The sequence below is a fragment of the Pseudomonas sp. FSL R10-0399 genome (genome assembly GCF_009600165.1).
GTDB lineage: Bacteria > Pseudomonadota > Gammaproteobacteria > Pseudomonadales > Pseudomonadaceae > Aquipseudomonas > Aquipseudomonas helleri.
The window spans coordinates 1-42,702 of record NZ_WIWK01000045.1; the positions used below are offsets into that span (position 1 = coordinate 1).

Genomic DNA, 42,702 nt, shown 5'->3' on the forward strand with positions numbered 1-42,702 from the left:
GCCGGCATGAGCAGGCGGTGGTCGGTTGGACCGAAGCCGCCGCCCTGCCCGTGGTCAACGTGTTCCAACCTTTGCAAAACGCCCACGGCGACACCCTGCGCCTGCCCGCGCACCTGGAAGCCTGGAGCAAGGCGCCGATACATGCCCGTGTGAACGGTTACCTGAAAAGCTGGACCAGCGACATCGGCAGCAAGGTCAAGGCCGGTCAGGTATTGGCGGTGATTGACAGCCCCGATCTTGACCAGCAACTGGCACAGGCTCACGCACATATGCTGCAAGAGCAGTCCAACGCCAAGCTCGCCGCGACCACCGCGACGCGCTGGCAAAACCTGGTGGACAGCCATTCGGTGTCGCGTCAGGAAGCCGACGAGAAACTGTCCAACGCCGCAGCGGCGAAAGCCAACGCGCAGGCCGCCGAAGCGGACTATGCGCGGTTGTCTTCACTGGAAGACTACAAGACCATCCGCGCGCCCTTCGCCGGGACCATCACCGCGCGCAACACCGACATTGGCCAACTGGTGAAGGCTGACACCGACAGCGACCCGGAACTGTTCGACATCGCCGACACCCATCAACTGCGCCTGTACGTGCCGGTGCCGCAAAACTATGCCAGCGTGATTCGCCCCAACATGCAGGTGCAACTCAATGTGCCTGAGCATCCGGGGCAAACCTTCAGCGCCACGCTGGTGGGCAACTCGACCTCGATTGACCGACGTTCCGGCACCCTGACCGCACAGTTTGTGGTGCAAAACCCCAACGACGCCCTGCTGCCCGGCGACTACGCCGAAGCAGCCCTGTCGATTCCGGCAGACACCCATGGCGTGAGCATTCCGGCCAGTGCGTTGATCTTCCGCGCTCAGGGCACCCAGGTGGCCGTGCTGGACACCGCGCACCACGTGCACTTGCAAGACATTCATATCGGCATGGACCTGGGCGACAAACTGGTGATCGATCAGGGCCTCAAACCGACTGACACCGTCATCGATAACCCGCCTGATTCTTTGCGTGACGGCGACTCGGTCAAACTTGCCGATGCGGGAGCCCCTCATGTCGCCAAAACTTAAACGCAGCGCCTTGCTGCTGGCGCTCGCACTGCAAGGCTGCTCATTGGCCCCGACGTACAAACCGCCGGTGCTGGACCTGCCTCAGCACTACCGCGAACAGACCAGCGATGGCCCGTGGCACAGTGCGCAGCCGGGTGACAGCGTGTCGCCACAGTGGTGGCGCGCCTATCAGGATGAGCGCTTGAACGACCTGCAACAGCGCTTGCTCAACGCCAACCCGGACCTCGCTGCGGCCCTCGCGCACTTCGATTCGGCGCAAGCGTATGCCAGCCAGTTGCATGCCGGGTTGTTCCCGCAAATCACCGCCAGCGAGCAAACCTTGCGCCAGCGCCAATCGGACAATAGACCGTTGCGCGGCAGCACCCAGCCATCGGTGTACAACAGCAACACCGCGGGCTTTGCGCTGAGCTTCGATCTGGACCTGTGGGGCAAAATCCGTAACCAGGTCGCCGCCGGTGACGCGCAGGTTCAGGCCTCGGCCGATGACCTGGCGGTGGCCCGCTTGAGCTTGCAGAAGCAACTGACCGGCCTTTACGTTCAACTCGATGGCCTGGATGCGCAAAGCCGCATCCTGTCCAAGTCGCTGGACGATTACCGCCAGGCCCTGGACCTGACCAAGGCACGCTATCAAGGGCAAATTGCCTCGGAGATGGACCTGACCCGCGCACAGAACCAATTGGCTCAGGCCGAAGCGCAACTGGACGATGTGCGCGGTCAACGCAACCTCACCGAGCACGCCATTGGCGAACTGGTGGGCGTGCCCGCCAGCCAGTTCCAACTGGCCGCGCGCAGCGACACCTTAAACCTGCCGCAGCCACCGCAAGCCCTGCCCAGCACCCTGCTGCAACGGCGCCCCGATATCGCCGCAGCTGAGCGTCGGGTATTTGCCGCCAACGCGCAAATCGGCGTGGCCAAGGCCGCCTGGTACCCCGACTTCAGCCTGACCGGCCTGTTTGGCGGGCAGACTCAGGGCTACGGCAACCTGTTGGCGGCGAGCAACCACTTTTGGGCGCTGGGCCCGCTGGTCAGCTTGCCGATCTTTGACGGCGGCAGGCTCGACGCCCAAGAGCGTCAGGCCAAGGCCGAGTTCGAAGAAGCCTCTGCCCACTACCGCAGCCAAGTATTGCGCGCTGTACGCGAAGTCGAAGACAACCTGGCGCAATTGCGTGACCTGCAACAGGAAAACCTCGACGAACAAGCCGCAGCCAATGCGGCGCAACACACCCAGACCCTGGCCACCAACAGCTATGAAGCGGGCGCCGTGAGCTATCTGGATGTAGTGACCGCGCAAACCGCTGCCTTGCAGGCCGAACGCCAGGTACAAGCCCTGCGCACCCGGCAGTTGCAAGCCAGTGTCGGGTTATTGACCGCGTTTGGGGGGGGTTGGGAGGGGCAGCAGTAACGTATCACCTGTCTGCGTCGGCCTGGTTTTTTACGCTTGGCTCGGCGCAGGCCCGTATGAAGACTCAGATGTCCCGGTAAATACCTGCAGCTTCCATTTCGCGAATTTTGGCGTAGTCGCTTTCAATTTGGCCAAGGTCTGGATGAACCAGATAAACCGTACCGGGCTGGCTAAAAACATCGTTGGTGATACCGATGTGTTGTCCATCCGCCAGATAGAAAACCACTTCAAAAAATGAATCCAGACGGATCAATTCAGCGAGGAACGCTGTCTGTCGGAAAACACCTTCTTCAGTGTTTATGAGGCAGACATTGTAAGTGTATTTGAGCAACTTATAGTCCGCACCAGAAGCCAACAATTGCTCGAACTCTTTGGGGTGCGCAATAGAGAGCGCGACAGCATTAATTTGCCCCAGCCCAGTCGTTTCAGTGCAAACCTTGGACCGAAGAATCCCATCCGTGCGGGCCGCAATTTCGACCAACACCGGGCCTGTTTCTGTGTACATGACCTCAGCATGACTCGGTCCATTTTTTATTCCCAGGCTTTTAACCACCTGCCGGGTATAACGCACCAATTCGGCATATACCTCAGCACTGGAATCAATTAATTGATCGATGTCATACACAATTCTGCCCGACGCTAATAGGCGTTTTTGGTATTTGACAACCTCCGTCACTAATGACCGCCCACCTAAAGACACCATATTGACCACATACTCAGTGCCCAGCAAATACTCTTGCAGCAACACCTGCCTGTTCTCGATATTGAGCCGATTTCGCGTCCCTAGCACCTCTTTGAATGCACGCTCGCACGCTGCGAGATCAGGACATATATAAACTCCATCAGCCCCTGCGCTTTGAAGCGGTTTCACAACAATTGGAAATTTTTTTTGCGTTTTAATCCACTCGCATCCTGCAGCCCAATTATCAACTGCGCACTGTGCGGCAGCTGACAAACCCGCCTGAGTAATGCTGTCGATCATGTCATATTTATTTCTTCGCGCATAAGAACTGGCAGCCTCATTGGCATAGCTCAACCCGAGACGTTCATTCAATAGATCGGTCAGCAGCACGCCGCTCTCTGAACCCGCAATGATGACATCAACCTCAAACGGCTCCAGCTCAAATAATGTAGATTCAATATTGAGATGCGTCATTGATTTCTGATAAATACTGACATCAAATCCCACGTAGTAATAATCATCCATCACGGGATTGGACGCCAGATGCCACAAGAGGCAGCCGTGTTCGTGCAATTTTTTCGCCAAGAACTTACCCGAGGAAAACCCGTCAACTATTAAAACATTGATCATTTTAAGCCCTACCGTTTTTTCTGACGCTTGCAAGTGATAGCAGCAACAGCAACGCCACGATCACACCGACCGCTACAACACTCGACATGGAGAATGCAACACGCGAATCCATATATTGTAGCCATAGCGTAAATACTGGCAGTGTCAGCAATACAAAAGACACATGCAGCGCGCTGAAATGAAAAATTGATTGTTGAATCAAGTAAATCGGCAACACATGACCAAGGACAACCAACACCAACATCGGTGCTATCCACTCATTTGTGATTCTGAACGAAACAGTGTCTGTAAAAATAAGCGCACTGCACATCGTAACTATCAAAAAATTTCTGACCGCTAATATTTGCTCGACCTTCCAGTGGCGCGCAAATAATTTTTTAGAAGAAATGGTATACAGCACAGTCCCCAGCGCACATAACACCACACTGGTAATGCCGACAATTCGCTGTTCAAACGTCGTAGAGGAAATACCACTTTCCCCGACAAAAGATTGAAAGAGCATAATTACAACGGACAGCAACACGAGGCATGCTATCACTGCTTCGATCGGTGTCGTTTTACTGTCCGATTTTATAAACCTGGAAATAACTAAGGTTATTGCCGGGCCACAGGCGACAGATGCGACCCCTACGACCGCAGGTTCCAAATAGCGCAAGGCATAAAAAAGCCCTCCCCAGTTAAGGACAACGGCTACATTCACCCACACAACCAACAGACCTGCTTGCTTCACATTAGAAAACAATGACACTCGGTCTTTCCAGAGGCTATACCCGAGAAACAGCAATGAAGACGAAACAAAACAATAAAAAATGACCACAAGGGTATTTAGCGTCTGAATGACAAAAGCCACATAAACATCAAAGGCAGCACTGATAAAACAAAATAACAACCCTAACAAAACGCCCGTGCTTTTGATATGCATATAATTGACCTACGCGACGATAGTAGACCCCAGGCACCCATTGCCATCAAGTGCGGAACACGCCAAACCCCAATACCTGCACCTTCTCGTCAGACAGTTGTATTTTCATCAGCGTTTTAACCGTAATACCGGCCTTGTTGTAAACGTGAACTGCTCCCTTTTTTTCAACCTTTTCAACTGCGCAAACCACATCAACGACTTCAGCGCCACGTTGCCTGATCGATTCAATAAGGGAGATAACAGCACCGCCAGTGCTGAGGGTGTCATCCACAATCACAACCCGATCACCGGGATTAATACCATTGAGGTACAACGTGCCCTCAAAATATTCAGATGTAATATTAACCACCGCTTGGTTCACACTGTCCAGACTGTAGGTATACCAACGCGCCATGGCCATTGGAATACCGGTCAGCAGCGATACTGCTGTAGCCAAAGGTGCACCTTTGTCTTCTTCCGTGACAATTTTATCTGCAGTCAAATCCATGGACTTGACAACCTCATAAGCTACTTCATAAAGCACCTCTGGTCGCAAGGCCGGTAGTTGATCGGTGAATTCATTAACCGTAATCAAAGTCGATCCGGCACTCACAACTTTAGCGTTCTCGTAAACATCTTTAAGCAGTCTCATTGTGCCTCCGGATAGTCAGGATAATTACCTTCCCATCGACTTTTGTACTTCCAGGCGCTGTCAAAAAACAAAGTGATAATATTTTTATCCTTCACCACACGAGCGATTTCTTCGCACACCAACACATTTGCTCCGCAGGTGGGACCAATCCCGAAATCGTAGTCGGCAATAAACGTTTTCATTCGACCCCACGCTGCATGCCCCTCAACGACCCTTACATCGTCGATCAACTCAGACACGGTATTAACCGACAGCATCCCGGCCCCCATCCCCATAAGATTGTGAGGCTGATGCGCAAACAACTCGCCGCGTCGGGAGGCATACAAAGGCGCTGACTTATCGACCTCAACACCGACTGTCTTAATATTTTTATATTCCCGCTTCAACCTGTCGGCTATGCCACTAAACGTTCCGCCTGTCCCGATAGAACAGATAAAAAAATCTGGCACTACCTGTTGCTTCTGCAAATCACAGACTATTTCCAGACCACAGGCATGCCATGCACTTTTATTGAGTAAAGTATTGGATTGATCCAAAAAACAAACTTCGCCAACCCGATGGCTCTGCCTATATTTCTCTGCTGCTATAGCCGCGCCCATCAGGAACGTTTCTTTCGGTGTTTCAATAATTTGCGCGCCAAAAGAGAGGATCTGCCGTTTACGTTCATCAGTCATGCCTTCTGGCATAAAAACAACCACCTTATAGCCTTTTTCCCTGCCTACCCATGCAAGGGCTGCCCCGCCATTACCGGTAGAACAATCAATAAGTGTCATGCCTTTTTTGATGACGCCCTGCTGCTCCATGGTGTTAATGATATACAGATAGGTTCTATCTTTATGGCTGCCCGAAGGATTCATGTATTCACACTTTGAAAAAAGACGATTGCCATTCTGTAGCAATCCAGACACTTCCACCAAAGGCGTATTCCCAATATCAGCCAACTTCATTGCCATTTCCTTTCTGGTTCGAAACCGAGGCAAACGACTTACAAAACAGACGCTAACCCCACCCAGCACAACTCAACAAATAAAATATAATTGAAAATTCCTACACAGGACTACACCTGAAGCTTTCAGCCACTCCTAACTCATTGTTTTCATAACTTCATCAGGCGCCACTGACGCGCACTCAAACAATAACCAGCAACAACTTGAATTATTATCAGCGCTATTAAGCAACTCACGGATCACGGCATCGCAAGACAGCCGATTACCAAGCATGTCTATAGCCCGCCGAAGCAACTACCTTAATGCCTTAGTTTCAGGGCTGTTGCCTGGAGTCGATTTAATTAAGACACGCGGTAAAGAGACACACTTGCACAGAAGCTGCCGCAACCTGCGATCTTGAGATTTTCAAAGTCAAAAGATCACAGCCTGTGGCAGTTTCAGAGCCCAAGTGTATAGGGAGGAAGTTAGTGCTGGGCAGCTACGGTTTCGGAGGCTGCCAGCATGGCTTTGAGCAGCACCGCACAACCCGCTGCCAGGTCTTTGGGGTCGGCGTTTTCGATTTCGTTGTGGCTGATGCCACCTTCACAGGGCACGAAGATCATGCCCGCCGGGCCCAGTTCGGCGAGGAAGATCGCGTCGTGCCCTGCCCCGCTGACGATGTCCATGTGGCTTAAGCCAAGCTCACTCGCCGCATTGCGCACCGCGTTGACGCAGTCAGGGTTGAAGTACAGCGGCGGGAAATCAGCCGTCGGGGTGAGTTCAAAACTCAAACCATGTTTGGCACAGGTTGCCTCAATCACTTCGCGCACTTCGCTGATCATCGAGTCCAGCCGTTCCGGCTGCAGGTGACGAAAGTCCAGGGTCATGCGCACTTCACCGGGGATGACGTTGCGTGAGCCAGGGTAAGCCTGCAGGCAACCCACGGTGCCGCAAGCATGGGGCTGATGGCCCAGGGCGGCTTTGTTGACCGCCGCAACCACAGCCGCCGCGCCTACCAGCGCGTCTTTGCGCAAGTGCATGGGGGTTGGCCCTGCATGAGCTTCGACGCCGCGCAGGTTGAGGTCGAACCATTTTTGGCCCAGCGCCCCGAGCACCACACCGATGGTTTTGCGTTCGTCTTCCAGAATCGGCCCCTGCTCGATGTGCGCCTCAAAATAAGCACCCACCGGATGCCCGCTGACCTTGCGACTGCCTGCATAGCCAATGGCATTCAACGCTTCGCCAACAGTCACGCCTTGGGCATCGGTTTTGGCGAGAGTTTCTTCCAGGGTGAATTTTTCGGCAAACACCCCCGAGCCCATCATGCACGGGGCAAAGCGCGAACCTTCTTCGTTGGTCCACACCACCACTTCAATCGGCGCTTGGGTCTGGATGTTCAGATCATTGAGGGTACGCAGCACTTCGACCCCGGCCAGCACACCGAAACAGCCATCAAACTTGCCGCCCGTAGGTTGGGTGTCGATGTGGCTGCCGGTCATCACTGGCGGCAGGTCGGGGTTAAGCCCCGGTCGGCGGGCAAAGATATTGCCCACGGCATCGACGCTGACGGTGCAACCGGCGTCTTCGCACCAGCGTACAAAGATGTCCCGGGCCTGACGGTCGAGGTCGGTCAGGGCCAGGCGGCACACGCCGCCTTTGACCGTGGCGCCCAGCTTGGCCAATTCCATCAGTGACGCCCACAGGCGTTCACCGTTGATCGACTGGGTGGCTTGCTGCTGAAGGGGATGTGCTGCGTTCATATTGTTATTCCTCAGGCAGTTTTTATTGGGTCAGAGCGTGCTTTTGGCAGCCGCTGTTTGCGGGCTGCTCAGGCGGCACAAGCCGTAGTAAATCGCGGCACCGAGCAGCGACCCGGTGAACCAGCCGTAGTCATAAAACCAGCTGAATGCGCTGCTGCCCAACGACATCAGGGTCAAGACCACCGGCACACCGAAGGCGATAAAACCGTTCCAGTTCCAGGCCGGGTACACACCGTCGCGGTAGAGCCCGGCGAGATCGAGTTTTTGCTGACGGATGATGAAATAGTCGACCACCATGATCCCGGCAATCGGCCCCAGCAGGCTGGAGTAGCCCAGTAACCAGTTGGAATACACGGTTTCGAGGCTGACATCCGAAACCAGCAAACCGAGTTTCTTCAGCAGCTCATGGGCCATCAGCAGCAGCCCCACCAGCCCGGTCAAGATCACCGCCGTGGTGCGGTTGATGAGCTTGGGCGCAATATTCTGGAAGTCATTGGTTGGGGAAACGATGTTGGCGGCGGTGTTAGTCGACAACGTGGCGATGATGATCAACGCCATGGCCAGCGCGACCCAGCCGGGACTTTGAATATGGCCGATCAGGCTGACGGGGTCGGAGACGGTCACGCCCACCAGTTTTTGCGAGGCGGCGGTCATGATCACGCCCAAGGCAGCGAACAGGAACATGGTCAACGGCAGGCCAAATATCTGCCCCAGGATCTGGTCTTTCTGGCTTTTGGCGTAGCGGCTGAAGTCGGGAATATTCAACGACAAAGTGGCCCAAAAACCCACCATCGCCGTCAACCCGGCAAAGAAGTAGCCATACACGCTGGCCCCTTCAGGGCGTTTCGGCGGTTGGGCCAGCAGTTCGGTCATCGACACATTCGGCAAGGCCCACACCAGCAAGCCCAGCCCTACCAGCACCAACAGCGGCGCAGAGAGGGTTTCGAGCCATTTGATCGACTCGGCACCGCGCAGTACCACCCACAGGTTGAGCGCCCAGAACAACATGAAACCGATGACTTCACCGATGCCCCCCAGGCTTTTCCAGCCTTCGAACACCGAGCCCAGAAACAGGTGAATAGCCAGGCCGCCAAACAAGGTCTGGATCCCGAACCAGCCACAGGCCACCAGTGCCCGGATCAGGCATGGGACGTTGGAGCCGAGGATGCCGAACGAGGAACGTAACAGTACCGGAAAGGGAATGCCGTATTTAGTGCCTGCAAAAGCGTTGAGCGTCAGCGGAATCAGCACCACGATATTGGCCAGCAAAATCGCCAGCAGCGCCTCACCGACGGACAGCCCGAAGTAAGCGGTCAATACGCCGCCCAGGGTGTAAGTCGGCACACAAATCGACATGCCCACCCACAGCGCGGTGATGTGCCATTTGTTCCAGGTGCGTTCATGCACGCGGGTGGGAGCTATGTCGTGGTTGTACCGGGGGCTATCGAGAACTTCAGGCCCGGCTTCCAATTCGTACAAACCATTGCGTTCGGTGACTTGGGATCTGCTCGGTTGCATGCTCATTCACTCTCTTTTTATGGTGATTAACCCTGCGCACGGACGCAGAGCGATTCTCTGTGCAATCACCTGCGAACCTTGACGGTGAGGTAATGGCAGCGACAATCAAAAACTGTGCCGTGTTAATTATTGTGTTCACGGACAGTTGTGTTCACACCTTACAACTCGCTGGTTTATAAGCACTTTTAAACCGCACACAACACGCCGATAAACCCTTATCAAGAATAGTTTGCATTGCCGGATAGAACTAAACGAAACATATCGGTGCACGCTTATTTATTTTTGTTTGGCTCTGGCTGTTCTCCGAAGACTTCAAGCGCCTGATTTAGCATAAGAAACTTCACCCATATTTAATTCCTGTCAAGTGCGCCGAAATGGTGAAAGCACGCACCAATTTGGTGATTTCAAGATTAAATCTATATAAATCATTAAGTTAAGTAACACATACCTACTTGAAAATAATATTTGCTCATTCCTTAACAACCCACTAGATTTTATTCCTGTCACCAGTGACAGGAATAAAATCCTGTACTACGGTCGTAATAACAACATTAGAACCGGCCCCAGCCGGTCTGCCTGCGAGGAACTTGGTATGTCGCTGTTAATCCGTGGCGCTACGCTTGTGACCCATGATGAAAGTTACCGCGCTGATGTTTATTGCGCAGACGGTCTAATCCGCGCAATTGGCACTGATCTTGAAGTTCCGCCCAGTTGTGAAGTGCTGGATGGCAGTGGCCAATATTTACTGCCCGGCGGTATCGATCCCCACACGCATATGCAATTACCGTTTATGGGCACTGTTGCCAGTGAAGACTTTTTCAGTGGTACGGCAGCAGGTCTGGCAGGCGGGACAACGTCTATTATTGACTTTGTCATTCCCAACCCTCAGCAGTCGTTGCTGGAGGCCTTTCACCAGTGGCGCGGCTGGGCTGAAAAGTCCGCGTCGGACTACGGTTTCCATGTCGCCATCACGTGGTGGAGCGAACAGGTCCGCGAAGAAATGGCCGAGCTGGTGAGCCACCACGGCATCAACAGTTTCAAACATTTCATGGCCTACAAAAACGCGATCATGGCCGCCGATGACACCTTGGTCGCAAGCTTTGAACGCTGCCTGGAACTGGGCGCGGTGCCCACCGTGCACGCGGAAAACGGCGAGCTGGTGTATCACTTGCAACGCAAGCTGCTGGCACAGGGCATCACCGGCCCGGAAGCCCACCCGCTGTCGCGGCCTTCGCAAGTTGAGGGCGAAGCCGCCAGCCGGGCCATTCGCATTGCGCAAACCATTGGCACGCCGTTGTACCTGGTGCACGTCTCGACCCGTGAAGCGCTGGACGAAATCACCTATGCCCGCAGCCAGGGCCAGCCGGTGTACGGCGAAGTGCTGGCCGGGCACTTGCTGCTCGACGACAGCGTGTATCAAAACCCCGACTGGCAAACCGCCGCAGGTTATGTGATGAGCCCGCCCTTCCGTCCCCAGGGCCACCAGCAAGCGCTGTGGCACGGTCTTCAATCCGGCAATTTGCACACCACCGCCACCGACCATTGCTGTTTCTGTGCCGAGCAAAAGGCCGCCGGGCGTGACGACTTCAGCAAAATCCCCAACGGCACGGCGGGTATCGAAGACCGCATGGCCGTGCTCTGGGATGAAGGCGTGAACACCGGGCGCTTGTCGATGCAGGAGTTCGTGGCGCTGACCTCGACCAACACCGCGAAAATTTTCAACCTGTACCCGCGCAAAGGTGCAATCCGCGTCGGCGCCGATGCTGATCTGGTGCTGTGGGACCCGCAGGGTACACGCACCATTTCCGCTAAAACCCACCACCAGCAGGTCGACTTCAACATATTCGAAGGCAAGACCGTGCGCGGGGTGCCCAGTCACACCATCAGCCAAGGCCGGGTGGTCTGGGCCGATGGCGATTTGCGGGCCGAACGCGGCGCCGGGCGTTATATCGAACGCCCGGCCTACCCCGCCGTGTTCGACCTGTTGAAAAAGCGCGCCGAGCATCACCAGCCCGTTGCTGTAAAGCGCTGAGTACACCACCACTGCCCGTCAGAGGCAGACGCTTCCCACAACCGTGAGGCAATTCCTGTGATCAAGTCCCTGAATCATCTACCGCACCCCCACGAAAATGCGCTGGTGCTGGCCAGTCACTTCACTGATCTGGCGCCACCGCTCAGCGCCCGTCAGGCTGAACTGGAAAGCTCGCGTTGCCTGTATTGCTACGACGCACCGTGTGTAAATGCGTGCCCCAGCGACATCGACATTCCGTCTTTTATTCGCAATATCCAGCAGGAAAACGTTCAAGGCGCTGCGCAGAAAATCCTCTCGGCCAACATTCTCGGCGGCAGTTGCGCCCGCGTATGCCCCACTGAAGTGCTGTGCCAGCAAGCGTGTGTGCGCAATAACGCGCAGGAATGTGCGCCGGTATTGATCGGCTTGTTGCAGCGCTATGCGATTGATCATGCGCAATTCAGCGAGTACCCGTTCACCCGCGCCGCCTCAACCGGCAAGCGCATTGCCGTGGTTGGCGCGGGTCCGGCCGGACTGGCCTGCGCTCATCGGCTGGCGATGCACGGGCACGAGGTGGTGATTTTCGAAGCACGGGAAAAATCCGGCGGGCTCAATGAATACGGCATCGCCAAATACAAACTGGTGGACGATTTCGCTCAGCGTGAAGTGGATTTTGTCTTGCAAATTGGTGGCATCGAAGTTCGCCACGGCCAGCGTTTGGGCGACAACCTGAGCCTGAGCGACTTGCACCAGCAATTTGATTCGGTCTTTCTGGCCATCGGCCTGGCCGCCAGTCGGCAGCTCGGTCTGGCCAATGAAGAGGCGCCCGGTGTATTGGCTGCCACTGACTACATTCGCGAGCTGCGTCAAAGCGACGACCTGACCCAACTGCCACTGGCCGAACGTTGCATCGTGCTCGGCGCGGGCAATACCGCCATCGACATGGCCGTGCAAATGGCTCGTCTGGGCGCCCGCGAGGTGAACCTGGTGTATCGCCGTGGTCAAGAAGACATGGGCGCAACCGGCCATGAGCAGGACATCGCCAAAGCCAATCAGGTACGCCTGATGACCTGGGCCCAACCCGATGAGGTGTTGCTCGACGATCAAGGCCAGGTTCGCGGCATGCGCTTTGCCCGCACCCGCCTTGCAGACGGGCGCCTGGAGAAAACCGGCGAAACCTTTGAGCTGGCCGCCGATGCGGTGTTCAAGGCCATCGGCCAAACCTTTGACGAAGCCACCCTGAGTGACCCGCTGGCGCATTCACTCCAGCGCACAGGCGACCGGATTACCGTGGATGAGCACCTGCGCACCAGCATCCCCGGCGTGTATGCCGGTGGCGATTGCACCTCGCTGGGCCAGGACCTGACCGTGCAAGCGGTGCAACACGGCAAGCTGGCCGCGCAAGCCATTCATGCCCAACTCATGCTCACTCAGGAGGCTGCGTAAATGGCCGATCTCTCGATTAACTTCGCCGGTATCAAAGCCCCCAATCCCTTCTGGCTGGCCTCTGCGCCGCCGACCGACAAAGCCTATAACGTGGTCCGCGCCTATGAGGCAGGCTGGGGCGGCGTGGTCTGGAAAACCCTGGGCGAAGACCCGGCAGCGGTCAACGTCTCTTCACGCTACTCGGCGCATTTCGGGCCTAACCGTGAAGTCATGGGCATCAACAATATCGAGTTGATTACCGACCGCTCGCTGGAAATCAACCTGCGTGAAATCACTCAGGTCAAAAAGGACTGGCCGGACCGCGCACTGATTGTGTCGCTGATGGTGCCGTGTGAGGAGCAAGCCTGGAAGTACATCCTGCCGCTGGTTGAAGCCACGGGCGCCGATGGTATCGAGCTGAACTTTGGATGCCCCCACGGCATGCCGGAACGCGGCATGGGCGCGGCCGTTGGCCAAGTGCCCGAGTATGTGGAAATGGTCACGCGCTGGTGCAAGACGTACTGCTCGCTGCCGGTGATCGTCAAGCTGACGCCCAACATCACCGATATCCGCCTCAGCGCCCGGGCGGCCCATCGCGGCGGTGCCGATGCGGTGTCGTTGATCAACACGATCAACTCGATCACCAGTGTCGACCTGGATCGCATGGTCGCCCTGCCGGTGGTGGGCAGCCAGAGTACCCACGGGGGGTATTGCGGTTCGGCCGTCAAGCCGATCGCGCTGAACATGGTGGCCGAAATTGCCCGCGACCCACAGACCCAAGGTTTGCCGATCTGCGGGATTGGCGGCATTGGCAGTTGGCGCGATGCAGCGGAATTTATCGCCCTGGGCTGTGGCGCCGTGCAAGTGTGCACCGCGGCCATGCTCCACGGGTTTCGGATTGTTGACGAAATGAAAGACGGTTTGTCGCGCTGGATGGACAGCCAAGGTTATTCGAGCCTGGAGGACTTTTCGGGTCGGGCCGTGGGCAATACCACTGACTGGAAATATCTGGATATAAATTACCAAGTCATCGCCAAGATCGATCAAGAAGCATGCATCGGCTGTGGTCGTTGCCACATCGCCTGCGAAGACACCTCGCACCAGGCCATTTCCAGCCAGAAACTGGCCGACGGGACGCACCGTTATGAAGTGATTGATGATGAGTGCGTAGGATGTAATCTGTGCCAGATCACCTGCCCGGTAGACAACTGTATCGAGATGGTGCCGCAAAACACCGGCAAGCCGTTCTTGGACTGGAACCACGACCCGCGTAATCCGTACCACGTGGCTACTTGAACCCCCTTGTGGGAGCGGGCTTGCTCGCGATCGTTTGCCCTTGATCGCAGCCTCGCTCCGCTCCTCAGCGACTACGGTCGGGGGAAGAATCCTTCACGGCTCCAGCCCGATACCGCGCAGGATGATGCTGGTGACACTGTGTATGGCGCGTTCGAACTGGATGTCACTCAAGGGCTGATGCTCGTTGATGATGTTCACCTGGTGATCGAAGTCTGCGTAATGCTGGGTTGAAGCCCAGATCATGAACAACACGCTGGACGGCTCTACCGGCAATATCCGTTTGTCTGCCACCCACTGGCGGATTTTGGCTTCTTTCATTTTTGCCCAATCATAGAGACTCGCATCCAGCGTGAGCCCCAACGTGGGCGCGCCATGGATGATTTCGTCTGCCCAGACTTTCGAGCCGTAGGGGCGCGTACGTGAGTGGGTCATCTTGGCGCGAATGTAACTGCTGAGGACCAGGCGCGGGTCATCATAGGTTTCAAAACACAGCGCATCTTGTTTCCACACTTCCAGCAAACCCAGCAAAACCGCGTTATACAGCTCGGTTTTGGTGCTGAAGTAGTAGTGCAAGTTGGAACGGGGCAGCTCAACTTCAGCGGCAATATCCGCCATGGCGGTGCCCGCAAAGCCTTTTTCGGCAAAGACCTTTTCGGCTCCGAGAAGGATTTTTTCGACATTGCTGCGACGAATTTCGATCTTGTGATTGCTCATTGCGTGCGGCCCTTCTCGTCACGATTCGTCGATATGTGTCCAGATAAAACTTGCGCCATCTGCCCGCTGCACGCAAGGGCTGAGCCTGGATTAAGGGGTCAGTCAGGGCACACAGCAACGCGCAAGCTCGCCTGTCGGTCCACCCTCTGAAATGTGTTCAGACTGTTATTTTTGACAGGTTCCAAACAGCGCAGAACGGTTTATAAATAAGCCCACAGCAAGGAAAAGTCCTACGGGATTTTCCTCTCGATTAGAGAGGAACTTCCTACAACCCACTTACGTTTTTTGATCTATGGGAGCGTCTTGCCATGCATCAGCCTCAATCAGCGACCAGTGGACAATCAACATACCTCCAGCCCGACGCCCAGACCAAAGAGAACCCTCTGAACGCTATCAAACTCACCCCCAAAGAAAAGGAAGTGCTCGCGTGGGGGGCTCAGGGCAAAACCTCCTGGGAGATTGCGCTGATCCTCAAATGCACGGAGTCGGGGGTCAACTTTCATTTCGGCAATATTCGTCTTAAATTCGGCGTTTCGAGCCGTAGCGCAGCGTTGATCAAAGCAACGGCCCTGGGGCTTGTCACACCTTTCTAAACGCTGAACAACTTGCATGTCCAGATTGCCGTCGACACGCGCTTAATGTGCGTGTAATCAGGGCATCGTATTGCTGTAATCCTGCTCTCGCCTGGACCGGTAGCGCCGGGCACGCTTAAAAAAAACAGGTGGCGACATTCGCGTAGTGCCCGTTGGGCACTACGCTTGAACCATGGCTGACAGGTAGTCGATCAAGGCGAAGGCGGCAGCTCTATCACGTCGGTTTCAATGCCTTCGAGCTTGGGTTTGAGCTTGATCTGTTCTTGCACTTCCCGGGCTTGAGCCTCGGTCGCATAAGGGCCGATCAAGAAATGTTGCACACCGTCTTTTTCGAGAATGTAGGGAACAAAGCCATTATCCAGCAGCCTGCCAGTGGTATCCGTAATCGTCGCTCTCTGCCCTTCAGTGAGCTCCAGCGCCCAGTGAGCAACAGGCACCTGGACCACCGTAGAGTGAGAAGCCGCTTTAGCCTGCTCGATTTTATCGTTAGACTCCTGACCGCAAGCCGTCAAGGCCAATATTGCTGTCATCACGATGACTTTACGCACTGCGTTTCCCCTATCTGTATGAGTGGGTCGATTTTATCACTGGGGCAGTGGCCTTTGCTCTCCTTGAACAAATCAAATCCGCCCCTATTTAAGCTTCATAGGCATGAGCTTCCCTCGTTCGGGGAATTTTACCTCTGGCTATGACGTCTGTAATGAGCGGCGCATTTATATGCACTTAGCAGTATTCTGTAGCCATGACCGAAGCCGCACCGTCTCAGAGACGTGCCTTACAAAGCCATCAAGGAGAAAAAAATGCTGATACTCACCCGTAAAGTTGGTGAAAGCATAAACATCGGTGACGATATTACGATCACTATTTTAGGAGTCAGCGGGCAGCAGGTCAGAATCGGCATCAACGCGCCGAAAGACGTCGCAGTACACCGCGAAGAAATCTATCAACGCATCCAGGCAGGTCTGAATGCATCGGACAAAGGCAACCAGTCTTAATCCTCCGAGGTATCAGCCCTTGGAGTGAGTGTCAGGGCTGCCTAGCCAGCCCTCCACGATTGAAACCATCCCCGTTTTTTCCGCAATCATGCCCCGTGATTGCTGGCAGTGACGCGCTGCTGACTTGACATATCCAGGTTTGCGACCACGCTCTATCCTCGCAGAAGACTCAAATTCTCTGAATCACTGCGGCCACGATGCCCCTGCATCATGGCGACTGAGCGACTCCTTTTAATATCAGCCCCTCTGGGCTGGACCTGTATTGTCAAGGAATGAAAGACATGTCCGATCTAATCGTAGTGGGATTTTCAGACACCCAAACCGCCGACCGCGCGCTCACCGAGCTGGTGTCGTTGAGCAAAGAATATCTGGTTGAGCTCGAAGACTCGGTCATTGTTACGCGTAACGGTGAAGGCAAGCTCCACGTCAAACAAAGCGTCAACCTGACCGCTATTGGCGCCACCTCGGGCCTGGTCACTGGTGGGCTTTGGGGCGCACTGGTTGGCCTGCTGTTTCTCAACCCGCTGGCCGGTTTTGCCATTGGTGGCGCCCTGGGCGCTGGCGCCGGTGCACTGTCTGGCTCGTTGAGCGATTACGGGATCGACGACAAGTTCATCAAGAATCTGGGCGAAACCATTCCGAACAACTCTTCGGCGCTGTTTGTGCTGTTGCGCAAATACCAACCGGAGAGAGTGCTGGAAGAACTGCAAAAAGCAGGCTTCGAGGGCAAGGTTCTGCGCACCTCGTTGTCCCCTGAGCAAGAGAAAAAACTTCAGGAAGCACTGTCCCATCATGTGCAGGCCCAACCGGCTGCCTGACCGTTAAAAACGACACCGCCGTGTCGACGTTTCGACTGCTCTTGCCGGGCAGTCGAAACCCTGGATCTGCGCATCCATGCCTGTAAATCCCCGCTTAAAACCGTGCCCTGGCCCTACCGTTGACCGCCCCTTGCAGACACCGTAATTGCTCAGAGACCTCGGCTAAAGTTAGCCGATCGATAGCTGGTCTTCTGCGTGCGCGGTGTTACTGTAGCCAACGCGACCCGCGTAAGGTGGATCGCTCTGCGACATGCCTGCACAGAGGCACTATGCTTTAATCGAATGAATCCAAAGACGTAAGAGTTGGGACCTCTCGCTCGGCCAATGCGAAGTGCTGATATGAACTCATAAAGCTGCGCCACGCCATTTTTGATCCCGCTCACAGGAAGCCCACAATGGTTCAAAGACAAGTCATCAATGCTTCGGTCAGCCCGAAAGGCAGCCTGGAGACGCTCTCGCAACGTGAAGTGCAACAACTGAGCGAAGTCGGCTCAGGCAGCAGTTACACACTGTTCCGCCAATGCGTACTGGCTATCCTCAACACCGGTGCTCATGTCGACAACGCCAAAACCATTCTTGAAGCCTATAAGGATTTCGAAGTCCGGATTCACCAGCAAGACCGTGGTGTTCGCCTTGAACTGCTGAATGCACCGGCCGATGCCTTTGTCGACGGCGAAATGATCGCCAGTACCCGAGAGATGCTGTTCAGTGCCCTGCGCGACATTGTCTACACCGAAAGCGGTCTTGAAAGTACACGCATTGACCTGAGTTCTTCAGCCGGCATCACTGACTACGTCTTCCATTTTCTGCGCAACGCCCGCACCCTGCGCCCAGGTGTAGACCCCAAGATCGTGGTGTGCTGGGGCGGCCACTCGATCAACACCGAAGAGTACAAATACACCAAAAAAGTCGGCCATGAACTGGGCTTGCGCAGCCTGGACATCTGCACCGGCTGTGGCCCCGGCGTGATGAAAGGCCCGATGAAGGGCGCCACCATTTCACACGCCAAGCAACGCCTGGTGGGGGGACGTTACTTGGGCCTGACAGAGCCCGGCATCATCGCCGCCGAAGCCCCTAACCCAATCGTTAACGAACTGGTGATTCTGCCCGACATTGAAAAACGCCTCGAAGCGTTTGTGCGTGTAGGGCACGGCATCATCATCTTCCCGGGCGGTGCGGGCACGGCTGAAGAGTTTTTGTACCTGCTCGGGATTCTGATGCACCCGGAGAACAAGGACGTGCCCTTCCCGGTCATTCTGACGGGCCCCAAAGAAGCCGAACCTTACCTGCAACAGCTGCACGAGTTTGTCGGCGCCACCCTGGGCGAGGCGGCACAACAGCACTACCAGATCATCATCGACAACCCGCCTGAAGTGGCCCGCCAAATGACCGCAGGGCTTAAAGAGGTGAAGCAGTTCCGCCGCGAGCGCAATGACGCGTTCCACTTCAACTGGTTGCTGAAAATCGATGAAGGATTCCAGCGTCCATTCGACCCGACCCATGCCAACATGGCCAACCTGCAATTGCGCAGCGGCCTGCCATCCCATGAACTGGCCATCAACCTGCGCCAGGCTTTCTCCGGGATCGTGGCCGGCAACGTCAAAGAAAAAGGCATTCACCTGATCGAAAAGCACGGCCCGTATGAGATTCACGGTGACGCCGCGATCATGAAACCGCTGGACAAACTGCTGCATGCCTTCGTTAAACAACACCGCATGAAGCTGCCAGGCGGCGCCGCTTACGTACCCTGCTATCGCGTCGTCAGTTAAGGCGCCACCCTTGGCCTGTTGAGGTTTCATGGCGTCAGCTGTGAAAGCTCAACAGCCCCTTGAGTCCGTCGATCAGCAAGTGCTGCATCACGGGTGCACCGCCAATAAATGCAGCGCCTCGCGGTAAACCGCCAAGCGCTCGGCATGCCCATTCAGACCACCATTGACCGCCTTGGTGACCGATGCAAAATCATCGCCATCAGCCCACTTATTAATACCGCGTGCCTGCCAATACCAACCCGCACTCGCCACCGCCCATTGCCAGTCTTCAAGCAAGTGGGGCGTCGCGAGCAAGCGCTCATCTGCAAACAGCGCAAGGCTACAGGCGCGATAGTTGCTCTTGCCGGTGACTTGAATCAAACCCCGACCGCGATAGAGCCAGCCCTCCCCCGACGTCTCGGAGCCATTGCCCAAGCGATCACTGTAAACCCGATTGGCAATAGCCTCAGGCTTGCGATGCAACAATTGCGCATCGCTATTGGGCATACGCCGCAAGCGGCTACCGTCCTTGACCATCACGTATTTACCCGCAGAGTCCTTCAAGGCAAAACGCGTGCCCCAGGTCATGGCCAAACCATCTGCGCTGTAATTTAGGTTCTCGACAAGCACCGTGAAACCGGCACTTTCGTGCCCCACTTGGGATAGAAAAGCGGCTATCCGCTGCGGGGTATTAATCTGGCATCGTTCAATTACGCCATGCATCAGCGGTAAATAGCTATCAACGTGCCGTGCACTCTTGGGGAATAACTTCAACATTATTTCTCGGTTCAACATCACACTTCACTCTTAATTATTGATAAATAAAAAGTGAAGCACTTTACGCACAATAAAACCGCCATTTATCACTCAAGTCGAACTTACCCACCTACATCACAGAATAAACTGACATATGCCGTTCAAACCCAGCACTCAGGTGCCCCATCACTGCTCATGACTCTCGGCAAGTAAACGCTGAATAAATTGTTCCTGCTGTTGATACATACCTTCGCCAAAATGCGTGGCCCGCACTTGGCCTTTAGCATCAACAAAATAGTGGGCAGGCCAATACTGGTTATCAAAGGCGCGCCAGATTACGCTGTTATTGTCGATTGCAACCGGGTATTCAATACCCAACTTCTCCACCTGCTGGCGTACGTTTTCGACCACTCGCTCTTCTTCATACTCAGGCGTATGCACGCCAATCACCACCAGCCCTTCTTTGGCGTACTTTTTTGCCCATGCGTTGACATAAGGCAGACCGCGCTGACAGTTAATACAGCCATAGGTCCAGAAATCCACCAGCACCACTTTGCCGCGCAACGACTCGCGTGTCAGCGGCGGTGAGTTGAGCCATTCAACGGCGCCGGACAACGCCGGCATAGGCACACCGCCTTCTTGGGCCGCGAACGCTCCTCCACTCGCGGCCATCGCACCCAGCAACGCCAGCCAACGCGCTGCCCGGCCAACACCTGCAAACTTGCCAGTCATGGACTAGCCGCCCTCGTTGCAGTTTTGCGAAACTTTCAGGTAGTTGAGTTGCTGGGTTTGCCCCTTGGAGTCAAGGTAGGTCATGTGCGATTTGACCACCTGGCAGTCGTAACCTGGGTCTTCAGTGATGGCCAGCACCTTCTTCACATCCAGATGCGTGCCGTAGGTGTAGTTTTGCGCAACGGGCATTTCTTGAGCCTGGGCACCCAGGGCAAACAGGCTTAACGCGGCAAACACACCGGCAGCACAGGTAGCTTTAATGTTCATGATCAGTTCCTCACAGTCTTGGTTAAGAGTCATCGAGGCTTGGTATCTCGATGGGTCCTATTCAAAGCCCGTGAGGTATCGCGAATGTGTCGAGAATCGGCCTCGATGACTCTTTGCGTATCTGGAGGGCGTGCAGATACACAGCGATACATTCCAGGCCAAGGCCGGGTGGGAGCGGCCTGAAGAATTTTGCCTCAGGATGTATCTGTAAAACCTCAGATACACTGAAATACAAAGGCCTGCAGGCAAGAGCGCGGTCTCTGGCTATGATGCGCCTCACCAACCACCCGCGAGAGATTAAAGCCATGGAGCATGTCGATCACATCCTGATCGTTGACGATGATCGTGAGATTCGCGAACTGGTGGGCAATTACCTGAAAAAGAACGGTCTGCGCACCACTGTCGTTGCCGATGGCAGGCAAATGCGCAGCTTTCTGGAAAACACACCTGTCGACCTGATTGTGCTGGACATCATGATGCCCGGTGATGATGGCTTGTTGCTGTGCCGCGAACTGCGCGCCGGCAAGCACAAGGCCACGCCGGTATTAATGCTGACAGCACGCAGTGACGAAACCGACCGCATTATCGGCCTCGAAATGGGCGCCGACGACTACCTGGTCAAACCTTTCGCTGCCCGTGAACTGCTCGCAAGGATCAACGCCGTTTTAAGGCGTACGCGCATGTTGCCACCCAACTTGCAGGTCACCGACAGTGGCAGCTTGTTGGCTTTTGGTCGTTGGCGGCTGGACACCAGCGCCCGCCATTTACTGGATGAGGACGACACCATGGTCGCCCTCAGTGGCGCCGAATACCGCCTGCTGCGGGTGTTTCTTGACCATCCTCAGCGGGTCCTCAGCCGCGATCAATTGCTCAACCTGACACAGGGCCGTGATGCCGACTTGTTTGATCGATCCATCGACCTGCTGGTCAGTCGTTTGCGTCAACGCTTGCTCGATGATGCCCGCGAACCGGCCTGTATCAAAACAGTGCGCAGTGAAGGCTATGTGTTCTCACTGCCCGTGAAAATGCTCGGTGCATCACTATGAAATGGCTGCGCTGGCCCAAGACCCTGGCGTCGCAATTGTCGCTGATCTTTCTGGTAAGTCTGCTGCTGGCAAATGGTCTGTCGTTCAGCGTGCAGTTCTATGAGCGCTATTTGAGCGCCCGTTCGACCATGCTCAACAACATGGAAAACGACATTTCAACGTCCGTTGCCATCCTGGACCGCCTGCCCGCCGAAGAGCGTCAGGCCTGGCTATCGCGCCTGAATCGGGAGCATTACCAGTACCTGCTGACCAAAGGTGACAGCGGTGTGCCCATGGACACTGCAGACCCGCCCATGTCGGCCTCCTCGATCAAAGACACGCTGGGCCAACATTACGCCCTGACCTTTGCCGACATCCCCGGCGTGCGCCCGCACTATCAGGTCTTTTTGCAACTGGCTGACGGCAACCCCGTGACCATTGACGTGCGCCCGGCCGACATTCCCGTGGCCCTGTGGCTACCGGTAGTTTTGGTGCTGCAACTGGCGCTGCTGCTGGGTTGCACCTGGATGGCGGTGAGGCTGGCGATACGCCCGCTCAGCCGGCTGTCGCGGGCGGTAGAAAGCCTGGACCCGAATGCCCGCATCCAGCATCTGGACGAAAGCGGCCCGACCGAGGTCGCCCATGCCGCCGTGGCTTTTAATGCCATGCAGCAGCGCATCGCAGACTACCTCAAAGAGCGCATGCAAATTCTCGCGGCCATTTCCCACGATTTGCAGACCCCCATTACTCGCATGAAACTGCGCGCCGAGTTTATGGACGACTCGATCGAGCGCGACAAACTGCTGAGTGATCTGGGGGAAATGGAACATCTGGTCCGCGAGGGTGTGGCCTACGCCCGCAGCGTGCACGGCTCAACCGAGGCCAACTGCAAGCTTGACCTGGATGCCTTTGTCGACAGCATTGTGTTCGACTATCAAGACGTGGGCAAGGCGGTTAACAGCAGTGGCAGCTATGGCTCCCCCATCGAAACCCGCCCCCACGCCCTGCGCCGGGTACTGATCAACTTGCTGGACAATGCCTTGAAGTTTTCTGGAGCGGCCGAGTTGGTCGTCAGCGCTGAAGCCAACGGCAACGTATCAATCAAAGTGCTTGATCGCGGGCCGGGTATTTCAGCCGAAGAGCTGCGCGAAGTGTTGAAGCCGTTCTACCGGGTTGAGAGCTCACGCAATCGCGACACGGGCGGCACCGGGCTCGGGCTGGCGATAGCCCAGCAATTGGCAATTGCCTTGGGGGGCTCGCTTGGCCTCAGCAACCGCGAAGGGGGCGGACTGTGTGCAGAACTCTTGCTGCCCAAAAGCTCGTACTAGAAAAAGCTGCATCTGCCTGAGAAACAACCAAGATGATTCTTACCTTAAAAAACGAACTATCGGCATCAATGAAAAGACGGTGACACCAGCAACACCTAAGTTAAGGCTCTAATCTTCAGCTATTCACCCAATGAGAAGGATCTCAAAAATGAATAGCAAATTCACCGACACACTGATAGTTAACTTGCGCGTTATCAACAACACAGCGCATGAACTAAAAAGAATAGAAGGCACCCACAGCGGCAGAGAGGGAAGCTTCCCTCCTGAGTTTTCCGCCCACAGCAGAAATGTTTTCCAATTCCATGCAGCCCCCCACTTCAAGGGCGACATATTGATTGAATACGGTGTCAAAAAACCCTTCTTTGAAACCCGGTTCGCCTACAGCATTGGCAATGAAATACTGCAGTTTGAAACCAGCTTCTTATACGCCTATGAAAAGTCGTATCTTCATCAGTCGCCAAGAGTTAATTACTTCTGGACTCATAGCGTCATCGGCCCAGGAGATTGCAATTCCCGGTTAAGACAGCACTCAGACGTCTACCCCTATAACTACGCGGTCGATTTTACGATCGAATAAACGCATTCAACCTGCGGGCGTCGTCGAAGTGTGATTGGCAGAGCGGGCAACACAGGTATGCCCGCATCTGAGTGGAAACATCTGATCAACCCGGCGGAATGGTCGCCAAAATACCGATACCGATGGTCAGTATTAAAAAACCGCCTAAAAACCACGCCATCTTACCCATCACATTTCCCCGTCAAACCTACGTAATAAAACAGGTGCAGCACATCGGGCGGCAAAAAGGTGAGTATTGCTTGGCTCTCACGCTCTTGCCTGTCTCGAGAGGTTGATGGGAATTGTGCGCTTTGATCTGCACTCATAACAGACGCAGATATGGCGAAAAAATACGTATCAGTTGCCAGGCAATACAAAATGGTCGTGCGACACGCTGCGCTGATAATCCGCGACCACACGCTGACACAAATTGACCACAGCTTCGTTCAATTCCAGCCCTGCTCCGACGCGCCAACAGGCAAACACCGCAAACCCTGGTGGAGCCTCCATGGGCAACGCAACCAAGGCTTGGCTGTGCAGTTCACGGCTGACCAGCACCGGTGGCAGCGCGCCTATGCCAAAGCCGTCAGCCACCAGTTTGATGATCGCCGCCACTGAGTTGATGCAACTGACCCTGGGCGTCGCAATGCCTTGCTGGTGCAGGAAATTAAGCATGTCTTGATGTGGCCGCGATAACCGCGAAAAGGTCAGCAAGCGTTCCTGACAGAGGTCTGCAAGGCTTGCATAGCGGCGATCAAGCGGGCTGCCCTTGGACACGACCCAGCTCAGCGGGTAGCTGGCCAGTTGTACATTGCGCACCCCGTCGGCACGCACCAGATCAGTTTGAAAAATAAGGTCCAGATGCCCCTTGAGCAGTTGCTCGTTGAGATTTAACGCCGTATCCGCCGTCAACTCGACTTCAACCTGAGGGTAATCGCGGCTTATGGCGCTGATCAGATCGCTGAGCCAACTGTGGATCACCGTGTCCATGACCCCGATGCGCAAGCGCCCGGCGAAGCTGTCTGTCTGGCCGAGCGATTGCAACAAACGCTGCTGGGTCGCGAGCATCTGTTCGGCATAGCCCAACACCTTCTGACCTTCGCGCGTGAGGCTCACCCCCCGCGAATCACGCTGAAACAACTGCACCCCAAGCTCGTTTTCAAGCACTGAAATGCGACTGGAAACCGCCGCCTGGGTGGTTGAAAGCTTCTCTGCGGTCAGGCGAAAACTGCCAAGCCGTGCGACCCAAACGAAGGTCTGCAGAAATCGAATATTCATAACGCCGTGCTCGCCCGATCCAAACCTGGGCACCACTCTAAACCTTTGGCTTGGAGAGCGGTATTTGCACAATGCCAAAGCCTGCCAAATGCCCTGTAGTCGCTGCCGAAGAATGAGGCTGCGATGGGTGGCAGCGATCCCGGACGGCGGTCCTGCGGCCCGCATCGCAGCCTCGTACCTCGTCAGCGGCTACAGGGAATTTGAATCGTGCGAAAAAACTGTAGGAGCGAGCTTGTCTCGCGATTCTTTGATCTTCACCTGTCAGAAGTGGAACGAAACGCCGGTAGTGACGTTGAACGGGTCGCCCGGATAGAAGTTGGCCGAGTCCTGACCCTTGGCGTCATACGCGGTGTTGGTCGCCGTAGCGTAGCGCTGGTTGGTCAGGTTGCGGGCATCCACAAACACTTCCCATTTTTTGCTCGGGGCTTCGTAACCGACTTTAGCTCCCCAGAGGGTGTAGGACGGCGCACTCAGGGTGTTGGCAAAGTCGACGTAATAACTGGAAGCCGCACGCGCATTGAGTTGTGCGTAGAAACCACCCGCTTGCCGATATTGCAGCTCGGCCTGGTAAACCTGACGCGGCAGCCCCGGCAACTGGTTGTCGCCAAACGTTGAGTCGTGGCGGTAGTAAAAGTCGTTCAGGGTGTAAGCCTGACGCAACGACACCGTGTCGCCATTTTTGCCTTCCCAGAGCAATGCGTTGAGCCCCGCCTCTATCCCCTGGTGAATGGTCGGGCTGCCGTTGGAGGTGGCCACCAATTGGTCCTGAGTCGCCGTGGCCTGACGCACGACCACCGAGAGCAATTCCTTTTGCACCCATGAACGGTACACGGTCAGGCTGCCGTCAAACATGCCATGACCGCCGCGAATCCCGAACTCCACGGTGTTGGCCTTTTGCGGGCGGACATCGCGAATGTAGGGGGTCCCGGTGCTACCCAGTTGCCAGGTAACGGGGGGATCGACCGAACGGCTGACGTTGCCGAACAGCTCGAATTCCGGTGTCAGTTGATAGCGCAAGCCTAGACGCGGGGCCAGATCGGTTTCGGTGTATTCAACGCCGTTGGGGAAGGCACTGGTATTAACGCCGGTGGTGTATTTAATGTCGGCCTTGCGTTTGATATTGATCAGCGAGAGCCCGCTGGACAGCCAGGTTTTGTCGCCCAACTGCAACTCGTTCCCCAACGAGAACACCGTATCGCGAGAGCCGGTGTAATCGGTTTTCTGTAGCGTTGCACCGGTAACCCGACTGTGGGACTTCACGTCCGCCAGGTAAGACTGGGTATTGCTGAACGTCACGCTACTGTCGCTGGGCAAGCCCAGGAACGTGTCGCCCGTGCGCAGATAGCGCAGGGTCAGGTTGATATCTTTGGAGCGCCAGTCTTGGGGGGACGGGCTGTAGCGCCAGCCGTTCAACAGCGGATAGTCGTTGTAGCCCAGGCCCACTTCCAGCTTGGCGTTATCGTCAAAGGTGTAGGTGGTCTTGCTGCCCAACAGGGTCGAGCCGTCTTTCTTGCGACCAATCGGCACGGCGTTGCTGGTCGGGTCATGCTTGAGCTGATACTTGGTCAGCGTGTTGCCCTGGGTCAGGGTCTCTTCGCGATAACGCACAAAGAATCGCGTTTCCAGCTTTGGGTTGAACACGTAGCCAAAATTGGCGACCAGGCCTTGGCCTTTGTTGGACGTGTCGTCCTGATAACCATCGCGCTGGTTGTGCAGAACACTGACGTAGTAATCAGCATCACCCACGACCCCACCGGTGCTTAATTGCTCCTTTTGATAGCCGTAACTGCCCGCCTCAAAACGCGCGTAATTGCCTGGATCAGTGCGCCCGGTTTTACTCACAAAGTTGATGGCACCGCCCAGCGACAAGGCGGAGTAAAGGTAAGCGTTAGCGCCGTACAGCACGTCAGTGTGGTCCACCGCTTGCATGTCCAGCATGTCTTCCTGAGTACCGCCCGGCCCGGTCAGCGGCAGGCCGTCAAAGAGGAATTTGATGCCCAGCACATAGCCTTGATAGAAGGTATTGAGCCCCGAGCCACGAATGGAAATTTTGTTGGCGCTAGACCCACTGGTGGCCTGGGCGAACACACCGGGTTGCAAGGCCAGAACGTCTTCGGCATTGGCTGCGCGACCGCGCTCGATGTCCCGGTTGTCCACCACGGCGGTGTTGCCCGCCACTTTCTTCAGTTCTTTTTGCGCTTTCTGCGCCTCGCTGGCCTCGGCGCCGGTCACCACCACCGTGGCTAACGTAGGATCTTTGTCCTCGGCAGCCACCGCTGTGGCCTGAACCAGCATCAGGAGAATTCCCATGCTGGAAGCTGTCGCCAGTGCACTACGTCGTAATACTCGCCTTTCTGACGCACTGTTCATTATTAATGCTCCTGCCTGTTAGTGAGTGGAGCATCTATTCGTATAGTCTCGCTCTCACACGGACTTTTGCAGAGTTCGTGCCAGCCCAAAAACAGCGATTTCCGGCAATTAAAGAGCAACTTTCAGGTGTCAACCAAACAGTTTGTAAAGGGGCTGTTTGCATTTCAACAGTCGACCTGTTTTGAAATTTTCTTATAACAATTTGATCAGTGCATATGCATTTGCATCACGTGCCTTCTCTGCCGTGATGCCCGCGCCAGAGGGTTTTAGCCTGTCTACTGTTCAACACGTGTTGCTCCAGCAACAGTGCATGAACAATGCGCTGAATTAACCACACTGTTGTGTCTGACAATTAACAAAACACTCCCGATTTACGGCGCTTTTACTAGTTGGTATGGCTCTTGCTATTACTTTCCGCATGCCTGTTTGCTTCGGCAACTAAGTGCATTCAGTGGAGTGTATTGATCGCGAATACGACTTCGTTTTGCTAAAAGCCAGGAGTTATTAATGGCCAATGTCCAAACTGCCAGCGCGCTGGATGTGCTCTGGCGCCAGGGCCCCGGCGGCGAACTGCTTGATCTTGGGCGCACGTTTCGCGGCCCACTGTCATTGTCGCGCCTGCAGAGTACGCCCAAGCGCATCCTGAGCCGCCGTGAAGCAGTGCTGCTGGGGGTTTTCGCACTGGCACTGCACGGTGCGGTGATTTACTGGATCAGTCAGAACCCGACGCCGGTATTGCCGATCGTGCCGCCGGAAGTGCCGCCTATGACCATCGAGTTTTCTCAACCGGCACCGCCTGTGGTGGAACCGCCTCCGCCCGAGCCGGTTGTTCAGCCCGTGGTCGAGCCACCTCCGCCTGTAGAAGACGAACTGGCCGTAAAACCGCCACCGCCCAAGCCGATCCCAAAACCCAAGCCGGTGGTCAAGCCTGTGCCTAAACCCGTGGCCAAGCCTGTTGAACAACCGCCAGCGCCGCCGCAACCGGTTGCACCCCCTGCTCCACCCGCGCCGCCAGCCCCCGCGCCAATAACCCCGGCTTCTGCCAATGCCGGCTATTTGCACAACCCGGCGCCGGAATACCCGTCACTGGCCATGCGCCGTGGCTGGGAAGGCACTGTGCTGCTGCGGGTCCACGTGTTGGCCAGCGGTAAGCCTGGCGAAATCCAGATCCAGAAAAGCAGCGGTCGCGACCAACTCGACAACGCAGCCAAGGATGCGGTGAAGCGCTGGAGTTTTGTCCCGGCCAAACAAGGCAATGACCCGATTGACGGCTGGGTCAGCGTGCCGATTGATTTCAAAATCAAATAAGCCCGGACCTCAATTTTTACACCGCGAGCGTCCTGAAAAAGACGCGGCGCCTTGACCGTTTTGATGACCTAATTTAGAGAGCCTGAACCATGAACCTTATCGCTTCCCCCTTTGAATCCATTGAACATGCGGTCATCTGGCTGCTGATTATTTTCTCGGTGGCCACCTGGGGCCTGTTCTTGCTTAAAGGCGTGCAGTTCAGCCGCCTGAAAAACCAGGACCGTCGCTTCCTCAAACAATTCTGGGCCGCCACCAGCCTCGACTCGGCCGCCGAGCTGGCCAGCACGGCGCCGGGTGCTGCTGCCCGTGTAGCCCAAGCCGGCTATGCCGCCATTCAAGTGACCGATGCGCCACAGGCCAATGACCTGGCGCACAACATCAACCATCAAGACCGCCTTGAGCGCTCGCTGCGCCAGCAAATTGTGCGTGAACGTCGCTCGCTGGAAACCGGCCTGGCGATCCTCGCCAGTATCGGCAGCACCTCGCCTTTTATCGGTCTGTTCGGCACCGTGTGGGGCATCATGTCAGCCTTGAAAGGCATCAGCGCCGCCGGCTCTGCCAGCCTTGAAACTGTGGCGGGCCCGATTGGTGCAGCGCTGGTTGCCACCGGCGTCGGGATCGCGGTCGCAGTCCCTGCGGTGCTGGTTTACAACTACTTCCTGCGTCGCCTGAAACTGACCGCTGCTGACCTTGACGACTTCGCCCACGACTTCTACAGCCTGGCCCAGAAGAGCGCCTTCCGTGTGCACCTGCACCCGGTGCTGAACAAGTCTGCCGCGCCCGCGCAAAAAGTGAAGGAGGCATCCTGAGATGGCCTTTTCAACCCAAGACAACGACGAAGTACTCAGTGAAATCAACGTCACGCCGCTGGTCGACGTGATGCTGGTGCTGCTGGTGGTGTTTATCGTCACCGCGCCACTGCTGACCAACGCGATTCCGATCAATCTGCCCAAGACCGACTCGGTCGCCCCCGTGGAGCAAAAAGATCCGCTGGTGGTGAGCATCGACGATCAGGGCAAAGTGTTCATCAACAAGGATGAAGTTGAAGCGGGCCTGCTGGAGTTCAACCTGCAGGCGGCCAAGGCCAAAGACCCGGAAGTTCGCGTGCAGTTGCAAGCCGATAACGGTGTGAACTACGGCGAAGTGGCACGCGCCATGGCCTCGATTGAGCGCGCCGGGATCACCAAGCTGTCGGTGATTACGGCCAAGTGAAATAACCCGCAGCCTTCTGGCAACCCCCTGACACGACGTCGGGGGGCGACATTCAAACGAGGTGAACACACGTGACTGTCACACAGCTAAATGCCAGGAAGGCACCGTTGGACATCGCTCGAGAGCTGGCAGTCGAGTTCGCCCTGACCGCGGTGGAGCGTGATGCCCAAGGCGGCACGCCCAAGCACCAACGTAATCTTTTGCGCGACAGCGGCCTGCTGGCCATGAGCATTCCGGGCCAGTTCGACGGCCTCAACGCCACCTGGTCCGAAACGTTTGAAGTGGTGCGCGAATTTGCACGGGTGGACAGTTCTATTGCCCATGTCTTCGGCTTCCATCACCTGATGCTGGCCACTGTGCGACTGTTCGCCAAGCCCTCGCAATGGCAAACCTGGTTCAAGCTGACGGCGAACAAAAATTGGTTCTGGGGCAATACCCTCAACCCGCTGGACACCCGCACCGTGGTCAAGGAGCGTGAAGGCTGGCGTGAGTTCTCCGGCAAAAAAAGCTTCTGCTCCGGCGCCAACGACTCTGAAATGCTGATTGCCTCTGCGATTGACGAAAGCGCAGGCGGCAAGCTGCTGATAGCCGCCATCCCCAGCGCCCGCTCGGGCATTACCTTGCACAACGACTGGCACAACATGGGCCAGCGTCAGACCGACAGCGGCAGCGTGACGTTCCAGCGTGTACGGGTTGAAGACTCGGACTTGCTGCTCGATCCCGGCCCGCTGAGCACGCCCTTTGCCTGCCTGCGGCCGCTGATAGCCCAACTGCATTTCGCCAATATTTTTCTCGGCATCGCCGAAGGCGCCTTTGAAGAAGCGCGCCGCTACACCCTGGAAGAAACCCGGCCCTGGTTTAAATCCAGCGCTACCCAAAACACTCAGGACCCATACATTCTTGGCCATTACGGCGACTTTTGGGTCGCTCTGGAAAGCACCCGCTTGCTGGTCGAACGCGCCGGAGCCGTACTGGACGAGGCCTGGGCCAAAGGCCCGGCGCTGACCAGTGAAGAGCGCGGTGAAGTCGCCATCGCCATTGCTACCGCCAAAGTGGCCGCCAGCCGCAATGGCCTGGAGTTGTGTAGCAAGGTCTTCGAGGTCACCGGAGCGCGCGCGACGCAAACCTCCGTGGCGCTCGACAGGCACTGGCGCAACCTGCGCACGCAGAGCCTGCACGACCCTCTGGACTACAAGCTTCAGGAACTGGGCGACTGGGCACTTAACGGCACGTCCCCCATCCCGACATTTTATTCATAGGGACCGACATGCAACTGCTAACCCTCCCCCCTTCCCCAGCCTTGGCCACCTCGATCCGGGCAACTGCGCAAGTCTTTGAAGACCCCAAGTCCAAAGCCTTGCTCCAGCACCTGCAACAAATCGCGCCCAGTGATGCGAGCGTGCTAATCATTGGTGAAACCGGCACCGGCAAAGAACTGATTGCGCGCCATATTCACAACCTCAGCGCGCGCAAACACCAGCCTTTTCTGGCCGTAAACTGCGGTGCGTTCTCAGAATCGCTGGTGGAATCCGAACTCTTCGGCCATGAGAAAGGCGCCTTTACCGGCGCGCTGGGCGCCAAGGCAGGCTGGTTCGAAGAAGCCAACGGCGGCACCCTGTTTCTCGATGAAATTGGTGATTTGCCAATGCCGATTCAGGTCAAGCTGCTGCGTGTTCTACAAGAGCGCGAAGTGGTCCGCCTGGGCTCGCGCAAAAGCATTCCCATCAACGTCCGTGTCCTGGCGGCCACCAACGTACAGCTGGAAAAAGCCATCAACGCCGGGCACTTTCGCGAAGACCTGTTCTATCGCCTGAACGTGGTCAACCTGGAACTCACCCCACTGCGCGAACGCCCCGGCGACATCCTCCCGCTGACCCGCTACTTCATCGACACCTACAGCCGTCGACTGGGTTATGGCGACGTCGTACTGAGCCCGGAGGCAGAGCAAAAACTCGCGCACTCCAACTGGCCGGGCAACATCCGCGAACTTGAAAACGTCATCCACCACACCCTGCTGATCTGCCGCGACGGTGTAATCCAAAGTGACGACCTGCGCATGTCCAACCTGCGCATCACCCGACCAGAAACCAGCAGCGTCAACAGCGACCAGAGCGCCGAAGAACTGCTGGAACATGCATTCCAGCGGCTGTTCGAAAGCCAGTCTGACAACCTCCACGAAAACGTCGAGCGCAGCCTGCTGCGTGCGGCCTATCGTTTTTGCCACCACAACCAGGTCCACACCGCCAAACTGCTGGGGCTGAGTCGCAACGTCACCCGCACCTTGCTGATCAACCTCGGGGAATTAAAAGTCAACAAACGCAGCGCAACAGAACCCAAGCAAGATGAACGCGTGTTGCATTTGTCGATTTGAAAACTGCCTTGCGGTAACAACAAAACCCTGTAGGAGCGAGCTTGCCTCGCGATCTTTTAAATAGTCAAAAGATCGCGAGGCAAGCTCGCTCCTACAGAGTGGAGTATTTTCAAGCAGCATTAGGTGAACAACTTTTTAAAAGAGCATTATTTTGATTAACAAACCAAACCTGACGACTTCATCTTAAAGATTTAATCCAGCGTTCAAAAAATTCGCGCTGAACGAGTGGATCGTTAGTAACTCCTTCAGCATCATAGTCAAAAATATTGACCAAATTCTCCCTGAAAGCTTGCTTCCCAAGGGTCAGCTCATACGCCAAAAGCCCTGATGACATTTGCGAAGAGGCTCTTGAAGGATGAACATTGACTTTCGCCCCCTTACAAAAGAACTCAATATTTGACAACATGGCTCTTAATTTTATAAAGCTCGAAAATAAGTTTTCTGCACAACAAGAATACACAGCCCCATTTACAGCCAAATCAATGCAGGACGACTCAACGTCATATGACAGCTTTGCTTTTACTAAGAGGCCGTCAATTTTTACCGCAATTTCTCGATCATCCACTTTTATTCCCTCGCGAGATTAGGAATAGAATAGCCCATGTGAGTTCCATCAGCATTTAACGGAGTAACTCCTAACACATCTTCCTTTCTTATGTTTCCTGGGATAGCAATTTCCATCTCTTCAGGAAATGGCACTTTCCCTCCTAATTCACGGTTTACGTCTCGCCCGCTCATCAAGCGCAATGTATAAAGATATCCTCTCTTTGTTCTATACACTGTTCCAAAGTCGATAGCCACCTCAGGAGAGATAGACGTACTCACAAAATTACTGGGAGGCGTATTATTATCAAACACATGCAACTCCAAGTCCGTGCTATCTCCCTTACTTTGGAAACCTTCTTTGAATATAGTTTCATGCGATCGTGTATCCCCCCGGTACAAGTAACCTGTTTCAAAGCCAGGAACTGCGGGTGCGCCGTCATCAATAGCTGCGTGTACTTTTGATGAATCGGTACCAAGCCCACTATTTGACTTGACACCACCTTCACTACACAACCCCAACGGATCCACCCACCCTGTCGGGTTGGGCACGTACTGGTAGCTGTTCAGCCCGCCCGCGAGTTTGATCGGGTCGGGGGTGAGGTAGCGGCCGGTGTTTGGATTGTAGTAGCGATGGCGGTTGTAGTGTAGTCCGCTCTCTTCGTCGTAATACTGGCCCTGAAAGCGCAGCGGGTTGGTGATTTCGGCCTTGTCGAGTTTGAGGACGTTGCCGTAGGCCCGGTAATGAGCAGACCAGGCAATTTGGCCGCGATGGTCGGTGAGTTCTTGTGGCGTGCCCAGGTGGTCGAGTTGGTAGTGGTAAACCTGTGCTGCGTCGCCTTCCCCCTGGAGCAAGGCCAGCGGCTTGAAGGTGCCCGGTTCGTATAAGTAGCTGCAGTAGTGGCTGATGCCACGCAGGCCTTTTTGTTGGGCGCTTTCGGCGATCAGGCGTTCGCCCTGCCAGAGATATTGCGTAGTGGTGCCACCATGGTCTTTGCTGATACGCCGCCCGAAAGCGTCGTAGCGGTACGTCACCTGGCTGCCGTCTGGCAAGGTGATGCCGATCAGGCGCTGCTGACTGTCGTAGCGGTAGTCGCGGGTCAGGCGTTGGCCTGTTCCGCGTCGCTCTTGGCGCAGGTTGCCGTAGGCGTCGTACTCAAAATGGCTGTCGCCTTGCATCAGCAGGCGGTTGCCTTTGATATTGGCGTGGCGGCTGTGCCGTTGGCCGTCGATGCTTTGGTCGAGCAGGTTGCCCGCTGGGTCATGGACGAAGTGTTCGGTCAGTTGGCCGCGTACTTCGGTCAGGCGGTCGAGCGGGTCGTAGGCGTAGCTTTTCTGTCCTTTACGGCTGTCACTGAGCAGGCTGAGGTTGCCATTGGCATCGTAGCGATAGTGACGGCGGTACAGCGGCTGACCATCGATGTCGCCACGGGCATTCAGTTGGCTGACGGCGTGGTCTTGCAGCCGGCCTTGTTCGTCGTATTGGTAGTGGCTGACCACGTAGCCTTGTTGGCGGACGGTTTCCAGCCCCGCTTCGTAGCGATGCCCGGTGAGGGTTTTGCCGTTGAGGTCGATGCCTTTGAGGGCGCCGCCTTTTTGATAGTGGTAGTGCAGACGGTTGCCATCGGGCAGACGGCAGTCGCTAAGTTGGCCGAGTGTGTCGTACTGATAACGCAGGGTCGCCCAGCCTTGATGCTCACTGACAAGGCGATCTTGCAGGTCGTATTCGTAGGCCAGCGGCCAGGCACCATCGTCGACGGCAGTCAAGCGACCCAAAGTGTCGTAGGTGTAGGTGATTTCGCTGCCATCAGGCAGGGTTTTATTTGTCAGCCGCCCTGCAGGGTCGCGCGCGTAGGCAGTGACCAGCGGAGCACTGTCAGGATGTTCTGCGTCCGGGTATTCGGTCTTTTCCAGCAACTGCCCTTTAAGGTCGTAGGCATAAGCAGTTTTACGGCCATCAAAGCCGATTTCTTGCTGGATCAAACCGTTGGGGTAGTACTCAAGCTGGTAGTGCTCGTGCCGCTCGTTTTCGAGACCGGTCAACAATAAGCGGGCGTTGTCGTAGCGGTAGTTGAGCTGGCTGCCATCAGAGTTGATGCGGCGGCTGATCAGGTGCAGGTTGTCGGCGTATTCGTAGCGGGTGATATGGCCGCGCTCATCGCGTTCGGCCGTGACTTTGCCGTAGGCGTTGTAGCTCCAGGCGCGGGTTTTACCGCCGGGCAAGATGATTTGGCTGAGACGGTTGGCAGCGTCCCACTGGTATTGAGTGAGGGCGCCCCGCTCGTCCTGCCGGGTGATGGTGCGACCCTGTGCATCGTAGCGATAACGCCGTTGCGTGCCGTCTGGCAGTGTTTCGTCGAGCAGTTGCCCAAGCGGGTTCCAGGTCAGTGTGTGCTGGCTCCCGTCCGGGTAGTACAGGCCGCTGAGTTGGCCTTTGGCAGTGTATTTGTAGTGGGTTAGATTGCCGTCCGGGTCGGTCTGGCAGGTAATGTCGCCCTGGTTGTTGCGTTCATATTTCCAACTGGCAAGACCGCGCTGTACTTTGCGCACATGGCCATTGAAGTAGCTGTAGAACGTTGGTTCGTCAGTGGGCGGGATCAGTGCCGTAAGCTGCCCGGCCTCGTTGTACTGGTATTCGGTAACAGCGCCGAGCGGGTCTTTTTCAGCGATCAGGCGGCCTTTGTCATCGTAGGCCTTTTGGTGCTCAGCGCCATCCGGGTCGATCTGGCTGACTAGCCGCGCATTGTCGTCATGCACATACACTTGCTGGCTGCCGTCCCGGTTTTTAACCGTGACCGAGCCTTGGTCGTCCCATTCGTAGGTGGCGTCCATCTGCCCGAAGTTAGCCCAATGACGGATGCAACGTGCCTGCTTGCCCGTGTGTTGCCACTGCCAGTAAAACGCCGCGCCACCCCCCAGTTGCCGTTCCTGGATGACGTGTTGGGCGTCATAGCGGTAGTGCTCGGTTTCTTCCAGCGCATTGCTCGCGCTGATCAGTTGCCCCGCAGCGTTGTATCGATAGGTGACCTGCGTGTAGAGAGTTGACCAGCGCTCAAGGTGAATCCCGCACTTGGCGTAGTGGTCATTTGAGCGCTCGGCAAATTCACGGCTGTCATCGTATTGCTGGTAGTCAACAGCGCTGAGGCGTGCGTCGGTGTAGCGCAGCAGCAAGGCGCGGCCGGCACCGTTGTCTATGCGGTGCAGTCGCCCTTGCTGGTAGGTAATTTTCAGCCGGTTGCCGTAGGCGTCGCTGATGGCGATCAGTCGCAGGTCGTTGAAGTGATAGAAGCGGCTGCTTTTACCGGCGTGGGCGAGGATCAACTCGCCATCATGGTCGCCCAGGTAAATCGCCGCCTTGGCCAAGCTGTTGATGATGGCCGGGCGTTGTGCGCTGGGCTGCGGAAAGCGGGTCTGACGATTCTCTTGGTCAGTCCACACCAGTTCGTCGCCTTCGCGTTGCAGGCGGTGGGACAGTGTGTGGCTCCAGCCAAAGCCCAAATCGCCGTTTACTTCGACCGCGCTGGTGCGATACAGGCGCGTCCACTCAAGGGGCAGCGCGCCGTTGAGCACGCCATCGGTCAGGGTCAGGAGTTCTTCACCGGTGACCATTGAAACCGGGCAGCCGTGGGTTTGGGTGTCTTTGGCAGGTTCGGCAGGTTTGCCGTTGGGGGCCCTGGATTGCGACGGGGCATCGTCGACGTGCTCGACCACCTCCAGCGTGGTTCTCGCCTTGGATTTGCTTCGGGCTATAACCGTGGCATCAGGGATGCTTTGGGCGGGGGTTAGGCCACTCTGCGGTTTGATATCCAGATCAGCCTTCAATCCTGGATCCAGGCGACCCTCGCTTTGCAGCAAAATCGGCTTGCCCACTGTGGCGTGGTGAGTGGATCGCGCTTTGCTGGTGCGCATCAGCAGGTCGACAAAACCTTCCAGCAATCGAGTCGCTTTTGCGCTTTCAACCACAGTGTTGGCCCCCTTGATAGAGAGCCGTACAGCCAGGCCAATCCCCCCACTGAATATGATGCCGAGGACGATATTGATCAGAACGTCAGTGGTGAGGCGCGCTTGTATCTCGCTACGAACTTGGGGCGGTAATAGTTTGAGCCAGGCGATCAAGGCTGAGAAATAAGACCACATCAGTGGCTCATCGCTGGCAATTAGCAGCGCGGTTTCCAGTTTTTCTTTGGAGGCATTCAAGAGCAACTTCAGTTGCTCTTCGCTGAGGAACTTTTTGAACTTTTCGTAGCTCTGCTGGGGGCGGCTAATCAGCTTCAAGAAACCAACGATGTCATCCCACACGGCCAACAATGACTTGATAAGGCCACTCCACTGGCTCTTGATCTCGATCCAGGAACGTCCCAGTGCATCGGCTTCCTGATGAGCTTGCCAGAGCGACAGATATTCAGTGTCCCACTGGGTACTCAGCCACTGGCTCAGGTCACTGAGCACCTCCTGATAAGAGTTAAAAAACGCATCTAGCTGCTCAGAAGTGATCTGCGGGTAAAAGGTGACGTGGTATTGCTGATTGGGCAGGCAGCCCTCGACACGCGTGATACCGGTGGCATCAATCAACGCTTTGATCTCGACTCCACCCCCCACTGGCACCAAGCGCACTTGGGTATTGCCTATGGGTATAAAACGCGCTGCTTCAAAGGCGTGGACCAACGTCACGGTAGAATCGCGCTGGCATTGGGCATACATTTCCGCCGGCGCTTGATCGTCCTTGTCACGGGTCACTACTTCATCGCCGACACGAAACATTTGCTCGACATCGATCATGCCGCCGTACCAGGAGTCCGCCCGATCCCGATAGCCTTCGATGCAGTGTTCTAGCTCTTGCAAAACCTGCTTTACGTCAGGCTGGGTGTCGCCAATAGTCAGAAGCATTTTGCCGATAATCGTGATCATGGTTACGCACAAACCTCTTGCTGCACATGAGCCAACAAGAGCCCGCTGTTTTTACGTTGTGTAGGGGATGAGCGCTGTACGAAATGCTCGACTTTCAGCCGCAAATGGGCTTCGCCAATCGATGCATACAACGGCGCGTGAGCGTCTTTGAGCCACTGCATGAGGTTGTCGATTACGGTGTTGAGGTCCTGCTCAGCGAGGCTGTCGAGCAGGTCACCGGGCACTTGCCACCACGGGAATGCTTGCGCGGCAAGCACCTCACCCTGCCCCACCGTGACCGGCTGGCCGTTGATCCAGTAGCGGTCGAAGACCGGCAAGACATCACGGGTCGCTGTGCCCAAATGCTGGAGGATGGGCAGCCAGTGGCGACCGTCCCAGAACCGCAAAAACACGGCTTCACCAGCAGGCATCAGGACCTGGGTCAAACTGCGCAAGTGTTCGGTAATACGTTGCGGGCTGGCCGTGGAGATGGCCAACCAGCCCCAATCGTCAGCATCGATTTGCTCCGCCCACTGGATGAACTCACTGTCAGGCGTCAGCCTCAGTAGATAAGGCATGACCGGGAGCCAGTCGGCATAGGCAGTGTCAGCCCACAGCCTGTCTGGTGGCTCGACTCCACCTTGTTGGCGGTAGGCCGCTAGCGGGTCGGCATCGCTGGTGGAACTGATGACCGCGTACAGGCTTTCGCCGGGGCACAGCGGGTGGTCTGTCAGCCATTGCCGGGGGGTTAAAGGCTCAGATGTCACAAACGCCTCCTTTGCATTTTTCGCACTCTTCGCAGAAAGGTGCGTTGCGCTTGAGGCTGCTGATTTGGGTCGGGGTCAAGACGGCTGCAGTCAGTGCTGCAACGGTAGAGGTGACGGCGGGCAACGCCGGTGTGCCGGGCATCGGTACGCCACCGGGCAGGATCGGTGAACTGACGTAGATCCCGGCAGCGCTGACGATCAGATGCTGGCCGCCCGCCGTCAGCGAGATACACGCCCCTGCCGAAAACACCACATGGGCACCGGCCTTGATCGTGACTTCCATCCCCGCGTCGACCGTCAGCGCGCCCCCCACCTGGGTGTGGCTGCTGGCGGCTACCTGGCGAAAATCGTTGGCATTGAGTTGGGCCTTGCGATCACCGCTGACGGTGCGTTGATCATCACCTTTGAGCACCGAAACGCTGTTGCCGGTGACGGTCTCAGCGCGCTGACCATCGATTTGCACCAGCGAGTCGTTTTTGATGTGTTGTTCAAGGTCGCGCTGGGCGTGCAGGTAGATCAGTTCCTGGCCCAGTCGGTCTTCAATGTGCAGTTCGTTGTAGCCTGTGCCGTTCGGGGTGCTGCGGCTGCGCAACACGCTGCGGGTTTTGTAGGCGGGCAACGGATAGGGAGGCGGGTTGAGGCTATTGACCAGACAACCCGAAATCACCGGCTGGTCCGGATCCCCCTCCAGAAACGCCACCAGCACTTCCATGCCGACCCGTGGCACGCTCACTGCGCCATGGCTGTCACCGGCCCAGGTTGAGACCACCCGCAGCCAGCAACTGCTGGCGTCGTTGTTTCGGCCTTCACGGTCCCAATGAAACTGCACCTTTACCCGACCGTACTGATCGCAATGCACCTCGTCGTTGACGGGGCCGGCGACCCGGGCAGTCAGCAGGCCCAGCACCTGAGGCTTGAGATGTTTGAGTGGCGGGCGGTAGAACACGTCCCACGGGGTGGCTGCGAAGTCGTTGCGATAGCCCTGGGTAAACCCGTCAGTTGGCTTGTCGTCCAGATCAGTCCCGGTCTCTTCGAGCACCTGCGGCTGTCGGCCCTGATGATGGATTTCAGTCAGCAGCCACATCGCGTTCCAGTCGCCGTGGGGGTGCTCGCTCAGGGTCATGAAATGGCCACTGATAAAACCGCAGTCGTCACTTTCGCCATTGGCCAGACAGCGGTCAGCGCGTTGGCGCTCTAGGGCCCGCTGGCTGAGCAACTGGCCGCGCTGTTCGAGGCTGAAGTGGCCCGGGTAGCGGTAATCCTCAAGATCTCGCTCGACGCGCTGGGTGTCGGGGCCGTAGCTCGCCTCGATCTCGCGACTGGCGGTTTCGAAGGTGTAATCGCGCAAGGTGCTGCGGGTGGAACGGGTGTTGATGCCCACTTCGAAATAGCTGACTACCGGCGCCTCGGCAACCAGGCCGCTTTCGCCCTGATAAGGCACGGGATGATCGAGTTTGGCGAAGGCCCTCTGGCCATCACCGAAGACCAATTGATGGCCTTGGGCTGAGTGACGGAAGTGGTAGTGAATGCCCTCTTCTTCGCACAGGCGCTGAATGAAGTGCAGATCCGTTTCGTGGTATTGCACGCAGTAGTCGCGAACCGGGTAGGTCCCGTGCAGGTTGAAGGCGTAGGCATTGCTGAGAATGCCGTGCTCCTCGAGGAGCCGGGCAATGATCTGCTCGACCGTCAGTTGCTGGAACATGCGCTGGTTGGTGCGATGCTCGAGGTAGGCCAGTTGCGGCACGAGGGTCAGGGTATACACCGTCAGGCGCTGGCGGGTCTGGCCTTGGGCAATGGCATAGATGAGCCCGTGAACGCCGCCTCCGCCGTCGGCATACGCCAAAAAGGCCGGAGCATGCAGCAGTGCCACCAGATCCAGATCGGCCCGCGGGCTGACCAGTACCAGCTCGAAGGCATAAGGCGTGCTGATGGCCTCATCACCTTTGAATGACAAGACTTGAAGGTCATCAGCGAAGCCGTCAATGGTCAGGCTGAAACAAAACTGAGGCTGCGAGCGTGACATCCGCGACTCCTTGCGCTGCGGTCGCCCTGATGTAACAAAACGTCAGGGTTTATCGGTGCGCAAGTGTGCAATCACGGCATTGGGGCTGGATGTAGGCTGGGTCTATGACGGCCTGAGCATTAGGCGAATATCGAGTAGGAAGGCTGAATGCTAAGTGTAGGAGGGGCCGCCCAGTCGCGCAGCAGACAGGCCACTGTAGTCGCTGACGAGGTACGAAGGCTGCGATCGGCTGCGTGCAGCCGTGAAACCATCCACCTCGGTATTCTTAAGTACATATCCATTGCTGCGGCAAAGACCACTTAGGGTTCCGGCCTTACGCCGGGCCTCTTAGATCAAGATCACAAGCCAGATCAAGATCAAAAGATCGCGAGCAAGCTCGCTCCTACAGGGCCTTTAGTGTCAATCACTTATTTTGTGTTTGGTAAGAGTGAGCTTGCCTCGCGATCTTTTCGACCCGCGAGGCAAAGGCTACAGCCCGTATTAAAACAATCCGGAGGTCGGTGGCGGTGTGCCTTTCAGTTGCCATGAGCCAACGGCAGAAGCTTTCCAGTGCCGTGGGTTGTGGTTGGCCACGGTGCGTGCGTTGCGCCAGTGTCGGTCCAGGTTGTGCCCGCGCCCTGTGGTCGAGGCGCCGCCCACGTCGAACACCAACTCGGCAGCCTTGAGCGCCGACTCGGCAGCAATGTATTGCGCTTGCGCCACATCGACGGCGGCCTGGTCGACCAGATGCGGATCGAGGTCGCCCGCCCATGCCCGGTCAATGGACTCTGCCGCGTGCAACACCACCGCTTCGGCGGTGAAGGCACGGGCCGAGATGTCACCGACGCTCAATTCAACATAAGGGTCGTCCACCGAGCGGCTGGCGCTGCTGTGCTTGATGGGCCGGGCATGCTCATTGGCAAACGCAACGGCGTCGTTCAAGGCGTTGCGTGCAATGCCCGCCTGAACCGCCGCCAGGAACAATTGCAAAAACGGCGTGACAATTGTGCGCTTGCCCTCTTCTACCGTCCGTGTACGGATTTCGTCAGCCAGCACTTGCACGTTGTTCAGGCGCGTGGTGCCACTGGCGGTCAGGCGCTGGCCCATCGCGTCAAAATCGTCGAGCAACTCCAGACCCTTGCGGTTGCGCGGCAGGATAAACGAAACCGGTTGATCCTCTTCGTCCAACGCCACTGCGCTGACCCAGTCAGCGTACAGCGAGCCGGTGCTGTAATACTTGCTGCCAGTGGCCCGGTAGTGGTCGCCGTCGCGCACGATCCGCGCGCTGATCGAGCCGTTGGCACCGCCCACTTCCCAGCCGGCATTGCCCACTACGATGCCGTCCAGGTAGCGGGCAAACCAGCGCTCGCGCTCGGTTTCGGCCTGTTCGCTGGATGACGCCAGCAAGCCTTCGACAAAGCCAAACCCCGGGCGCAATGCTTGGGCGACGTTGGAATCTGCGGCGGCAATGCGGATCAATAACCGGATCACATCCTTGACCGAACCGCCGCTGCCGCCATAACGCACGGGGATGCGCGTGGTGAAAAAACCGGCCTTGGCAATCTGCGCCACCGCATCAAACGGCAGCAGGCGATCACGCTCGCGTTGTGCGGCCCCCGCAGCAATTGCGGGCAATATTTCATCGGCCCGGAGATTCAGTGTGTCGATCGTGGCAATGGCCTGCTCAGTAACAAGAGACAACGTAGTCATGACAATTCCTTAAGGTGTTCAAGCTTAAATAGCGATCTTCCACAGTTGCGATTCGTCAAATCGCAACGCCGTGCTTTCTGCTTCCAGCGGTGGCACCACCAGCTCACTGTCGGCGCCCGGCAAACGCGGCACTGCGCCCAAGAGGCGTTGGGTGTAAGCGTGTTTGGGATGTTCAAAAAGTTCTTCGACCGGGGCGCTTTCAACCACTTGGCCGCGACGCATCACCAGCACTTCGTCACTGACATGGCGGATCACGCCCAGGTCATGGGAAATAAAAAGGTAGGCCAGCCCCAACGAGGCTTGCAGGTCAGCCAGCAGGTCCAGTACTTGCGCCTGCACCGAGACATCGAGGGCCGAGACCGGCTCGTCACAAATGATCACTTTAGGGTTGCTGGCAATGGCCCGGGCGATGGCCACCCGTTGCCGCTGGCCGCCCGACAGTTGCAAGGGACGGC

Annotated in this window: 36 protein-coding genes; 17 read left to right on the plus strand and 19 right to left on the minus strand. The window is 56.4% G+C overall.

Annotated elements, in window-relative coordinates; genetic code table 11:
• Positions 1–1,064, plus strand: a 1,064-nt coding sequence (locus GHO41_RS14555) for an efflux RND transporter periplasmic adaptor subunit (protein WP_153433962.1), incomplete at its 5' end; no start/stop codon positions are given.
• Positions 1,048–2,466, plus strand: a complete 1,419-nt coding sequence (locus tag GHO41_RS14560) for an efflux transporter outer membrane subunit (RefSeq protein WP_153433963.1) — start codon at positions 1,048–1,050, stop codon at positions 2,464–2,466. The genes GHO41_RS14555 and GHO41_RS14560, both read left to right, overlap by 17 nt.
• A gap of 64 nt (positions 2,467–2,530) precedes the next feature.
• Here GHO41_RS14560 and GHO41_RS14565 read toward each other — a convergent pair whose 3' ends face one another.
• The 6 genes from GHO41_RS14565 to GHO41_RS14590 form a co-directional block, all read right to left on the minus strand.
• Positions 2,531–3,778, minus strand: a complete 1,248-nt coding sequence (locus GHO41_RS14565; protein WP_153433964.1) for an ATP-grasp domain-containing protein — start codon at positions 3,776–3,778, stop codon at positions 2,531–2,533.
• Between the two features lies 1 nt (position 3,779).
• Positions 3,780–4,700, minus strand: a complete 921-nt coding sequence (locus GHO41_RS14570) for an EamA family transporter (RefSeq protein ID WP_153433965.1) — start codon at positions 4,698–4,700, stop codon at positions 3,780–3,782.
• Between the two features lie 46 nt (positions 4,701–4,746).
• Positions 4,747–5,331, minus strand: coding sequence for a phosphoribosyltransferase family protein (locus GHO41_RS14575; protein WP_153433966.1), 585 nt, complete (start codon positions 5,329–5,331; stop codon positions 4,747–4,749).
• Entirely contained in the window at positions 5,328–6,278 is a 951-nt protein-coding gene (locus tag GHO41_RS14580; RefSeq protein WP_153433967.1) for a cysteine synthase family protein, read from the minus strand. The genes GHO41_RS14575 and GHO41_RS14580 overlap by 4 nt, the downstream gene beginning before the upstream one ends.
• 464 nt (positions 6,279–6,742) lie before the next feature.
• Positions 6,743–8,017 (minus strand): Zn-dependent hydrolase, encoded by a 1,275-nt coding sequence (locus tag GHO41_RS14585; protein WP_153327452.1) that lies wholly within the window; start codon positions 8,015–8,017, stop codon positions 6,743–6,745.
• A 30-nt stretch (positions 8,018–8,047) separates the two neighbouring features.
• The gene (locus GHO41_RS14590; RefSeq protein ID WP_153327464.1) at positions 8,048–9,535 is read right to left on the minus strand and encodes an NCS1 family nucleobase:cation symporter-1; all 1,488 of its coding nucleotides are present in this window, start codon (positions 9,533–9,535) and stop codon (positions 8,048–8,050) included.
• A gap of 592 nt (positions 9,536–10,127) precedes the next feature.
• Between GHO41_RS14590 and hydA the strand changes: the two genes are divergently transcribed.
• Genes hydA through preA form a run of 3 tightly spaced genes read left to right on the plus strand, consistent with a single transcriptional unit; the run spans position 10,128 to position 14,267 of the window.
• Positions 10,128–11,567 (plus strand): dihydropyrimidinase, encoded by a 1,440-nt coding sequence (gene hydA / locus GHO41_RS14595; protein WP_048368949.1) that lies wholly within the window; start codon positions 10,128–10,130, stop codon positions 11,565–11,567.
• 57 nt (positions 11,568–11,624) lie between these two features.
• Positions 11,625–12,992 carry an NAD(P)-dependent oxidoreductase gene (locus GHO41_RS14600; RefSeq protein WP_371928928.1) on the plus strand — a complete coding sequence of 456 codons (1,368 nt, stop codon included), beginning with the start codon at positions 11,625–11,627 and terminating at the stop codon, positions 12,990–12,992.
• Complete coding sequence (gene preA, locus GHO41_RS14605; protein WP_153433968.1) at positions 12,993–14,267, plus strand: NAD-dependent dihydropyrimidine dehydrogenase subunit PreA; 1,275 nt, start codon at positions 12,993–12,995, stop codon at positions 14,265–14,267.
• A 93-nt stretch (positions 14,268–14,360) separates the two neighbouring features.
• Here the strand turns inward: preA and GHO41_RS14610 are convergent, their stop codons facing one another.
• Entirely contained in the window at positions 14,361–14,981 is a 621-nt protein-coding gene (locus GHO41_RS14610; protein WP_048368946.1) for a TetR/AcrR family transcriptional regulator, read from the minus strand.
• Positions 14,982–15,289: 308 nt separating this feature from the next.
• On the opposite strand from GHO41_RS14610, the gene GHO41_RS14615 reads away from it, so the two are divergent.
• Positions 15,290–15,574: a helix-turn-helix transcriptional regulator gene (locus GHO41_RS14615; RefSeq protein WP_153433969.1), complete on the plus strand. Its 285-nt coding sequence runs from the start codon at positions 15,290–15,292 to the stop codon at positions 15,572–15,574.
• A gap of 191 nt (positions 15,575–15,765) precedes the next feature.
• On the opposite strand, the gene GHO41_RS14620 is transcribed toward GHO41_RS14615, so the two are convergent.
• Positions 15,766–16,122 (minus strand): hypothetical protein, encoded by a 357-nt coding sequence (locus tag GHO41_RS14620; protein ID WP_048368944.1) that lies wholly within the window; start codon positions 16,120–16,122, stop codon positions 15,766–15,768.
• A gap of 252 nt (positions 16,123–16,374) precedes the next feature.
• Here GHO41_RS14620 and csrA point away from each other — a divergent pair, with 252 nt between their 5' ends.
• From csrA to ppnN, 3 genes are all read left to right on the plus strand, one after another.
• Positions 16,375–16,569 carry a carbon storage regulator CsrA gene (csrA, locus tag GHO41_RS14625; RefSeq protein ID WP_048368943.1) on the plus strand — a complete coding sequence of 65 codons (195 nt, stop codon included), beginning with the start codon at positions 16,375–16,377 and terminating at the stop codon, positions 16,567–16,569.
• Between the two features lie 281 nt (positions 16,570–16,850).
• Positions 16,851–17,387 carry a DUF1269 domain-containing protein gene (locus GHO41_RS14630; protein ID WP_048368942.1) on the plus strand — a complete coding sequence of 179 codons (537 nt, stop codon included), beginning with the start codon at positions 16,851–16,853 and terminating at the stop codon, positions 17,385–17,387.
• A 395-nt stretch (positions 17,388–17,782) separates the two neighbouring features.
• Positions 17,783–19,156, plus strand: coding sequence for a nucleotide 5'-monophosphate nucleosidase PpnN (ppnN, locus tag GHO41_RS14635; RefSeq protein WP_153433970.1), 1,374 nt, complete (start codon positions 17,783–17,785; stop codon positions 19,154–19,156).
• Positions 19,157–19,243: 87 nt separating this feature from the next.
• Here ppnN and GHO41_RS14640 read toward each other — a convergent pair whose 3' ends face one another.
• From GHO41_RS14640 to GHO41_RS14650, 3 genes are all read right to left on the minus strand, one after another.
• Positions 19,244–19,912 carry a glycoside hydrolase family 19 protein gene (locus GHO41_RS14640; RefSeq protein WP_153433971.1) on the minus strand — a complete coding sequence of 223 codons (669 nt, stop codon included), beginning with the start codon at positions 19,910–19,912 and terminating at the stop codon, positions 19,244–19,246.
• Between the two features lie 165 nt (positions 19,913–20,077).
• Positions 20,078–20,623 (minus strand): thioredoxin family protein, encoded by a 546-nt coding sequence (locus GHO41_RS14645; RefSeq protein ID WP_153433972.1) that lies wholly within the window; start codon positions 20,621–20,623, stop codon positions 20,078–20,080.
• A gap of 3 nt (positions 20,624–20,626) precedes the next feature.
• The gene (locus GHO41_RS14650) at positions 20,627–20,890 is read right to left on the minus strand and encodes a DUF2790 domain-containing protein (protein ID WP_048368939.1); all 264 of its coding nucleotides are present in this window, start codon (positions 20,888–20,890) and stop codon (positions 20,627–20,629) included.
• A gap of 305 nt (positions 20,891–21,195) precedes the next feature.
• Between GHO41_RS14650 and GHO41_RS14655 the strand changes: the two genes are divergently transcribed.
• From GHO41_RS14655 to GHO41_RS14665, 3 genes are all read left to right on the plus strand, one after another.
• Entirely contained in the window at positions 21,196–21,936 is a 741-nt protein-coding gene (locus GHO41_RS14655) for a response regulator (RefSeq protein ID WP_153433983.1), read from the plus strand.
• The gene (locus GHO41_RS14660; RefSeq protein ID WP_082148662.1) at positions 21,933–23,243 is read left to right on the plus strand and encodes a HAMP domain-containing sensor histidine kinase; all 1,311 of its coding nucleotides are present in this window, start codon (positions 21,933–21,935) and stop codon (positions 23,241–23,243) included. The genes GHO41_RS14655 and GHO41_RS14660 overlap by 4 nt, the downstream gene beginning before the upstream one ends.
• Before the next feature lie 148 nt (positions 23,244–23,391).
• The gene (locus tag GHO41_RS14665; RefSeq protein ID WP_153433973.1) at positions 23,392–23,820 is read left to right on the plus strand and encodes a hypothetical protein; all 429 of its coding nucleotides are present in this window, start codon (positions 23,392–23,394) and stop codon (positions 23,818–23,820) included.
• Positions 23,821–24,156: 336 nt separating this feature from the next.
• Here GHO41_RS14665 and GHO41_RS14670 read toward each other — a convergent pair whose 3' ends face one another.
• Together GHO41_RS14670 and GHO41_RS14675 are read right to left on the minus strand one after the other, a co-directional pair.
• Positions 24,157–25,077, minus strand: coding sequence for a LysR family transcriptional regulator (locus tag GHO41_RS14670; RefSeq protein WP_153433974.1), 921 nt, complete (start codon positions 25,075–25,077; stop codon positions 24,157–24,159).
• Between the two features lie 261 nt (positions 25,078–25,338).
• Positions 25,339–27,387 carry a TonB-dependent receptor domain-containing protein gene (locus tag GHO41_RS14675; RefSeq protein ID WP_256678778.1) on the minus strand — a complete coding sequence of 683 codons (2,049 nt, stop codon included), beginning with the start codon at positions 27,385–27,387 and terminating at the stop codon, positions 25,339–25,341.
• Between the two features lie 567 nt (positions 27,388–27,954).
• On the opposite strand from GHO41_RS14675, the gene GHO41_RS14680 reads away from it, so the two are divergent.
• The 5 genes from GHO41_RS14680 to GHO41_RS14700 all read left to right on the plus strand — a co-directional run bounded on the left by GHO41_RS14680 (position 27,955) and on the right by GHO41_RS14700 (position 32,338).
• Positions 27,955–28,755: an energy transducer TonB gene (locus tag GHO41_RS14680; RefSeq protein ID WP_048388490.1), complete on the plus strand. Its 801-nt coding sequence runs from the start codon at positions 27,955–27,957 to the stop codon at positions 28,753–28,755.
• Positions 28,756–28,844: 89 nt separating this feature from the next.
• Positions 28,845–29,564: a MotA/TolQ/ExbB proton channel family protein gene (locus GHO41_RS14685; protein ID WP_048368933.1), complete on the plus strand. Its 720-nt coding sequence runs from the start codon at positions 28,845–28,847 to the stop codon at positions 29,562–29,564.
• A 1-nt stretch (position 29,565) separates the two neighbouring features.
• Positions 29,566–29,967 carry a biopolymer transporter ExbD gene (locus tag GHO41_RS14690; RefSeq protein WP_048368932.1) on the plus strand — a complete coding sequence of 134 codons (402 nt, stop codon included), beginning with the start codon at positions 29,566–29,568 and terminating at the stop codon, positions 29,965–29,967.
• Between the two features lie 71 nt (positions 29,968–30,038).
• On the plus strand, positions 30,039–31,226 hold the full coding sequence (locus GHO41_RS14695) for an acyl-CoA dehydrogenase family protein (protein WP_048368931.1): 1,188 nt from the start codon (positions 30,039–30,041) through the stop codon (positions 31,224–31,226).
• 8 nt (positions 31,227–31,234) lie between these two features.
• Positions 31,235–32,338, plus strand: coding sequence for a sigma-54-dependent Fis family transcriptional regulator (locus tag GHO41_RS14700; protein WP_048368930.1), 1,104 nt, complete (start codon positions 31,235–31,237; stop codon positions 32,336–32,338).
• A gap of 178 nt (positions 32,339–32,516) precedes the next feature.
• Here GHO41_RS14700 and GHO41_RS14705 read toward each other — a convergent pair whose 3' ends face one another.
• The 6 genes from GHO41_RS14705 to GHO41_RS14730 all read right to left on the minus strand — a co-directional run.
• Positions 32,517–32,903: a hypothetical protein gene (locus tag GHO41_RS14705; RefSeq protein ID WP_153433977.1), complete on the minus strand. Its 387-nt coding sequence runs from the start codon at positions 32,901–32,903 to the stop codon at positions 32,517–32,519.
• 2 nt (positions 32,904–32,905) lie between these two features.
• Positions 32,906–37,789 carry an RHS repeat-associated core domain-containing protein gene (locus GHO41_RS14710; protein WP_153433978.1) on the minus strand — a complete coding sequence of 1,628 codons (4,884 nt, stop codon included), beginning with the start codon at positions 37,787–37,789 and terminating at the stop codon, positions 32,906–32,908.
• Positions 37,790–37,791: 2 nt separating this feature from the next.
• A complete protein-coding gene (locus GHO41_RS14715) occupies positions 37,792–38,535 on the minus strand; it encodes a DUF4123 domain-containing protein (protein ID WP_371928932.1) in 744 nt (247 codons plus the stop codon).
• Positions 38,525–40,558, minus strand: a complete 2,034-nt coding sequence (locus GHO41_RS14720) for a type VI secretion system tip protein VgrG (protein ID WP_153433979.1) — start codon at positions 40,556–40,558, stop codon at positions 38,525–38,527. Before GHO41_RS14720 ends, GHO41_RS14715 begins: the two co-directional genes overlap by 11 nt.
• A gap of 480 nt (positions 40,559–41,038) precedes the next feature.
• Positions 41,039–42,247 carry an acyl-CoA dehydrogenase family protein gene (locus GHO41_RS14725; protein ID WP_153433980.1) on the minus strand — a complete coding sequence of 403 codons (1,209 nt, stop codon included), beginning with the start codon at positions 42,245–42,247 and terminating at the stop codon, positions 41,039–41,041.
• Positions 42,248–42,271: 24 nt separating this feature from the next.
• Positions 42,272–42,702 (minus strand): ABC transporter ATP-binding protein (locus GHO41_RS14730; protein WP_153433981.1); only part of this gene is annotated, 431 nt, incomplete at its 5' end.

Bases quoted from the DNA above. Each gene is read 5' to 3' on its own strand.
- GHO41_RS14590 (WP_153327464.1), bottom strand. From the start codon at position 9,535: ATGCAACCGAGCAGATCCCAAGTCACCGAACGCAATGGTTTGTACGAA.
- GHO41_RS14660 (WP_082148662.1), top strand. From the start codon at position 21,933: ATGAAATGGCTGCGCTGGCCCAAGACCCTGGCGTCGCAATTGTCGCTG.
- preA (WP_153433968.1), top strand. From the start codon at position 12,993: ATGGCCGATCTCTCGATTAACTTCGCCGGTATCAAAGCCCCCAATCCC.
- GHO41_RS14700 (WP_048368930.1), top strand. From the start codon at position 31,235: ATGCAACTGCTAACCCTCCCCCCTTCCCCAGCCTTGGCCACCTCGATC.
- GHO41_RS14580 (WP_153433967.1), bottom strand. From the start codon at position 6,278: ATGAAGTTGGCTGATATTGGGAATACGCCTTTGGTGGAAGTGTCTGGA.
- GHO41_RS14615 (WP_153433969.1), top strand. From the start codon at position 15,290: ATGCATCAGCCTCAATCAGCGACCAGTGGACAATCAACATACCTCCAG.
- GHO41_RS14650 (WP_048368939.1), bottom strand. From the start codon at position 20,890: ATGAACATTAAAGCTACCTGTGCTGCCGGTGTGTTTGCCGCGTTAAGC.
- GHO41_RS14610 (WP_048368946.1), bottom strand. From the start codon at position 14,981: ATGAGCAATCACAAGATCGAAATTCGTCGCAGCAATGTCGAAAAAATC.
- GHO41_RS14640 (WP_153433971.1), bottom strand. From the start codon at position 19,912: ATGTTGAAGTTATTCCCCAAGAGTGCACGGCACGTTGATAGCTATTTA.
- GHO41_RS14585 (WP_153327452.1), bottom strand. From the start codon at position 8,017: ATGAACGCAGCACATCCCCTTCAGCAGCAAGCCACCCAGTCGATCAAC.
- GHO41_RS14725 (WP_153433980.1), bottom strand. From the start codon at position 42,247: ATGACTACGTTGTCTCTTGTTACTGAGCAGGCCATTGCCACGATCGAC.
- ppnN (WP_153433970.1), top strand. From the start codon at position 17,783: ATGGTTCAAAGACAAGTCATCAATGCTTCGGTCAGCCCGAAAGGCAGC.
- GHO41_RS14630 (WP_048368942.1), top strand. From the start codon at position 16,851: ATGTCCGATCTAATCGTAGTGGGATTTTCAGACACCCAAACCGCCGAC.
- GHO41_RS14645 (WP_153433972.1), bottom strand. From the start codon at position 20,623: ATGACTGGCAAGTTTGCAGGTGTTGGCCGGGCAGCGCGTTGGCTGGCG.
- hydA (WP_048368949.1), top strand. From the start codon at position 10,128: ATGTCGCTGTTAATCCGTGGCGCTACGCTTGTGACCCATGATGAAAGT.
- GHO41_RS14570 (WP_153433965.1), bottom strand. From the start codon at position 4,700: ATGCATATCAAAAGCACGGGCGTTTTGTTAGGGTTGTTATTTTGTTTT.
- GHO41_RS14565 (WP_153433964.1), bottom strand. From the start codon at position 3,778: ATGATCAATGTTTTAATAGTTGACGGGTTTTCCTCGGGTAAGTTCTTG.
- GHO41_RS14680 (WP_048388490.1), top strand. From the start codon at position 27,955: ATGGCCAATGTCCAAACTGCCAGCGCGCTGGATGTGCTCTGGCGCCAG.
- GHO41_RS14560 (WP_153433963.1), top strand. From the start codon at position 1,048: ATGTCGCCAAAACTTAAACGCAGCGCCTTGCTGCTGGCGCTCGCACTG.
- csrA (WP_048368943.1), top strand. From the start codon at position 16,375: ATGCTGATACTCACCCGTAAAGTTGGTGAAAGCATAAACATCGGTGAC.
- GHO41_RS14670 (WP_153433974.1), bottom strand. From the start codon at position 25,077: ATGAATATTCGATTTCTGCAGACCTTCGTTTGGGTCGCACGGCTTGGC.
- GHO41_RS14720 (WP_153433979.1), bottom strand. From the start codon at position 40,558: ATGTCACGCTCGCAGCCTCAGTTTTGTTTCAGCCTGACCATTGACGGC.
- GHO41_RS14665 (WP_153433973.1), top strand. From the start codon at position 23,392: ATGAATAGCAAATTCACCGACACACTGATAGTTAACTTGCGCGTTATC.
- GHO41_RS14675 (WP_256678778.1), bottom strand. From the start codon at position 27,387: ATGGGAATTCTCCTGATGCTGGTTCAGGCCACAGCGGTGGCTGCCGAG.
- GHO41_RS14655 (WP_153433983.1), top strand. From the start codon at position 21,196: ATGGAGCATGTCGATCACATCCTGATCGTTGACGATGATCGTGAGATT.
- GHO41_RS14710 (WP_153433978.1), bottom strand. From the start codon at position 37,789: ATGATCACGATTATCGGCAAAATGCTTCTGACTATTGGCGACACCCAG.
- GHO41_RS14690 (WP_048368932.1), top strand. From the start codon at position 29,566: ATGGCCTTTTCAACCCAAGACAACGACGAAGTACTCAGTGAAATCAAC.
- GHO41_RS14685 (WP_048368933.1), top strand. From the start codon at position 28,845: ATGAACCTTATCGCTTCCCCCTTTGAATCCATTGAACATGCGGTCATC.
- GHO41_RS14575 (WP_153433966.1), bottom strand. From the start codon at position 5,331: ATGAGACTGCTTAAAGATGTTTACGAGAACGCTAAAGTTGTGAGTGCC.